Source organism: Candidatus Binatia bacterium (assembly GCA_036493895.1).
GTDB lineage: Bacteria > Desulfobacterota > Binatia > UBA1149 > CAITLU01 > DATNBU01.
Genome location: DASXOZ010000079.1, coordinates 57,672 through 115,335, shown reverse-complemented (window position 1 = coordinate 115,335; position 57,664 = coordinate 57,672). Strand labels below are relative to the sequence as shown.

Here is a 57,664-nt window from a genome sequence, read left to right as displayed (position 1 = left end):
ACGGGAGCGAGCCGCGAAACATTGAGCGGCGAGCGCTTTCGCTCGCTCACGCGAGTCCGCCTTGCATCTGGCCCCTTCTCGGCGCCCGGCTCGCGGATGCGCGCTTCGAGAGTTTGGGCCGGGATGCGGCGGCGCTGAATTGCGGCGGCGCTTGTGAAAACGGCCCGCCTCCGTTGCCGGGGGCGGGCCGTTTTGGTTGCAGGGTTGGATGCGTGCGACTCAGCAGTCGTAGTACATCTCGAACTCGTGGGGATGCGGACGCAGGCGGATGGCGTCCACTTCCTTGCTGCGCTTGTGCTCGATCCACGTCTCGATGAAGTCCTCGCTGAAGACGTCGCCCTTGAGCATGAAGGCGTGGTCCTTCTCGAGGGCGTCCAGCGCGTCGGACAGGGAGCCCGGCACGCTCGGGACGTCCTTCAGCTCGGCCTTGGACAGCGAGTAGATGTCCTTGTCGAGGGAGGCGCCCGGATCGAGCTTGCGCTCGATGCCGTCGAGGCCGGCCATCATCATTACCGTGAACGCGAGGTAGCCGTTGGTGGCGGGGTCCGGGAAACGGACCTCGATGCGCTTGGCCTTCGGGGACGGCGAGTAGGTCGGGATGCGCACCGACGCCGAGCGGTTGCGGCTCGAGTACGCCAGGTTGACCGGAGCCTCGAAGCCCGGCACCAGGCGGTGGTACGAGTTCATCGTCGGGTTGGTGATCGCGCAGATCGCGGGCGCGTGCTGGAGAATGCCGGCGATGTAGTGCAGCGCCATCTGCGACATGCCGCCGTACTTGTCACCGGCGAACAGCGGCTTGCCGTCCTTCCACAGCGACTGGTGGCAGTGCATGCCCGATCCGTTGTCGCCGAACAGCGGCTTCGGCATGAACGTCGCGGTCTTGCCGTGGCGGCGCGCGACGTTCTTGACGATGTACTTGAACCACATGAGGTTGTCGCCCATGTCGACGAGCGACGCGAAGCGCATGTCGATCTCGGCCTGGCCTGCAGTGGCTACCTCGTGGTGCTGGCGCTCGACGCGGATGCCGACGCTCTCCATCACCTGCACCATCTCGGTGCGGATGTCCTGCTGCTGGTCGTTCGGTGCGACCGGGATGTAGCCTTCCTTGTTGCGGATCTTGTAGCCGAGGTTCTGGCCGCCGTCCTCGTCGGTGTTCCAGATCGCCTCGTTCGAATCCACCTCGTAGTAGCCCATGTTCTGGCGCGTCACGAAGCGGGCGGAGTCGAAGATGAAGAACTCGGGCTCCGGTCCGAAGTACGCCGTGTCGGCAAGTCCGGTGGACTTGAGGAACTCGGCGCCGCGGCGGGCGATGTTGCGCGGGTCACGGTCGTAGCGCTCGCGCGTCAGCGGATCCTCGACGTCACAGATCAGCGACAGCGTCGGCCGTTCCATGAAAGGATCCATGCGGGCCGTGACGGGATCGGGCACGACGAGCATGTCCGAGGCGTTGATGGCCTTCCATCCACGGATCGACGATCCGTCGAATCCGAGGCCTTCCTCGAAGATGGCCTCCTCGTACTCGCTCACGGGCGTGGTGAAGTGCTGCCACGCGCCGAGCATGTCACAGAATTTGAAGTCCACCATCTCGACCTTGTTCTCTTTGGCGAACTTCATCGCTTCTTTCGCTGTCATTGCAGTCTGGTCCTCCTACTTGGTCCTGGGGGCTGGGTCCTGGACGCGGGCGAATGCGAGTTGGAACAAACGAACCGGTGCTCTTTCGCTCAGAGCGCCGACTCTCCGGTCTCACCGGTTCGGATTCGAACAACCTCATCTACCGTCGTAACGAAGATCTTTCCATCACCGATGCGGCCGGTGCGGGCGGCGGCGGTGATCGCTTCGACGACGGGCTCGACCTGGTCTTCCTTGACGATGACCTCGAGCTTCACTTTGGGCAGGAAGTCCACGACGTACTCGGCGCCGCGGTACAGTTCGGTGTGGCCGCGCTGGCGGCCGAATCCCTTGACCTCGCTGACGGTGATGCCCTGCACTCCGACGCCGCTAAGGGCTTCCTTCACTTCGTCGAGCTTGAAGGGCTTGATGATTGCTTCGACCTTTTTCATTGCTTGCGCTCCTGACGTTTCATGTAGTCCGCCACAGGCGACCGCTGCGTTGCCAAGCCGTCATCCACCACCCGCAGACACCGGTACGGCCGGGGCCTGAGCGCTGGCAAGGTCTGCTCACGAGCTGCGCTTGTCAGGCCTCGGTTGTGCAATTGCGATGCCACGGCCCGCATCGCAAATCCAAAGGGTTCCCCGCCCCTTTTTCGGGGCGGGCGTGCCGCGATTGAAGGCAGTGCCGCCAACTTGTGCAAACCCGGAGCGCCGTACCTAGCATGGCAACGGGAGCCTGTCACAGGGCCATGCCGGCGGCCTTCAAGGTGTCGTAGGCGGCGTTGATCCGCCGCATTCTCTCCTCGGCGACCCTGCGGAACTCTTCACCTAGGTGCGTGACCCGGTCCGGATGGTTCTGTTTGGAGAGCTGGCGCCAAGCCTGCTTGATCTCGGCGGCGCTGGCGCCCGGCTTGAGGCCGAGGACCGCCAGGGCCTCGGCGCTGCGGTCGGGCGCCGCGGCCCTCTGGCCGAACCCGTGCTGGCCGAATCCCTGGTGCCACGCGAAGCCGCGAAGGAAGGGGTCCAATCCGAGGCGCCGGGCAACCTCCTCGAGGATGGCCGCTTCGGCCGGGCTGACGACCCCGTCCGCCCGGGCAACCCGTCCGAGAAGGTCGACGACGATGAAGCGGGCCTGGAGGTCGAACTCCTCGACCAGGCGGGCACACAGCTCGGCCACCGACACGGTCGAGACGCGGGCGGCCTTGATCAGGTCGCGGATGGCCAGCAGGCGCTCGTCGCTGTAGCCGAGCTCGCGCGCGAAGAAGTCCCGGATGACGGTGACTTCGCGGCGGTCCAGGCTGCCGTCGGCCTCGGCCAGGCGCACGAGCAGGTGGACCAGGATGAAGACGAAGCGCTCGTGGCGGGCAGCCGCCATCGGGATCGCGCGGCGCCGCAGCCACCAGGAGCCGAACAGGCCCGCCAGGCTGCTGGCGACGAAGAAGAAAAGTATGACCCGCGCCAGCCCGACCAAGAGCGGCGCTCCACCGATCATCGCGATCAGCAGGAGAAAGAGGAGGCACCCGAGGTTCGGCGAGAAATACACGCGACCGGGCTTTGGAGCCGGTGGGATGGTCGGGGTGAGAGGATTTGAACCTCCGGCTCCTGCGTCCCGAACGCAGTGCTCTACCAGGCTGAGCTACACCCCGCAGCCCGTCGGACCGGCCCTGATAACACGACCCCCGTCACAGGGAAATCCGGAACACGGACGCATTTGCTGCAGTTGCGACGGAACGCCGGGCAGGCGGAGCTCGAGTGCCCTTCCCGGGATTTCAGCGCGTTTTGCCTCGCAGGGCGCCGATCGTCGCGGCGTAGTCGCCGCTCTTGAAGACGGCCGAGCCGGCGACGACGACGTCGGCGCCGGCGTCGATCACCTGCTGGACGTTGCCCGTCTTGATGCCGCCGTCGACCTCGAGCACGTAGCGCCAGCCGTTCTTCTCGCGCAGCTCGCGCAACTCGGCCAGCTTCGGCAGGGAAACGTCCATGAAGGCCTGGGCGCCGAATCCGGGATTGACGCTCATCACCAGCACGAGGTCGGCGCGCTCGAGCGCGTCTCCCAGCGACGCCACCGGCGTGCCGGGATTGAGGACGATACCCGCGCGGGCGCCGCAGGACTCGATCTGGTCGATCAAGGCCGGCAGGTCGGAAACCGCCTCGCGGTGCACGCTGACGTAATCGGCGCCGTTTGCGACGAACTGCTCCACGTAGCGCTCCGGGTGCTCGATCATCAGGTGCACGTCCAGCGGAAGGTCGGTCGCACGATCGATCGCGCCCACGATATCGGGGCCGAGCGTGAGGTTGGGCACGAAATGCCCGTCCATCACGTCGACGTGGATCCAGTCCGCACCCGCCGCGGTGACTGCGCGCACTTCTTCGGCGAGGCGTCCGAAATCGGCGGAAAGGATCGACGGGGCGACGCGAATCACGCGGCCTTATACGAGTGCGACCGCAAGCGGGCAACCGCGCGTCGATCGCCGCGCGACGTTGCGCAGGCGAGCCGGCGGCGATCGTTCGTCGCCACAGTTGCGCCGGTTCGGGGTTGCGAGCCTGTCGCTGCCGGACCTACACTTCGCGACCAATGAACGGGATCACTACGCCGCCCGGCGGCGACGAGGAAGCCGCCGCGACGGTGCGGGCGCAGCAGGCCAGTGCCCTCGGTCTCGGCATTGCCCTCGCGCTCGTGCTGCTCGAGCTCGCGCTTCGCGTCGCGCCCCAGGCCATCTCCCCGAAGATGCTCGTGCTGTTCGAGCCGGGCCTTCGCGCGTCGATCGCATCGGGTACCTATCCGCTGCAGAACGAGTTCCGCTCCATCGAGCGCGACGACGGCGGGCCGCCGCTCTTCGTCGAGCTGCCGCGCACGCGCATCGTGTCGGTCGACGAGCCGCAGGACCATGCGACGCGCTTCACCGACGAAGCCGGTTTCTGCAACCCGCCGGGGCGTTACGAAGGCCACGACAGGATCGACGTCATCGCGATCGGCGATTCGTTCACCTGGTGTCATGCGCTGGTGCCGGAGAAGGCCTGGCCGGCGCTGCTCGGCGAAAGGGACGGAGTCTCGACGTTCAGTCTCGGCCTCGGCGGAAACGGTCCTTACGAGTACCTGCAACTCCTCGAGTCTTTCGGCCTGGCCAAGCACCCGCGCGTCGTCGTGATGAACGTGTACGGAGGCAACGACCTGCGCGACGCCCAGCGCTACATGGACTACCACGAGGCGGTGGAACAGGGCCGCCAGCCGCCCAGCGACGGACCGCAGCCGATCGCGCCGGAGCTGCTCGCCAGCTCGGTGGGCCGCCACAGCTACGCGCTCAACCTGCTGCTCGCCGCCGCCAGCCAGCTCGCCGCCGGCGCCGCGACCGGCTGGGAGCGCACCGGCATCGATTTCCATTATCGCATCGACGTCGAGGGCGGCGACCTCGCGTTCAACGTCGAGAACCGCGACCGCGACGAAGTCGTGATGGCGCGGCGACTGGTGGCGGGAACCACCTCGCCGCAGGTCTGGGAAGCGGCGCTGCGCCGCTTCGCTTCGATGGCTCGCGATCACGGTTTTTCAGCCGTCGTCACGTACACGCCGTCGGCGCACGTCACGTACGCCGGCCACGTGCGGTTTTCCGATCCGTCCATCGAGCCGCTGCTGACGCGGCTCGACGAAGAACAGCGCGACTTCCTTGCGTCGCGCGCGCCGGCTCTCGGGATCCTGTTCGACGATCTTACGCCCGAGCTTCGCGCCGCCGCGAGCGATCGAGGTGCCGGCTCCCTGCTCTACGATCCGGTGCACATGCATCTGAGCGCGCGCGGCAATGTCGTGCTTGCCGACGCAGTCGGGAGCTTCCTGCGCGAACGCGGCCTCGTCGGCAGCGCGGCGGTGGTCGCCAACGCGCAGCCCTGATCGATTGCTCGACTGCGCGTGTCCGGGTCGCCGGCTAGCCGGCCAGCAGCAGCGCCGTCGCGCCGACCACCGCCATCGTCGCGCGATTCATCCTCAGGCGCGGAATCTCGCCGGCCGCGACCGCGGCCAGTGTCGCCAGGCCGATGGCGAGGGTCGCAACCGAGGCCGCTGATCCAATCACGAATGCTCCGCTTTCTTCGGAGGGCGGCGAACGAGCCGCACGGCGAAAAATCCGTCGAGTCCGTCGCGATGCGGGAAAGTCCTCAGCGCGCCGCTGTCGTCGACGAGCGCCGCGGGCACTGCGTCCGCGGCGTCGCGCGAAAATTCCGAATGGGATTCGAGAAACGCCGCAACGACGTCATCGTTCTCGGCGCGCGCGATCGTGCACGTCGAGTACACGAGGCGTCCTGCGGGCTTCACGAAGCGGGAAGCGGCGTTGAGAATCGAGCCCTGCCGCCGCGCAAGATCGTCGAGGTCGTCGCGCGAGCGGCGCCAGCGGATTTCGGGATGCTGGCGCAGCGTGCCCAGTCCCGAGCACGGCGCATCGACGAGGACGGCGTCGAAACGGCCGACTTCCGCTTCGAGCTGCTCGACCGCACGAGCGTGGAAATCGACGCGGCATTTCGCTGCGCAGGCGTCGAGAAGGGCTCGAACTCTCGCGCCTGCCTGCGGCGAAGGATCGCAGGCAACGACGCGGCCGCCTGCACCGACGGCGGCGGCGATCGCCGCGGTTTTTCCGCCCGGCGCGGCGCATGCATCGAGCACCGCTTCTCCAGGCCGCGGCTCGAGGAGCTGCACGACGAGCTGCGAAGCTTCCCCTTGCGGGACCGCGACGCCGTCGAAGTGACGCACGGGTCCGGCTACGAGCATCGCCGAGCTCGCGAAGCGGCCGGCGGTTGCGTCGATGCCGGCCGCGCGCAGCGTATCGACGGTGACGTCGCGATTGCCGAGCACGCGGTAGCAGGTCGGAGCCGCATCGTTGTCCGCCGCCATCAGCAGCGCGGCAGGCTCGTCGCCCAGCTCTTTGCGCCACATCGCGGCGAGCCAGTCGGGATGCGAAAGGGAAACGCCGATGCCCGCGTTGCCTCGCGGCGCGGGCGCCAGTCCCTCGCGCTGCACCCGCCTCAGCAGCGCGTTGACGAATCCACGGGCTCCAGGGGCGCGGCGCGTGACGAGGTCCACCGACGTCGCGACGGCCGCGTGGTCGGGAACCCGGTCGAGGAACGCCATCTGGAACAGGCCGAGGCGCAGCGCGACGAGCACGACCGGCTCGATGCGCCGCACTGGTCGCGCGGCGTACGCAAGAATCGTGTGGTCGAGCGTGCGCTGTCGCGCGAGCACGCCGTAGACGAGACGGGTTGCCAGCGGGCGGTCCACGTCGCGAAGCCGCGATCCGTCAAGGGCCAGCGACAGCGCTTCGTCCGACCAGGCCCCGTCTTCGACGGCGAGGAGGACGGCGGCGGCGAGGCGTCGCGGGTCAGATTCCGTCATGCAGCACGTGGGGCGGGTCGCCGCGGTCGCGAAGCCCGAGCGCCCAGTCGCGCGCAGCCATCGCGCGCTTGCCCTCGGGCTGCACGGTGTGGAGCGCGAGCGCTCCGGTTCCGCAGGCAACGACGATTGCAGCGCCGCTTTGCGCGATGATCGTGCCCGGTGCAGCAGGCGTTGCCGCCGGTGCGGCCACCCGCGCCTCGAGAATCTTCAGTCGCGCCCGTCCGTCGAGCGCGAACGCGCCCGGCCGCGGTGCGAATGCACGCACGCGCAGCCACAGCGCGTGCGCGTCTTCGCCCCAGCGGATCGCCGTCTCTTCCCTGCGAAGCGGTGGAGCAAAAGTCGCGCGGGCGTTGTCCTGGGCAACGGGATGAACGCTGCCGCTCGCCACGCGATCGACGGCTTCGACCAGCATCTGCGCCGAAAGCCCGGCGAGCTGTTCGCGCAGCGATCCGCCGGTCGTCTCGTCGAGTATCGCGACCTCGCTCGCAAACAGGATGTCGCCTTCGTCGAGGCCTTCGTTCATCTGCATGATCGTGACGCCGGTGCGGGTAAGGCCGGCGAGAATGGAGCGCTCGATGGGCGCCGCGCCGCGCAGCTCCGGAAGAAGGGACGCATGCGCATTGATGCAGCCGAGGCGCGGCGCGGCAAGAGCGGCAGCCGGCAGGATGCGCCCGTATGCGACGACGACGCCGAGATCGGCGCGAAGCGAATGCAAGCGCTGCAGGAACGTCTCGTCGCGCGCCGAAGCCGGCGCGAGCACTTCGATGCCGGCTTCTTCGGCGACGCGGCGCACGGGACCGGGCTCGATGTTGCGTCCACGTCCGCGCGGCTTGTCCGGCCTGGTGACGACCGCGCGCACGCGGTGGGGCGACTCGAGCAGACGTCGCAGGGAAACGGCCGCATATTCGGGCGTCCCCATGAAAACGAGGTCGAGAGCGCTGGGAGAAGGGGCCGTCAGAGGATGGTGCCTGCGGGAGACTCGGGGTCTTCGACCAACTCGGGATTCTCCTTGCGCAGGCGCTTGCGATACAGCTCGCGCTTCAGGCGGGAGACGTGGTCGATGAACAGCGTTCCTTCGAGATGATCGATCTCGTGCTGGAGGCACACGGCTTCCAGCTCGCTCGCCTCCACCTCCACTTCCTTCTCGTCGAGCGTCCAGCCGCGTACGAGGATTTCGCGCGCGCGCTTCACTTCGGCGACGTAGTTGACGATGCTCAGGCAGCCCTCTTCCCAGACGATCGAGCCGTGCGACTCGACGATCACCGGGTTGATGATCTTCAGCAGGTTCTTGCCGCGGTTCTGGGAATCGATGTCGACGACGATCACGCGCTCGAGGACGCCGACCTGGGGAGCCGCCAGCCCGATCCCGTTGGCGATGTACATGGTGTCGACCATGTCGTGGAGCATGCGCGCGGTGCGACTGCTGATCTCGCGCAGCGGATGCGCCTTCTGCTTGAGCACGCGGCTCGGGTATTTCTTGATCTCGAGGACGGACACATCGGCCAGTCAACGGCAAAAAAGCCGCAATCGCAACACGCCCGCACGAGGCCCTGCGACGATCCGATGGCCCTCGACAGCGTCAGAACATGTCGACCGGATCGACGTCGGCGAGCACGCGCACGCGTGAGGCCCGCGCGGCGATCGCGACGCTGGCGCGGCCCTGGGCCAGCGCCGCTCGCACCAGCGTCGAGTGGACCGAACGCACCTGCACGTGGAAGCGATAGCGCTCCTTGATGCGCTCGATCACTGCCGGTGCGGGACCGCGCACCGCGAACGCGGGATCGCTGCGGCCGCACTCGCTCATCGCGCGAGCGGCCTGCGCCGCCAGCCGATCGACGACGCTGCGCTCTGCTCCTTCCAGGCGCAGCATTCCCATGCGCGTGTGGGGCGGGTAGCCGAGCTCGGCGCGCGCTGCGAGCTCGATGCGCGCGAAACCGTCGAACTCGTGGGCCGCGGCCATCGCGATCGCGGGATGTTCGGGCTGGTACGTCTGCACGAGCACGCGGCCCTGGTCATTGCCGCGGCCCGCGCGTCCGGCAACCTGGGCGATGAGCTGATAGGTTCTCTCGCTTCCGCGGAAATCGGGGATCGACAGCGACATGTCCGCCTGCACGACACCGACCAGCGTGACGCCGGGAACGTCGTGTCCCTTGGCGATCATCTGGGTGCCGAGCAGCACGTCGACGTCGCGTCGTCGCCAGGCGGCGAGCGTTTCGGCGAGCAGCCCGCGCTGTTCGGTGACGTCGCGGTCGAGGCGGGCAATGCGCGCGCGAGGCAGCAGCGATCGCACGGCAGCCTCCAGCCGCTGGGTTCCGAGGCCCTGGGAGAAAAGCGCGTCCTTGCCGCAGGACGGGCACACCGACGGGATCGCGCGGCGCGCGTCGCAGTGGTGGCAGCGCAGCGAGCGGTCGCCCTGGTGCACCGTCAGCGCGACGCTGCACGACGAGCACTCCATCGAGGAGCCGCAACCCCAGCACTGCAGCGAGCGCGCATAGCCGCGCCGGTTGAGAAACAGCAGCGTCTGCCCGCCGGCATCGAAGTTGGCGCGGATCGCGTCGATGAGCGCCGGGCTCAGCCCGCCGGCCGACTCGATGTCCTTGCCGCGCAGATCGACGACTTCGATGCGAGGCGGTGGGCACGGCGTGACGCGGTTCGGCAGCCGCAGGTGGCGATAGCGCCCCTCGATCGCATGACGCCAGCTTTCGAGTGAAGGTGTCGCCGATCCGAGGAGCACGGGGCAGCCCTCGATGCGGCCGCGCATCACTGCAGTGTCACGTGCGTGGTAGCGCACGCCGTCGTCCTGCTTGTACGACGCATCGTGCTCTTCATCGACGACGATCAGGCCTACCGACGGCAGCGGTGCCAGCACTGCCGAGCGCGCACCGACGGCGACCCGCGCCTGCCCGCGCGCGATGCGCCGCCATTCGTCCCAGCGTTCGCCCGGCGTCAGGTCGCTGTGCAGCACTGCCACGAGGTCGCCAAAGCGGGCGCGCAGGCGCGCGACTACCTGGTGCGTCAGAGAGATTTCGGGCACCAGCACGAGCGCGCCTTTCCCGCGCGAAAGCGTCTCTTCGATCGAACGAAGGTAGACTTCGGTCTTGCCGGCCGCCGTCACTCCCTGCAATAGCAGCGTCGAAAAACTCTCGAGGCAGCCTGTGACGCTGTCGACTACCCGCTGCTGGTCGTTCGTCAATTCGGGCGCCTGGCCCGCCTCGACGTAGTCTCCCGGCGCACGCAGGCGCTCGGTCTTGATGCTTCGCACCAGCCCCGCCTCGACCAGCGGCACCAGCGACTGGGCGGCCGACGGGAACAGCTCGCCGAGCTCGGACATCGTTGCGCGGCGTCCGGGCGCGCGCACGAGGTGGTCGAACAACGCGCGCCGCTTCGGCGCGCGGCTGAACATCGTCGATTCCGTCAGCTCGTCGGGCAGGCGTTCGACGACGATCGTCGTCTCGAACTGGGTGCGCGCCCGCGGCGCCGCCATCACGTCGTCGATCGACACGACGCCGCGCGCGCTCATCGCCGCAAGGGAGCGATCGATCGATCGCCGCCCTACCGCCTGCGCGATACGCGCGAGCGGCGTAGGCCGGCCGGCTTTCGCGAGCAGCGCAAGGATCTGCGTTTCGAGCGGATCCTCGCCGGTGGCAGCGGTGTCGTGGAGCGAGACGACGCGCTGGGACGTCGTCGTCAGCGCGCGGCCGACGGCCAGTGCCAGGGCCTCGCCCACGGGGGCGAGGTAGTAGTCCGCCATCCACTCGAGAAGCTCGAGCAGTTTGCCCGGCACGATGGGGCAATCGTCGAGCAGCGAGATCAGCGGACGACAGGCGACTCCGTCGGGCGCCGTGTCGGCCATGCCGACCACCAGCGCGGTGACACGCCTCGGGCCGAGCGGAACGACGACGCGCACGCCGACGGTCACGACGCCGGCGAGCGCGTCGGGCACGGAGTACGTCAGGCGCGCCAGCGAGGCGACTGCCGGCAGCGGGGTCACGTGGACGAAACCAGGCACCGCCCCAATGTTTTCATGGCGTGGCGGCGAAGCCACGAGCGGCGTGCTCATGTGCAGAGCGGCAGCACCTGCGCCGCCGCGTTCGCCCGGACGCTGCCGCGCCATCGTGGCCGGTCGTCTTTCCATTACAGCCGCGTCGTTGCGCGAAAGCCTTGCACCGAGCGACTCTCGCGCATGTCCGTCCCGCTCCGTGCCCGCCGCGCAACGTTCTGGTACCTGGCTTCCGACCGCATCGTGGCGGCGGTCGTCGCTCGCGCCGAGCGGGAGCCGTTGCTGGAGGCCTGCGCAGCGTCGTACTCGCCGCCCGTGGCCGGTTCCCTCTTCGCTCCAGGCGTCCTCGAGATCGCGTGGGTGCTCGGCTGCGAAAAGGCGTGGCACGTGGCGGCGCTCGCGGCGCCGTTCTGCCGCGTCGGATCGGCGAACCGGTCGCCGGCAGACGAGCACGGCGGGGACGCCATCTCGGGATGCTCGAGCCTGGTCAGCGGCGCCGAGGGCCTGACGGCGTGGGCTGACGAGGCGGCCGTCGCGCATGCGGCGGCCATGTTCCGGCGGGCGCGTTTGCGACTGGCGGCGCTCGACTGCGAGCCGTGCGCGCTGGCGTCGCTGGCCGAGGCTCTCGGCAGCGCCGACACCGAGGGTGCCCGTCGCCAGCACCTGGCGGCAGTCTCGGTGCTCGCCGGCACCGAGGGCAGCGCCGAGGCGCTCGGCGGCGATCTTGCGGTGCCGGTCGGTCTTGCGGTGGCGTGGTTCGGAGCGGGCCGTGCGCACTGACCTTCTCGCTGCGGGAAAGCGCAGCGACCGGCGCCGGCGCGCCGCCGCCGTGCTCGCGCTCGCCGGCACGGTCGCTGCGACGTCGCTTGTATCGCGACGCCTGCTGGCACCGTTCGGGTCGTTGCAGGTTTCCCGGCAGGTGGCCCTTCCCGCGGTGTTGCACCCCCCTGCGCCGCCAGCGCTGCCGCTCGCTTCTACGGCTTCCGAGCTAAAGACGAGGCCGCTGTCGGCGTGGCTCGGCGATGTCGCAAGGGACGCGAACAAGGACCTCGTCCTGAGTCCCGATTTGCGCGGCGACCTTACCGCGAGCGCTTCGGCAGCGCTCGACTGGAAACAGCGCCTGGAAGCGTATGCCCACGTGTTCGGCTTCGACTACTCGATTGCCGACGACATGATCGAGGTGCGGCGTCCGTCGCCGCATCGCGACGACCAGACGAAAGGCGATGCCGCAACGCCCGTCGAGGTCGCGCAGCCGGCATCGATCGCTGCGGCATCACCGCCTGCGGCCACATCGCCCGCGGTCGCTCACGACCCTGCGAAACACGACGAGCATCCAGGTGCATCGCTGAGGCCACGCGTCGTGCACCTGGCCCACGCAACGGCAAAGGACACGGCGACGATCCTCGCGCACGCCGGCGAAACGCTCGGCGTTTCCGTCGCGGCCGACGCGGCGTCCAATACTCTCGTCCTCACCGGTGCGACCGATGCCACGGCGCACCTTCTTGCGACGATTTCCGAGCTCGACCGGCCGCAGAGGCGCATCCTGCTCGACGCGAAGATCGTCGAGTGCTCGCGCACGGCGCGCCTGGATCTCGGCGTCGAATGGAAGCTCACCGGTACCGTTGGAAGCGAGGTCAAATTCCCTCCGCCGGTGAGCGACGCCGGCAGCGCCGCGCTCCTCATTGCTACTCACGGTGCCTCGGCGCTGGATGCCCGACTTTCCGCGCTCGAGGCCAGCGGCAAGCTGCGCGTCGTCTCGAGACCGAGCGTCGTGATGCTCGAAGGGAGCCCGGCAACGGTCGAGAGCGCGCGCATTCTTCGCATCCGGCTGCCGAGCCACGGCACCGTCGTCGGCAATGACACGACGGTGCCGGCAAGCGATCGTGCGACGGAGGAAATTCCGGTGGGCGTGCGGCTGGAAGTCACACCGTCCATTCGCGGAGGCAGCCGCGTGCTGCTGCGGATCAAGGCCAAGTCGAGCAGCCTCGGTGCACCACTTCCGCCGGATGACATTCCCGAGGAGCTCAGCCGCATGGTCGACGCCGAGGTCCTCGTCACGAGCGGGGAAACCGCAGTGCTCGGCGGATTGACGCGCGAAGCGGCCACCGCCAACGACGCGGGAATCCCGGGAATCCACCACGTGCCGGTACTGGGCTCCCTGTTCGGCAAGAGCTCCGACCTGCACGAAGAGGAAGAGCTTCTCGTGCTGGTGACGCCCCGGGTTCTCGACGATGCGACCGCGCCGTGATCCGCCGGTGAATTCGCTCGCCAGCGCGCTGCGCATACGAGCGGATGCGCCCCGCCGCAGCGCGTTCCATCGGAGTCGGGCCGTGCTAGTCTTCTCCTTTGGCCATGCTCCACGTCGTGATCACAGGCTTCATGGCCTCGGGAAAAACCGCCGTCGGAAAGCGCCTCGCCCGCCGCCTCGGCTTCGACTTCGTCGACACCGACCAGGTCATCGAGGAGAAATCCGCGACGTCGATCTCCGAGATCTTCGCGCGCAGCGGCGAGGCCGGCTTCCGTCGCCTCGAGCGCGAGACGATCGCGGCCCTTTCGCTGCCGAGGCCGTCGGTGATCGCAACCGGAGGCGGCACCTTCGTCGATCCGGACAACCGCGCAGTGCTGAAGGCGCTCGGTCCGGTGGTATGCCTCGTCACCTCGCCGCAAGTGATCCTCGATCGCGTGGCTCGCTCGGATAAACGGCCGCTGGCCTCGGGGCCGGGCGCCGGCGAGCGTCTGAGGAAGCTGTACGAGGAGCGGTTGCCTGCCTACCGCAAGGCCGACGTCATGGTCGAAACCGACGGGCTCAGCGTCGAGCAGGCCGCTGCGAGAGTTGCCTCGGCGATCGCGCCGCGGCTGCGCGGAAGCGGACGCAGCGACGCGGAAATGCGCACGCCGGCCTCGGGAAACAAGCGATGAACGACCGTATCACCGTGCCCGTTCGCCTGGGCGAGCGCTCCTACGATTGCACCGTCGGCTCCGGTGTCCTGCACGATGCGGGCAGCGCGGTCGCGGAGCTGGCGCCGAGCCGGGTGTTCGTCGTGACGAACACCGTCGTCGCACCCCTGTACCTTCGCGCGCTTCTCGAGTCGTTGCGCCGCGCCGACTCGTCGCTGGCCGCGACTGCGCTCGCGATCACGCTGGAAGACGGCGAGCGCCACAAGAACATGGCCAGCGTCGAAAGGATCTACGACGCCTGTCTCGACGCGGGCATCGACCGCGGCGCCGTGCTCGTCGCGCTCGGTGGCGGCGTGGTCGGCGACCTGACGGCATTCACAGCATCGACCATCCTTCGCGGCGTGCGCTTCGTGATGATTCCGACGACGCTGCTGTCGCAGGTCGATTCCAGCGTCGGCGGAAAGACGGGAATGGACCGACGCCAGGGCAAGAACCTCGTCGGCACGTTCTGGCAGCCTTCGGCCGTGCGGATCGATCCGGACACGCTCGATTCGCTGCCGGAGCGCGAGCTCGTCGCAGGCCTGGCCGAGGTCGTCAAGGCCGGCATCATCCTGGATGCGCAGCTTTTCGAACGCCTCGAGCGCGACGCCGGCGCGCTGCTCGCGCGCGACAAATCCGTTCTGCGCGACGTCATCGCGCGCTGCGTGGAGATCAAGGCTGACGTCGTCGAGAAGGACGAGCGCGAAGAGACCGGGCTGCGGCGCATCCTCAACTTCGGCCATACCGTCGCGCACGCCGTCGAGCAGACCACCGGGTACGACCGCTTCCTTCACGGCGAGGCGGTGGCGATCGGCATGGGAGTGGCCACGCGCCTGTCGGCCGGGCGCGGCCTGTGCGCGCAGGGCGACCTTCGACGCATCGAGGCGCTGCTGGAAAAATTCGGCCTGGAACACCGGGTTCCCCCCGGCCTCGACCGCGAGGCGCTCATGCGGGCGATTGCGCTCGACAAGAAGGCCCTGCGTGGCCGGGTCGCCTACATCGTCTGCGAAGCGATCGGGTGCTGCAGGGCGGAAACCCTCGAGGTGGCCGAGATCGCCGCTTCGATGTAGAGAGGAGGATTCGATGAGCGCCGCCACCCGCAAGCCCCTGCTCGTGCTCCACGGACCGAACCTGAACATGCTCGGGACGAGGGAGCCGGAGGTTTACGGAACCGCTACCCTGGCCGACATCGACGCCTCGCTCGCGCGTCTTGCGTCCGAGCTCGGCTGGACGATCGAATCGTTCCAGTCCAACGGCGAAGGCGAGCTGGTGACGCGCATCCAGCAGGCGGCCGCGCGCAACAGCGGCATCCTGATCAATCCCGGTGCGTACACGCACACGAGCGTCGCGATCCGCGACGCGATTGCCGGCAGCAGCGTTCCTGCCGTCGAGTGTCACCTGTCGAACATCCATCGACGCGAGGAGTTTCGTCACCGCTCGCTCGTCGCCGGTGTTGCGGTGGGCCAGGTCATCGGTTTCGGCGCCGACAGTTACAGCCTCGGCCTTCGCGCGCTGGTTTCCTTTCTCGACTCTCGCCTCGACCGCTCTTGAGCACGGACGTCTCCACTTCGAGCCTGCGCAGCGGCCTGCGCGAGGAGCTGGCCGGCTACCCCGAACTCGTGTGGAGGATCCAGGGCCTCGTCGGCGGCTCGCCGGCCTACGCGCTGTCGCGCGTGCTCGATGGCCTCGAGAGGGCTGCGCTGGTGGTCGCGCCGTCGGAAAAAACGGCCGAGGAGCTGGCGTCCGAGCTGCAGTCCTTCCTCGGCGAGAAGCCCGACGACAGCTTCCTCGCGCGCCGCGTGCACCTGTTTCCGTGCCGCGAGGCGCCGCCGCTCGAGATGGTCTCGCCGTCGGTGGACGTCGAGGCGTCGCGCACTTCGGCGCTCTACCAGCTCGCGCAAAGCAAGGCGCCGATCGTCGTCGCTTCGGTCGAAGCGTTGTCGCAGTGGGCGATGCCGGCCGACGCGCTGACGGCCGCGTCGTTGTACTTCGTCGTCGGCGACGAGATGCTGCTCGAGGATCTCGTCTCGCGGCTCGAAGGCCGCGGCTACCGCAAGGTACCGACGGTCGACGAGCAGGGCGAGGTCGCGGTGCGCGGTGGAATCGTCGATCTTTGGCCGCCGGGTTTCGAATACCCGCTGCGCGTCGAGCTGGGCGGCGACGTCGTCGAGTCGATCCGCCTGTTCGATCCGTCGGACCAGCGCTCGTTCCAGCCGAGCGAAGACCTCGTCGTGCTGCCGTCGGCCCCCGTGTCGATGGATCGCATGGCCACCGCCGAAATGCGCCGGCGCATCGGCGAGCGCTGCGAAGAATTGCTGCTGCCGAGCAGCGAGCGCCGGCGCCTCGATGAATACCTTGCCAGCGGCGTGCATTTCCCGGGGATCGAGCTGCTCGCTCCCTACGCGTACGGATCGCGCACGACGATCCTCGATCACCTGCCGAAGAACCTGTTGCTGGTGCTCGTCGATCCGCCCGCCGTCGAAGGCTGCGTCGATACGCTCCACGAAAGCCTCGAAGAGGCCATCGAGGCCGCGCGCGGCGCCGGAAGCTTTCATCCCGACCCGGAGTTGCTGCACCTCGGTCGCGCCGAGCTGCACTCGCTTCTTTCGCGGCGCCCGCGAATCGAGCTGGATTTTGCCGAAGCCGTCGAATCGTCGGGGCAGGCGGGACACCGCACCTGGCGCATCGACGTCTCGCCGAACACGCGCATTACCGCGGCGCGGGTCCAGTCCAGGGCAAAGAAAGGCGAGTCGAGCTTTTCGCCGGTCGTCGATGCCCTGACGGGCGCTCGCAACGACGGAATCCGCGTCGTCGTGATGGCATCCGACCCCACCCAGCTCGGGCGCATCGATCATCTTCTCGGCCTTGCCGGCGTCGAGCGCATCGTGCGCGGCCAGACCTTCGCCAAAGCCGTGGCCGGGCATGCAGGCTCGATCTGGCTCGTCGACGGCCACCTGCGCGAAGGATTTTCGCTTGCCGCCGACCGCATCCTCGTCGTCAGTGACGAGGAGATCTTCGGGGAGCGCCGCGCGCGGCCACGCCGCCGGCGCGCTGCGCGGGCGCGCACGCTTTCGGCGCTGGCCGAGCTCAAGCCCGACGACTACATCGTGCACGTCGACCACGGCGTCGGTCACTACCGCGGCCTGCGGCACATGAAGGCGGCGGGGATGGAAGGTGATTTCCTTCACATCGAGTATGCCGGCGGAGACCGCTACTACCTTCCGGTCGACCGCATCAACCTCGTCGAGAAATTCACCGGGGCCTCGGGCGCGGTGCCCCAGCTCGACAAGATCGGCGGCGCGACGTGGGAGAGGACCAAGCGCCGGGCCAAGGATTCGATCCTGGAGATGGCGCGCGAGCTCCTCGATCTCGAGGCGTTCCGCCAGGTGACCAAGAGGGAGCCGTGGGCGCGGCCGGGGCCGGATTTCGAGGAATTCGAAGCGCGTTTTCCGTTCGAGGAAACCGAGGGACAGCTTACGGCGATCCGCGACATCGTCGAAGACCTCGGGCGCGACCGGCCGATGGACCGCGTCGTCTGCGGGGACGTCGGCTATGGCAAGACCGAAGTCGCGGTGCGCGCCGCGTATCTCGTCGCGATGGCCGGCAAGCAGGTCGCGGTTCTGGTTCCGACGACCGTGCTGGCGCGCCAGCACTTCGAGACGCTGCAGCGCCGCTTCGAGGGCTATCCGCTCAAGCTCGCGATGATCTCGCGCTTCCACGGCAAGGCCGAAAACGCTGAGCTGGCAAAGGGGCTTGCCGCCGGCACCATCGATGTCGTTGTCGGCACGCACCGGCTTCTGCAGGCGGACATCGAGTTCGCAAGGCTCGGTCTTCTCGTGATCGACGAGGAGCACCGCTTCGGCGTCAAGGCCAAGGAGCACCTGAAGAAGCTCCGGCGCGAAGTGGACGTGCTGACAATGACGGCAACGCCGATCCCGCGCACGCTGCAGCTTTCGCTCAGCGGAGTGCGCGACCTCAGCCTCATCGAGACTCCTCCGGTCGACCGCCTCGCGATCCGTACCTACGTCGCGCGCTACGACGAGGGGTTGATCCAGCAGGCGATCCGCCGCGAGCTCGGTCGCGCAGGCCAGGTGTTTTTCGTGCACAACCGCGTCAGCTCGATCGACACCGCGGCGCGCCGCATCGGCGAGCTGGTGCCCGGCGCGCGCATCGGCGTCGGCCACGGGCAGATGGACGAGGACGCGCTCGAAAAGGTGATGGTGGAGTTCTTCGAGCACCGCATCGACGTGCTCGTGTGCACTTCGATCATCGAATCGGGCCTCGACATCCCCAACGCGAACACGATCCTCGTGGACCGAGCCGACGCGTTCGGCCTGGCCCAGCTCTACCAGATCCGCGGGCGCGTCGGACGTTCCCATCGCCGCGCGTACGCCTACCTGCTCGTTCCGGGCGAGCGCATGAGCGACGACGCCCGCAAGAGGCTGGCGGTGCTGCAGGATCTCGACGACCTCGGCGCCGGCTTTCGCCTGGCGGCCCACGACCTGGAGATCCGCGGCGCAGGCAACCTGCTCGGCAAGGCCCAGTCGGGGCACATCGGTGCCGTCGGCTTCGACATGTTCCTTCGCATGATGGAGGAGGCCAGCCAGGAGATCCGCGGCATCGCGGCGACTGCCCAGGTCGAGCCGGAAATCGAGCTCGGCGCGGAAGCCTTCCTCCCCGACTGGTACATCGCCGACATCGGCGAGCGCCTGCTGCTCTACAAGCGCCTGGCCGGGGCACCCGATGCGGCCGCCGTCGACGCACTGAAAGAGGAGCTCGAGGACCGATTCGGCGGCCTGCCGAAGGAAGCCCGGGCGTTCGTGCGCATCATGCGGCTGCGGCCTGCGCTCAAACGCCTCCTTGTGCTCTCGCTGAAGGCCAGTGATAACGTCGTCGCGATTCGCTTCGATGCGCGTTCCCCGGTCTCCCCCGAGCTGCTGCTCGCGCTGGCGACCAGGCAGCCGAAACGGTTCCGGCTGAGACCCGAGGCGGTGCTGACGATGACCACCGCCCCGGGCGGCTGGGACAACCTTGTCGATGAGATCGAGGGCCTGCTCGCCAGGCTCGAAAAGGGCGACGATGGAGAGACGATCGATGAAAGAACCAGGCAGCCTTCGTCCGCGCATACGCTGCGTCGCGCGGCGCGCTGACGGCGTCGTCGCCGCTGTCGCGGCAGCGACGCTGCTCGCGGTGTCTGTTCCGGCGCTCGCGGCGCCGCATCCCGCTGCGCCCGCCAAGGCCACGCCGCCCCCCGCTGCCCAGCCTGCCGCGCAGCCGGGCCAGCCCGATCAGCCGCCGCCGCCGCCGGCCGCGCTTCCACCCGCTGCAAGGCTCGAGGGCGACCGCATCCATGACGGCATCGTCGCCGTCGTCGACGGCGACCCCATCACGCTGAGGGAGCTCAAGCGCTACGGCGTCATCGGCGCGCCGTTCCTGCCGCCCGACGTGCGCAACGATTATCGCGCGCTGCTCGAATCGATGATCGAGCGCAAGCTGCTGAAGTCCGAATTCGAGAAGAACGGCATCAATGCGCCCGACGATATGGTCAACCGCTACATCGACGGCGTGCTCGAGGAGACCAGGCAGACGCGCGACACGCTGCAGGCCGAGATCGCCAAGTCCGGCATCACGTGGAAGGACTACTTCGAAAGGATGCGCGAGGAAGTGGAGAGGATCCAGCTGATCAACCTGCTGATCCGCTCGCGCGTCAACGTTCCCGAAGAGGAAGTGCGAAAGGCCTGGGAAGACGACCCGAAATACCTCGAAGGCGAGAGGCTCGAGGTGGCGGCGATCTTCCTGCCGGGCCCGACGTCGGGAGAAGAAGGCGCCAAGGGCCGCGACGCGGCCGACAAGGTCCGCAAGGAAGCCAAGCGCGACTTCGAAGACGCGGCCAAGAAGTACTCGAAGGGGCCCGCGGCAAGCGACGGAGGCCGCCTCGGAGAGTTCAAGCGCGGATCGATGGCATCGCAGTATGAAAAGGCTCTTGCAGGTCTCGGCAAGGGTGACGTCTCCGATCCTGTCGACGGACCGGGCGGCTTCTACATCGTCAAGGTCGTCGACATCAAGGCGTCGGGACGCAAGCCGTTCGACCAGGTCAAGGACGAGTTGTCGAAGAAACTCTACGACGAAAGGCTCGAAGAGCGCTACAAGAAGTGGGCGAAGGAAGACCTTCGCAAGGACCACCACATCGTCAACCTCGTCGACAACCTGGCCCTGACTGCCGCCGGATCGTGAAGCCCCTCGTCGCCGTCAGCCTCGGCGACCCTGCCGGAATCGGTCCCGAGATCGTCGCCGAAGCGGCCACGCGGCGCTCGGTGCTTCGTGCCTGCCGCCTGCGCGTCTTCGGCGACGAAGGCGTGCTCGAGGTGGCACGCAAGGCGCGGCGCATCCGCAGCGGATCGCCGAGCGCGATCGAAAGCGTCGAGCCGGTGACGCATCTTCGCATCGACGGATCGCTGCCGAAGCCCGGCCGGCGCTGCGGCGAAGCGGCTTTCCGCTACCTCGAGGCGGCAGCGCGCGAGACGTCGCAAGGTCGCTGCGATGCGCTCGCGACCGCGCCGCTGAATAAATACTGGATGCAGAAGGCCGGGCACCACTACGACGGCCACACCGAGTATCTGTCGGAAATCGCCGGCAAGCCGGCCACGATGATGCTGGCGGGCCCGAAGCTGCGCGTCGTGCTCGTGACGACGCACATCGCGCTCGCGAAAGTCCCGAAGGCGCTCACGAGCGATCGCATCGTCGCCGCCGGTCGCACCGCCGCCCGCCATCTTGCGCAGTTTCACGGCATCGCGCAGCCGCGCCTTGCGGTCGCTGCCCTCAATCCCCACGCCGGCGAAGAAGGACTCTTCGGTGACGAAGAAGCGCGCATCCTTCGCCCGGCGGTCGCGAGGCTGCGTCGCGCCGGAATCGATGCCAGGGGCCCTTTCCCGGCCGACACGCTGTTTGCCGCCGCTGTCTCGGGTGCTTACGATGCCGTTCTTTGCATGTATCACGACCAGGCCCTCATCCCGCTCAAGCTCGTCGACTTCCGCGAAGCGGTGAACGTGTCGATGGGACTTCCGTTCCTTCGGACGTCGCCCGACCACGGCACGGCCTACGACCTGGCGGGAAGCGGGAAGGCGAGCGCGGACAGCATGGAGGCCTCGATCCTGCTGGCGGCCTCGATGGCGCGCAGCAGGCAGCGCGCGCAGTGAAGCTCAATCCCCAGATCTTCCGCGAGTACGACATCCGCGGCGTTCCCGGAACCGACTACGACGAGGAATTCACGGAGGCGCTCGGGCGTGCGTTCGCGTCGATGTTGCGCGAGCGCGGGATCACGCGCGCCGCCGTCGGTCGCGACTGCCGGCTGACGAGTGCCGCCCATGCCGGCGCGCTCAAGCAGGGCATTCGCGGCGGCGGCATCGACGTGGTCGACGTCGGAATGTGTGCGACTCCGCTGCTCTACTACGCGGTGCACCTGCTCGACCTTTCGGCGGGCATCCAGGTGACGGGCAGTCACAATCCCGCCGATCACAACGGCTTCAAGATCGTCGTCGGCAAGGCGACGATCCATGGCGAGGCCATCCGCGATCTTGCACGCCGCATCGGCGCGGCATCGCCGACAGGCGCAGCATCGCCGGCCGCGCCGCCGGCCGGCGCCGCATCGCCAGCCGCATCGCCGGCCGGCGCAGAAGGAAGCGAAGAAGATTTCGCGATCGCGCCCGCGTACTGCGGTTTCATGGCCGAGCATTTCGGCCGGTTGTCGCGCCCTCTCAAGGTCGTCGTCGACAGCGGCAACGGCACCGCGGGGCCGGTCGCTCCGCGGATCTATCGAGCGATGGGCTGCGAAGTCGTCGAGCTTTTCAGTGAGCCCGACGGCACGTTTCCCAATCACCATCCCGATCCGACTGTCGAGGAAAACCTCGCCGACCTGCGGCGCAAGGTAAAGGAAACCGGCGCCGACCTCGGTCTTGCATTCGACGGCGACGCCGACCGCGTCGGCGTCGTCGACTCCGGCGGCCGCGTCGTCTGGGGCGACGAGATGTTGGTGCTGTTCGCGCGCGACATCCTTGCGCGCCGTCCCGGCGCCGCGATCGTCTCCGAAGTGAAGTGCTCGCAGCGCCTCTTCGACGACATCGAGGCGCGCGGAGGCCGCGCGATCATGTGGAAGGCCGGACACTCGCTGCTGAAGGCGAAGATGCGGGAGACCGGCGCTCTTCTCGGAGGCGAGATGAGCGGGCACCTGTTCTTCGCGGACCGCTATTTCGGATTCGACGACGGCATCTACGCCGGCGCGCGCATGATCGAGATCCTGTCGCGCAGCGGCCTCGGGCTCGGCAGGATGCTCGCCGACCTGCCCCACACCGTCTACACACCCGAGATCCGCGTGCCTTGCCCCGACGAGCAGAAGTTCGAGCTCGCCAGCGCTGCGCAGGAGCGTTTCCGCGAGCTCGGCCATTCGATCGTCGACGTCGACGGCGTGCGCGTGAAGTTCGACCACGGCTGGGGACTGATCCGCGCGTCGAACACCCAGCCCATCCTCGTGCTGCGCTTCGAGGCGACCGACGAAGTTTCGCTGGCCCGCTACCGCCGCCTCGTCGAGGGTGAGCTCGAAGTGCTGCGCCGGCGGCTCGCCGCACGATGAGCGACTCGATCGTCATTCGCGGGGCCCGCCAGCACAACCTGCGCAACCTCGACCTGGAGATCCCGCGCGACCGCTTCGTCGTGATCACCGGCCTTTCGGGCTCCGGCAAGTCCTCGCTCGCGTTCGACACGATCTACGCCGAAGGACAGCGCCGCTACGTCGAGTCGCTGTCGGCCTACGCGCGGCAGTTCCTCGAACAGATGGAAAAGCCGGACGTCGATTCGATCGAAGGCCTGTCGCCGGCGATCTCGATCGAGCAGAAGACGACGACGCATAGCCCGCGCTCGACCGTCGGCACGATGACCGAGGTCTACGATTACCTTCGCCTGCTCTACGCGACGATCGGAAAACCGCACTGCTGGCAGTGCGGGCGCGAGATCTCGTCGCAGACCGTCGCGCAGATCGCCGCGAGGATCGGCGAACTTCCGGCCCGCTCCAAGGTCGACGTGCTCGCGCCGATCGTGCGCGGCCGCAAGGGCGAGTACAAGAAAGAGCTGGCGGACCTGAAAAAACAGGGTTTCCTGCGCGTGCGGGTCGACGGCGTCATGCGCGATCTCGGCGAAGACATCACGCTGGCGCGTACCCAGAACCACGACATCGAGGTGCTCGTCGACCGCATCGTGCTGCGGGCCGGCATCGAGAGCCGTCTCGTCGATTCCATCGGCGTCGCGCTGCGCCTGGCCGAGCAGAGCATCATCGCCGCATGGACTTCGCCGGACGGCGAGAGCGGAGAAGAGAACTTCAGCCAGCGCTTCGCATGCGCCACCTGTGGGGTCTCCTTCGCCGAGCTGAGCCCGCGCACGTTTTCCTTCAACAGCCCCCACGGCGCCTGTCCGCAGTGCAACGGCCTCGGCCGTGTCGCGACGTTCGATCCCGAGCGCCTGGTCGTGCGCCCCGAAGCGACGATCGAGGACGGCGCGATCGCGGGCTGGAACCGACGCCTGGCCGACCGCTACGACTGGGCGCAGAACGCGGTTCTCAAGGAACATCGCGCTTCGGCGTCCACGCCGTGGCAGGACCTACCGGAAGAGGTGCGCCGCACGATGCTTCTCGGCAGCGGCGACGACAAGCTTTCCGTCACGCGCAGCAGCGCCAAGACTTTTGCCGGCATCGTCGCGATCCTCACGAAGCGGTTCAAGGAATCGGAGTCGGAGTGGGTACGCTCGGAGCTCGAGCCGTACATGTCGGAAAAACCCTGCGACGCCTGCGGCGGCAAGAGGCTGCGCCGCGAGGCCCGCTCGGTACTGGTCGGCGGTCTCAGTATCGTCGACGTGGTCGCGCTTCCCCTCGACGAAGCCGCCTCGTTCCTCGAGAAGCTCAAGCTGACGAAGCGCGAGCAGGATATTTCCAAGCTCGTCCTCAAGGAGATCGTCGAGAGGCTGCGTTTCCTGCTGGATGTCGGTCTTTCGTACCTGACGCTCGAGCGCGCGACGGCCTCGTTGTCCGGGGGCGAGAGCCAGAGGATCCGCCTTGCGACGCAGATCGGTGCGGGGCTGACCGGAGTGCTCTACGTGCTCGACGAGCCGTCGATCGGACTCCACCAGCGCGACAATGCCCGCCTGCTCGCGAGCCTGAGGGCGCTGACCGACCGCGGAAACTCCGTGCTCGTCGTCGAGCACGACGCCGACACGATGCGCGCCGCCGACCACCTGATCGACCTCGGTCCCGGAGCTGCCCGGCTCGGCGGCCAGGTGGTTGCGCAGGGAAGCTGCGACGAGGTGATCGCCGTCGAGGCTTCGCTGACCGGCCGTTTTCTCGCGGGCAAGGAAAAGATCGACGTTCCTGAGATCCGCCGCGCCGGCACGGGACAGAACCTCGTCGTACGCGGCGCTCGCCACCACAACCTGCGCGGCATCGATGTCGCGATCCCGCTCGGCTGCCTGACCTGTGTCACCGGCGTCTCGGGGTCCGGCAAGAGCTCGCTGATCATCGACACGCTGTACGCCTCGCTCGCAAGACGTCTCAACGGAGCGAGCCTCGACGTCGGCGACCACGATGCGATCGACGGCATCGATGCAATCGACAAGGTCATCGACATCGACCAGACGCCCATCGGACGCACGCCGCGTTCCAATCCGGCCACGTACACCGGTCTTTTCGGCGACATCCGCGATCTTTTCGCGATGACTCCCGAGGCGCGAATGCGCGGGTACTCGCCCGGCCGCTTTTCGTTCAACGTCTCGGGAGGTCGCTGCGAGACCTGCTCGGGCGGCGGCATGATCCGCATCGAGATGCACTTTCTTCCCGACGTTTACGTGCTCTGCGATGCCTGCGGGGGGCGGCGCTACAATCGCGAGACGCTCGAAGTGCGCTACAAGGGGAAGAACATTGCCGACGTGCTCGACATGACGGTGGCCGAAGCGCTCGAGTTCCTGTCGCCGATCCCCTCGGCGCGGCGCAAGCTCGAGACGCTCGCGTCGGTCGGCCTCGACTACGTGCACCTCGGCCAGCAGGCCACGACGTTGTCGGGCGGCGAAGCGCAGCGCATCAAGCTCGCACGCGAGCTCGCGCGACGCGCGACCGGGCGCACGCTGTACATCCTGGACGAGCCGACGACGGGGCTGCATTTTGCCGACGTGCGGCGCCTGATCGAGGTGCTCGGCATGCTCGTCGATGCCGGAAACACCGTCGTCGTCATCGAGCACCAGCTCGACGTCGTCAAGGTTGCCGACTGGGTCATCGACCTCGGACCGGAAGGCGGCGGCGGCGGCGGAATCCTGGTCGCCGCCGGGACGCCCGAAGAAGTCGCCGCCTGCAACGAGTCGCACACCGGCCGTTTCCTGAAGAGCGTCCTGTCCTGATCCGCGACAGGTACGCGCTTCCCTCCGGCTGAACTCCCGCCCGAGCCCGGGACTGCTGCGCATTTCGAGGGGATGGCCGCTGCGGATGTCCGCGGCACGCGGGAAATGCATACGTCTCGCAGTCTTCGGCGGGCCTGGGGGGTTGAACGCCCCCGGAAGCGACCTTATCTTCCGGCGGATCGGCCTTTGCGGGCCGGACGCCATGCCTCAGCGCCGCATCTATCTCGACCATCACTCGACGACCCCGGTGGACCGCCGCGTCCTCGACGCGATGCTGCCGTGGTTCACCGACCGCTTCGGCAACGCCGCGAGCCGTACCCACTCGTTCGGCTGGGAGGCCGAAGAGGCCGTCGAGACGGCGCGAGGGCAGGTCGCTTCGGTGATCGGTGCCGAGGCGCGCGAGATCGTCTGGACCAGCGGCGCGACCGAATCCGACAACCTCGCGCTCAAGGGCGCGCTGCACTTCCACCGCTCGCGCGGCAATCACATCGTCACGGTGGCCACCGAGCACAAGGCGGTGCTCGATTCGTGCAAGTCGCTGGTGCGCGACGGCCTGGCCGACGTGACGTACCTCAGGCCGGATTCGCGCGGTCTCGTCAGCGCCGAGAGCGTCGCCTCCGCGATCACCGGTCGCACGGTGCTCGTGTCGGTGATGCACGCGAACAACGAGATCGGCGTGATCCAGCCGCTGGCCGCCATCGGTGCCGTCTGCCGTGAGCGCAGCGTGCTGCTGCACAGCGACGCTGCGCAGAGCGCGGGCAAGATCCCGATCGACGTGCGCGCGATGAACATCGACCTCCTGTCGATGTCCGCGCACAAGTGCTACGGGCCGAAGGGCGTCGGTGCGCTGTACGTGCGCGCGAAGAATCCCCGCGTGCGCATTACCGCGCAGATGGACGGCGGCGGCCACGAGCGCGGCATGCGATCGGGAACGCTCAACGTGCCGGGCATCGTGGGAATGGGCGAGGCGCTGACGATTGCCGCGCGGGAAATGGGCGAAGAAAGCTGCCGTTTGCTCGCGCTGCGCGAAAGATTGCGCGCGAAGCTGTTCGAGTCGCTCGACCAGCTCCAGGTCAACGGTACCCTGGAAAACAGGCTTCCGGGAAGCCTCAACGTGAGCTTCGCGCACGTCGAGGGAGAGTCGCTTATGCTCGGGCTGCGCGAGATCGCGGTATCTTCGGGCTCGGCGTGCAGCTCGGCCACGCTCGAGCCTTCGTACGTGCTGAGGGCGATCGGCGTCAGCGACGCGATGGCGCACTCCTCGATCCGCTTCGGCATCGGCCGCTTCAACACCGAAGAGGAAATCGATTTTGCCGCCGCGCGCGTCATCGCCGAGGTGCGGCGACTGCGCGCGCTGTCGCCATTCTATCGCGAGACGGCGCCGCAGCCTGCTGCGTCGCTCGCACAGGGCCACGCATGATCACCGTCACCGACAACGCCGGCTCCCGCATTCGCAAGCTGACCGAGACTTCGACGACGCCGGTCGCCGGCCTTCGCATCAAGGTCATCGGCGGCGGCTGCTCGGGGCTTCAATACAAGATCGAGCTCGACGCGGAGAAGAAAGGCGACAAGATCTTCGAGGCAGGCGGAGGAAAAGTGCTCGTCGATCGCAAGAGCTACCTCTACCTCGTCGACACGGTCGTCGACTACGCCGAGACGCTGCAGAACGCCGGCTTCCAGATCCAGAACCCGAACGTGAAGACGACCTGCGGCTGCGGCGAATCGTTCACTGTCTGATTGCGGCGCGCGGTGGAGTCGGCCACCGGAGCCGCAAGCCGGCCAGCGGAGGCATCCATGCTCCGTGGTGAAGCGGCTCGCTTCGCCGCAAGCCGGCGAACTTCAAGTCGCACAACAGTCGAACAACAGGCGAAAGCACGGCACCGCTTCCGCCACTGCGTGCACAATCCACGTCGTCACCCTTGACTACGCTACCCGGATCAGCGCAGGTTTGACGTGTTGACCGGAGGGTAAAGACGGTCAGCGGCGCCGGTTTGGCGCGAAGTCCTAGAGCGTTGGTTGAAGTGTCCTGGTGAGTCGGACGCTGCGTCGGTGACCGCCGGCAAGGCAAGGACCGGCGACCCGAGGGCACGGTGGTGGTGGAGTGGACGGATCCGGGGAGGCTTCCCGGTTCCGATGTGGTTGCGGAGGTTGTGAGATGGAGGAAGCCACGGAACGCGGAGGACGGTTCCAGTCCGACGAGCGCCTTCTCGACGTCTTCGATCCGGACATCATCCTTCCCGCGCAGCATTTTGCTGCGATCCAGAGAAAAAAATTCCCGTCTGGCGAGCATCGCCTTCTGATCGCGCTCATCCAGGACGCGATCGAATGCTTCCAGAAACACATGCATGCCCGCGACGCGAAACGGCGCCAGCTCTTCCTCGATGCGCAGGGCTGGATCGGATCGGACGACGACCGCGCCGTCTTCTCGTTCAACAACGTCTGCATGATGCTGGGAATGAATCCCGACTACGTGCGCCAGGGCCTCGAGCAGTGGTGCGAGAAGTCGAACGAAATCCAGCGCGGGCGCCGGCGAACCGCGAACGAACGACCGACCGCGCGCATCGTTCCTGCCCAGGGCTGTGACGGCGCGGACCTGGCGGACGCCCTGCTGGCTTCCGCGGACTCCGCGGCCTGACGCAGGCTGCGCCCGGCGACGCCGCGATGCGGCGTGACCGTTTTCGGCGGCTGATTCCCGGCTCGCACTGCGTGCCGCAAGCTGCGCCGTGAGACTCGGCGCGGCGACCACGCTATGAATCGCGCGTTGCCGCGTACGCTCTTCGCTGCGCAGGTTTCACAGGGAGCCGCATGATCATCAAGGTCGCCCGTCTCAAGGCCGCGGAGGCTTCCGCGGAGCTCGTTGCCGTTGCCGTCCGCGAGGGCAAGGAAACCGGTGGCGCCGTCGCGCAGCTTGCCAAGGCCGCGCACGATGCAGCCGTCCGGCGCGCGAAACGCCTTTCGTTCAAAGGAAAAGCCGGCTCCACGATTCTCGTGCAGGCCGACCACCACGACCTGCTGCTCGTCGGCGTCGGGGACGGCAAATCGGCGGAGAGCTGGCGGCGCGCTGCCGCGGCAGTGCGTGCCACCGCGGCATCGGTGCGCGCCGCGACGGTCGCGTTTGCGATCGACGACGCCGACAAGCCTGCGGACGTGCTCGTGCCCATCGTCGAAGGCTTCACGCTGGCGGGCTACTCGTACGACAAGTACCGCACGAAAAAGAACGGCTCGTACGCGGGCCCGAAGAGCCTGGTGCTGTCGTCACCGTCGCTCGCCGACGGAGCGCGCTCGCGCGATGCCATCGACGGCGTGCGCGCGGTTTGCGAGGCGGTCGCGATGGCACGCGACCTCGTCAACGAGACCCCGGGCGTCAAGGTTCCTTCCCACCTGGCTTCTGTCGCGCGCACGCTCGCGCGCGGCAGCCGCGTGCGCTGCGAAGTGTGGCAGGGCGAAAGGCTGCGCCGCGAGAAGATGAACGGCATCCTCGGCGTTTCGGCCGGAAGCCGTCACGGCGGCGCGCTGATCAAGCTCGTCTACAAGCCCGCGCGCCGCGCGCGCGCGAAGGTTGCGATCGTCGGCAAGGGCATCACGTTCGATTCCGGAGGTCTTTCGCTCAAACCGGCCAAGTCGATGGAGACGATGAAGATCGACATGTCCGGCGCCGCCATGGTGATGGGCATCATGAAGGCGCTGCCGCACCTGGCGCCGTCGGTGGAAGTCCACGGCTTCGTCGCGGCGGCCGAAAACATGACCGGCGGCGGCGCCCAGAAGCCAGGCGACGTGATCCGTTTTCGCAACGGCACCACGGCCGAAGTGCTCAACACCGACGCGGAGGGCCGCCTCGTGCTCGCCGATGCGCTCTGTCTTGCGACCGAGCTCGAGCCCGACTGCATCATCGATGCGGCTACGCTGACGGGTGCCTGCGTCGTCGCGCTCGGGACGCGCATTGCCGGAGTGATGGGCAACGACCAGCGCCTCGTCGACAAGCTGATCGAGTGCGGCGCCAGCACCGGCGAGACGTTGTGGCAGCTTCCGCTGGTCGAGGACTACGAGGAAGACATCCGCTCGTCGGTCGCCGACATCCGCAACATCGGCGGCGGATTTGCGGGGACGATCAGCGCAGCTCTTTTCCTGCGCCACTTCGTCGGCAAGACGAAGTGGGCTCACCTCGACATCGCCGGGACGGCCTACAGCGAGCGCTCGCTGCAATACCTTCCGAAGGGTGGCACCGGCTTCGGAATTCGCCTCCTGCTCGCGTGGCTCGATTCGATCGGCTGAACAAGACCAGCCGCAGGCTGATCGGCCAGAAAGACCAGCCGCAGGCTGATCGGCCGAAAGGACCAGCCGCAGGCTGATCGGCCAGAAAGATCAGCCGCAGGCTGATCGGCCGGAAGGATCAGCCGCAGGCTGATCGGCCAGAAACTCCGGCTCAGCCGTCGGCTTCGAGGAAACGTTTCACGAACTCGAGCGCGTCCTCGCGCGAGGACAGCTTTCCTTCGAGCTGGGCGTCCTCCACCGCCGCCAGGATGCTGCGGAAACGCGGCCCGGGGGAAAGTCCGAGCGCCAGCAACTCCTGGCCGCCGATCAGGCGCGCAGGACGAATCTGCTCCTCCGCCAGCGAGGCGAGCGCATCGCGGCAGAACTGCCAGTGCGAAAGATCGCCGTTGGAGGACAGCGCGTCGATGTGCGTCAGAGCGAGCAGCTCCTCGATGCCGTCCTGGCGCAGGAAGCGCTTGAGCGTGGCCGGTTTCATCTGGTGCGCCGAGCAGTGACGCAGGTGCTGCTCGACGAGGAAGCGCACGCGCTCGATCGTTTGGCGGCTGCGGCGAAGGCGGCGAAGGATGTCCTCGCTCATCTGGGCGCCGTCGCGAGTATGACCGTAGAACGTGCGGCGGCCGTCGTCGCGAACACCCGCGCACGGCGGCTTGGCGACGTCGTGGAGCAGCACGCCGAACGCGAGCGTCTCGCTGCAGCCGGCGGGCAGGTGCCCGATGCAGGTCATCGTGTGCACGAACACGTCGCCTTCGGGATGGTGGTCGGGCGACTGCAGGCAGCCCTTCATCGCGGAAATCTCCGGAAGCACCGGCGCGAGCAGCCCCGTTGCGTCGAGCAACTCGAACGCGCGGCGTGCGGCCCCCTCCGTGAGCATGCGGACGATCTCTTCTCCGATGCGCTCGGCCGAGATGCGCGCGATGCTCGGCGCGAGAGCCGCCATCGCGCTCGACGTCGCTTCATCGATCACGAGATCGTAACGCGACGCGAAGCGCACCGCGCGCAGCAGGCGCAGCGAGTCCTCGGAAAAACGCTCGGACGCGTCGCCGACCGCACGAAGAAGGTGCCGCTCGAGGTCCTCCCGTCCACCGACGAAGTCGAGCACGCGCGAGGCCACGGGGTCCTCGAACATCGCGTTGATCGTGAAATCGCGGCGTCGCGCATCGGTCTCGATGTCGCTGAACTCGACCGAAACCGGCCGCCGCCCGTCGATGTAAACGGAGTCGCGGCGGAACGTCGCCACTTCGAAGTGATGTTCGCCGCCGTCAACGAGCAGGATCCCGAACTGGCGCCCGATCGGGAGCGTGCGGTCGAACAGGTGTTCGACCTCTTCGGGCCTTGCCGAAGTGGCGATGTCGTAGTCCGACGGCGGCAGCCCGAGCAGCTCGTCGCGCACGCAGCCGCCGGCGAACACCGCCTGGTGCCCGGCCTGCTGCAGGCGTCGAACGATCGCGACCGCTTCGTCGCGCAGCGCATTGGAGGCTGCCGTGGACATCCGGCGATGCTCCCACAGCCTTGCGGACGAGGTCAAACCGGGGGGCCGGACGCCGATAAGGGCCCATCTGCTTCGTTGTCGGCGCTTCGTTCGCTCCGGCGTACAGGAAGTACGCCTGCGCTCACTCACGCGCCTCCGCCTCGCATCTGGACCCTTCTCGGCGCCCGGCTCGCAGATACGTGCTTCGAGAGTTGCGGTCGGACGCCGAGAAGGATCGAAATTTCTCGCCTCGGGAAATTGAGGGGTGAATGTTGTGGAGGGTCGCGACGCGAGGCAGGATGCGCGGCCATGCGTACGGCTGCGAAAGAGCCTTCCGGGAACGTGCCCGTCGATGTGCGGGCGGCGCGGCTGCCGTCGGTGGAAGCGGTGCTCGGCGGGGAGGGCGGCGCTGCGCTGAAGGAATTTTCGCGCCCGGCGGTGCTGGACGCCGCCAGGCGCGCGCTTGCCGGACTCCGCGAACGCCTGCGGTCCGGCGAGGAACTTGCCGATTCCGAGCTCACGGCCGCCGCGGTCGCGTCGATCGCGGAGCGCATGCTCGCACTGTCTTCCGCTCCGGCGCTCACGCGGGTGATCAACGCTACCGGCGTCGTTCTTCACACGAACATCGGTCGCGCAGTGCTGTGCGACGCCGCGATCGAGGCCGCAGCGCTCGCCGCGGGTGCTTCCGTCAACCTCGAGTACGACCTGGCGACGGGAGGCCGAGGCGATCGCGACCTCCTCGTCGAGGAGCACCTTTGCGCGCTGACCGGCGCTGAGGCCGCGACTGTCGTCAACAACAATGCCGCCGGCGTGCTGCTGGCACTGCACACGCTTGCTGCCTCGCGCGAAGTCGTCGTCTCGCGCGGCGAGCTGGTGGAGATCGGCGGCTCGTTTCGCATTCCGGAAATCATGAAGGCCAGTGGCGCCGTGCTTCGCGAAGTCGGCACCACCAACCGCACGCATCCTGCCGATTATCGCGACGCCATCGGCGCGGACACTGCGCTTCTGATGAAAGTGCACGCGAGCAACTATCGCATCGTCGGTTTCGCGTCTTCGGTGGATCTCGCGGAGCTTTCGAAGCTCGCGAAGCAGCACGCGGGTATCGTCGTTGTCGAGGATCTCGGTTCCGGTGCGGTCGTCGACCTTTCCGCTCTCGGCCTTGCGCCCGAACCGACGATCGCGGCCAGCCTTCGCGCCGGCGCCGACCTCGTGCTTGCCAGCGGCGACAAGCTTCTCGGCGGGCCCCAATGCGGGATCGTGGCTGGACGCCGTGACATCGTCGAGCGCCTGCGCCGCAGTCCTCTCAAGCGCGCGGTGCGCTGCGACAAGATGACGCTGGCGGCGCTGGAGGCGACGCTGCGCGTGTACCGCTTCTCGCCGCGGCCTGAGCAGGAAATACCGACGCTTCGCTACCTGCGGCGCGGGCTCGAAGAGCTGCGGCGCGTCGGCGAAGAAGCGCTCGGTCTTCTGGGCGCGCGGCTCGGACCGCGCTGGGCCTTCGAGCTGGTGGAAAGTCGCGCCGAAACCGGCAGCGGGTCCCAGCCGAACGTCGCCATTGCGTCGCTTGCGATCGCGGTAGCGGCCGACGGTCTTACCGCAGCCGCGATCGAGCAGCGCTTCCGCGCCTCGCAGCCGCCGATCCTCGGTCGCATTCACGACGACCGTTTCGTTCTCGACCTGCGCACGATCGACGACCCGCACGACCTCGTGCCGCACTGGCCCCGGCCTGACGCGAATTGGGCCGATCAATGATTTGCGCAGTCGCAGCGCGATGATCCGCGCCATCGTCGGCACCGCCGGCCACATCGATCACGGCAAATCGGCGCTCGTCAAGGCGCTGACCGGGATCGAGACCGACCGTCTTCCTGAAGAGAAAGAACGCGGCATTTCGATCGAGCTCGGGTTCGCCCACCTCGATCTGGATGCCATCGGCCGCATTGGCGTCATCGACGTACCCGGCCACGAGCGCTTCATCCGCCAGATGCTGGCTGGAGCCCACGGCTTCGACCTCGTCGTCGTCGTCGTCGCTGCCGACGACGGCGTGATGCCGCAGACCGAAGAGCACTTCGAAATCGTTCACCTGCTCGGGCTCGACAAGGCGATCTTCGTCGTCACCAAGTGCGACGTCGCCTCGGCGGACCGCATTGCCGAGGTCCGCGAGGAGATTGCGATTCTGGCTGCCGGCACGCGCCTGGAGGGGGCGCCGGTCGTCGAAGTCTGCGCACGCAGCGGAGCGGGAATCGAAGCGCTGCGCGACCTCATCGCTGGCAGCCTGAAATCGCTCGTACCGAAAAAAAGCGACGAGGCGTTCCGCCTTGCCGTCGACCGCGTGTTCGTGATGAAGGGCCACGGCGTGGTCGTGACCGGGACGGCGATCGGGGGGAGCATCCGCGCCGGCAGCGAAGTTTGCATCCTGCCTTCGGCGCGCAGAGCACGGCTGCGCGAGATCCAGGTGCACGGCAGCGCCGCCGAGGAGGCTGCGGCGGGCGAGCGCGTCGCGCTGAACCTTGCCGGCATCGCCCGCGACGAAATCGAACGCGGTGACACGATCACCACCGATGCGGCGCTCGAGCCTACGTCGCGAATCGATGCGCGCATCGAGATCCGGCCCCTGGCACGGCGCACCGTCTCTTCGCACTGCCGCGTGCGGGTACACCACTGCGCCAGCCAGTCGACGGCTCGCCTGGTGTGGCTCGACGGCATCGACGAAGTTGCGCCGCGCTCGAGCGCATTTGCGCAGCTCGTGCTGGCCGAGCCGCTGGTTGCGCAGGCCGGCGATCGCTTCGTGATCCGCGACGAGACAGCCGAGCACACGCTCGGCGGCGGCGTCGTGCTCGTCGCTCACGCGGCGCGCCACCGCAGGGCCGACGGCGACGTCGGTCCGCACCTGCACGTGATCGAAAGCGGGGACGCGGCGGCGCGTCTTCGCACGACGCTCGCAATGACCGACGCCGTGGGCCTGGCCCCGGAACAGGCTTCGCGCGCGATCCGCACCTCGGCGCAGCAAGCCGTCGCCCTGGCAGCGGCAGGCGACGGCATCACGGTCTTGCCTGGCCTCGCGGCACCGGAGATGCTCGTGACATCCGCCAAGCTTGCCGCGGCGCTGGAGCGAATCACGACGTCGGTGCGCGCGTGGGAAAGCGCCCATCCCGAGCTTTCCGGCATCGACCTCGAACAGCTTCGCACGAGCGCGAAGCCGCCGCTGGATGCGAAGACGTTCCGGCTGCTCGTGGACCGGCTCGAAGGCGGCGGCACGCTCGTGCGCCGCGGCAACGTCGTTCATACGAGCGGCCATGCCGCCTCGCTCGGCGGCGGCGACGAGGGACTCGCTCTTCGCGTGCTCGAACGCATCGACGAGGCCGGGTCGATGCCACCGATGGTGAAGGAACTGGCCGACGAAATGTCCGCGCCGCCCGAACGCATCGCGAAAGTTGCCGCGGTGCTGCTGCTGCAGGGCCGCCTCGTCAAGGTGGCCCCGGAGCTGTTCTTCGCGCCGCAGCGCCTCGACGAGATCGCCGCGAAGCTGAAGGATTACCTCGAGCGTGAGAGCGAGATCACGGCGGCCGCGTTTCGCGACCTCATTGCCGCTTCCCGCAAGTACGGTATACCGTTGCTCGACTGGTTCGACCGCAGCGGCCTCACGATCCGCGTCGGGGACGTCCGCCGCCTGCGCCGCAGCGCAGCGCGAAACTGAGCCGCAGCCGAGGAGACGCATGGCAGCAAAGAAGGGAAAGGCGGCGTCGCAAAAGGCGGCCGCAAAGAAGAATGCGCGCCGCGCGAGCGCCGCGCCGAAGCCGCGCATCCGGCTGACGGCCGAAGTCGGCGCCGGAGGCTGCGCGTGCAAGCTCGGCCCCGCCGACCTGCGACAGGTTCTGGCCGGAATCCCGGTGCTGCGCGACAAAAACGTGCTGGTCGCGACCGAGACCTCCGACGATGCCGGCGTCTATCGTTTGTCTTCGACGAGCGCGCTCGTTGCCACCGTCGATTTCTTTCCGCCGATGGTCGACGACCCGTTCGTGTTCGGTCAGGTCGCTGCGGCCAACGCGCTGAGCGACGTCTACGCGATGGGCGGCAAACCGCTGGTCGCGCTCGGCATCGTCGCGTTTCCGGCGAAGAAGCTTCCGCTGTCGGTGCTCTCGCGCATCATCGAAGGCGCGACCGACCGTGTGAAGAAGGCCGGCGCCGTACTGATCGGCGGGCATTCGGTAATGGACGACGAGCTGAAGTACGGGCTGGCAGTGACAGGAACGATTCATCCCAAGCGCATCGTGCGCAATGGCGGCGCGCGCGCCGGCGACCTTCTCGTGCTCACGAAGTCCCTCGGCACGGGCATCATCTCGACCGCGATCAAGAAGCAGGTCGCAAAGCCCGAGGAGGAAGCGTTCGCGATTGCGTCGATGATCGAGCTGAACGACGTCGCAGGATCGATGCTCGTTCGCTACGGCGCCCACGCGTGCACCGACGTCACGGGTTTCGGGCTGGCAGGCCACGCGACGGAAATGGCCGAGGCCTCCGGCAGCGTGCGTTTCGAGATCGAATCGGCCCAGTTGCCTCTGCTGCCCGGTACGGCTCGCCTGGCCGAGGACGGCTATGTGACCGGCGGCGCCGCCCGCAACCGGGAGTGGCTCGGCGCCAGGCTGTCGATCGGAAAGGACGTCGCACCCGCGCTGGCCCAGGCGGCGGTCGATCCCCAGACCTCCGGCGGGCTGCTGGTCGCCCTGCCGCCGAAAAAGGCCGAAGACTTCGAACTGGCGCTGCACCGCAAGGGCCTGCGGCCGTCGATCATCGGGCAGGTCGTGCCGAAGCCGCGCGGCTCCCGCGTCGTGGTTCACATTTCCTGAGGCCGCTGCGCGGCCTCCCGGGATCCCGCTGCGGCTCTGCGGGCCGCCGGGCCGGTCGGTCGAAGCATCGGCCGCGGGCGGACCGCGACGTGGAAACCGCGCGCGGATCGCTGCATGATCCGACTCATCCGGACCTGCGGGCCAGTCCGCACTCGACACACACTGATGGAGATCAAGATGCCGCAACAGACCTTTGCCCGGGGGCGCGCCGTGCGCGCGATTTGGACGCTTGCTGCCGCGGCGGCGCTGGCCGGCTGCGACGGCGGCAGCCAGCCCGCGACGACTGCCCAGGCCCCGGCTGCCACGCCGGCCGCTTCCAGTGCCAAGCCGGGCGAGGCTTCGGGCCCGGTGCTGGCGACTTACGAGGGCAAGAAGTTCACTCTCGGCGATTACCGTGCCGCGCTCGGACCGCTCAACTCGCGGGCCCGCAAGAGCCTCGACGAGGCCCCCGACCGCCGCAAGCAGTTCATCGAGAACAAGATCGTCTCGAACCTGATCTACGACGAAGGCGTGCGGCGCGGCTACGACCGCGACGCAGAAGTGCAACGGCGCCTCGACGAGCTGAAAGAGCACCTGGTCGTGCAGCGAGTGATGGAAGACCAGCAGAACGCGACGGTCTCCGACGAGCAGGTCAAGAGCTACTACGACTCGCACACGCAGGAGTTCTCGACCGAAAAGGTCAAGGCCAGCCACATCCTCGTCGATAACGAAGCGCTCGCCAAGGAAATCTACGGGAAGCTCCAGGCGGACAAGACGCAGTTCGCGGCGCTCGCGGCGCAGTACTCGAAGGACCTGAGCAACGCCAAGCGCGGCGGCGATCTCGGCACGTTCGGGCGCGGCCGCATGGTCAAGGAGTTCGAGGACGCAGCGTTCGCGCTGAAGAACGACGGCGACATCTCGCCGCCCGTGCAGACCCGTTTCGGCTGGCACATCATCATGCGCACGGGCCGCGAAGAAGGCACGATCCAGCCGTTCGACCAGGTCAAGAACCAGATCAAGGTGAAGCTCGTCAGCGACAGCCGCCGCGAGAAAACCACTGGATTCATCGACGACCTGAAGAAGAAGGGCGGCGTCTCGATCGACGAAAAGGCGGTCGCCGAAGCCACCTCCGGCGAGCCGGCGGGCGCCCCCGACGACGACAACGACGCGCCGACCGGGCACTGACCGTTCCTTTACGCGCTGACGGCTGCCGTACGCTTGGGGGCGGGTTCGGAGACGGGGCCATGCGCGCCGCCTCCCAATTGCGGGGCTGGTTACAACGAGCCGGCGTAGTATTCGCGCAGGCCCTCGTCGTCGACGGCCTCGATGCGGAGCTTCTTCACGTCGTCGTCCGGCTTCCACGCAAAGCGCAACTCGGCGGTCGTGCGGTGCTCGCCGGCGGGCTCCACGTACGCGACGGTGTCGTCGTCGATGCGGGCACGGACCTCGGCCAGGGCGTGGTCGTCGCTGGCCCGGACGCGCACCTGGTAGGTGTTGTCGGGCAGCTGGTCGATTCCTTCGATCGTGATGCGCGGCGCTTCGTTCCAGCCGCTGCCGACCGTAGACACCGTGGCCGCGCGCGCAGCGCCTGCCGGGGACGGGGTGGGAGGAGCCGACGGCGCGGAAGCGGACGCGGAGACCACTGCGGCCGAATCCGGGGATGACGATGACGCCGTGGTACGGGCCGCCTGCGGCGCAGACTCGTCTGCTGCCGGCATCGTCAGCGGCACCTTCTGCTCGAGATACAGACCGTGGTGCGTCTCGGTGATGTAGATCGTCGCGTCGGGGATCTTGTCGAAAGAACTGAGCAGGTGCGCCTTCATCACGAACGTCGTTTTCTCGCCCGGTGCCAGCGACGCAACGTCGCCGGTGCCCTCGAGGATCTCGAACTGCTCTTCTGACGGGTGCTTGAGCCTGGCGATGATCTTGTCGGCAGCGCCGTTTCCGCGGTTTTCCAGGTCGAGCGTGATGTCCAGGTGCGTCGGATCCTCCGCGGATGCAGTGATCGTCGTTCGCACGGCCAGGTGCGGGCGCGGCGCCTCCATGACCACGAGGTCGACCGGGGGGAGCTTGGCCAGCTCGCCCTTGTCGTCGTACAGCGTCGCGGTCACGCGGACGCGACCGGTGCGCACGGTCTCCAGCGGCTTGACCTTCATGCGCCAGCTTCGCGTGCTGCCGGGCTCGATGCGGCCGTACGCGGCCGGCTTGCCGTCGAAGATGCTGGACGTCGAATCGAGAACCGCGCGCACGCGGTAGAACGGCGCAGGGCTGTTGTTGGTGATCCGCACGTCCACTTCGTTGTCTTCGCCGCCGCGCAGGGGATGGACGGGCAATACCTGCAGCGTCAGATGGGGATCGGCCTGGGGTCGCGGGCCGTCCGTCCAGTCCATCCCGTGCTTGTACATGAAGTCGCCGAGGTCGGCCTCGGAAGTCTCGACCGTCTGCTCGAGGAAGTCCTTCGAATCGGCAAGCATCTGCTTCGCGGACACGTTGCCGTGGTTGCGCAGGATCGCGGCGGCAATCTCGACGACGCGATCGGGTTTGTCCGCGTCGGTCTTCTCGTCGTCGACGCTGTCGTCGTCGTCGTTCTCGACCAGCGACGGGTCGTTGTCGGGATAGTCCTGCGCGAACGTGACGCGGTACGACGGCGGCGCCGCTTCGGCCTTCGACCATTTCGGCGTCTTCAGCCAGAACGGAAGCTCGGAGGTGCGGATCGGCGGCGGGATCGCCAGGTGCCCGCTGCCGACCTTGTAGTTGGTCACCTCGACGTCGGGAATCAGGCCTCCGCCGGGGATCGGCTGCGCGTTGGGCAGGAAGTTTCCCACCGTCATCTTCATCGTGCTCGTGTCGCGCAGCGGAAACGTCTTCTGGATGCAGCCCTTGCCGAACGTGTGCTCGCCGACGAGCAGGGCGCGGTCGTTGTTGCGCAGGCTGGCGGCCAGCAGCTCCGAGCCGGACGCCGTCATCGGCGACGTCAGGAAAATCACCGGGAGATCGGGCGACAGGGCGCTGCCGCTGGCGCGCACTTCCGGCGTCAGCCCCCGTGCAGGCTGGCCGTCGCGCCCGGCCGTCGTGATCAGCACGCCTTCTTTGAGGAAAAGGTCGCCGATCGCGGAAGAGCCCATCATGCTGCCGCCCGAGTTGCGCCGCAGGTCGATGATGACACCGCGCAGGTGCTTGTCGTCGACCGCCTTCTTCAGGTGCTGGCGGAAGTCGTCGGGCGTAGTCTGGCTGAACTGCGTGATTTCGGTGTAGAGGATGTCGGCGTCGAGGATCTTCGATTTCACGGAAGGGATCATCACGATGCCGCGCGTGACGATCACGCTCTTCGGCTCCGGCTCGTCCTTGCGCTGGATCAGCAGCGTGACGGTGGTGCCCTCGTCGCCGCGGATGCGCTCGACGGCGTCGGAGGCGGCGATGTTCTTCGTCGAGAGGTCGTCGATGCGCAGGATCGCGTCGTCGTTGCGCAGGTCGGCGCGCGCAGCGGGCGAGTCGGGATACACCTCGATCAGCGTGAGCTGGTTGTGGCGCGCACCGATGCGCGCACCGATGCCGGCCAGCTTTCCCTGGTACTGGATGTTGTGCTCGTTCTGGTGCTTCTCGTCGAAGACCACCGAGTACGGGTCCAGCCCCGACAGCACTCCGCCCAGCAGGTAGGAATCCATCGCCGGCAGCTGCGGCGGCAAGTGGGTCGAGCAGCTTTCGAGAAGGCGACCGACGGCAGTCAGCGGCGCTTCGAGCGTGCGCACCGTCGCGTCGGCCGGAACTTCGACCCGCAACTCGCAGTCGGGCGTGCGGTAGAGCCAGGCGCGCTCGGAGAGCCTGCGCACGACGAGATCGCTGACATCGCGCGAGAACACCTTGCCGGCCTCGTCGAACAGCTTGGCGGGGACGAGCTCGCTGTCGTAGAGATAGTTGCGCTCGAGCAGCGAAAGTCCGGGCGAGAGCGCAGGGTACGATGCCGGCGCGGCGGCCTGGCTCGTCGCGGCGACGAGCAGCGCTGCAATGGCCAGCGAGAATCGCAGTCCGCGCCATGGGCGCGCAATTCCGGAGGGACAGGCACGCACTGCGCGCGCCGCCCACGACGGGAATGAAGAACTGTCCTGGATTTCCTTCGTCCGCTGCATGCTGCCTTGACGGTCGCGGCCGCGCCGGAGCTCCGGCGCGGCCGCAGACAAGGTAGCGCGGGCGATTCCGCGACCCAAGTTTCCGCGCGGCTCGCTAGAGCCAGCCTTGCTTGACGAGCAGAACGGCGGCCTGGGTGCGATTGGCGACGCCGATCTTGCGGAAGATGCGCTTGAGCTCGGACTTGATCGTCTCGCGCGAGACGGTCAGCTTGCTCGCGATCTCCGCATTCGTCAGCCCGTCGCAAACCAGGCGCAGTACTTCCTTCTCGCGAAGGGTCAGGTTCGGACGAGGCCGCTCGGGATCGAACTTGTAGGTTCCTTCGTTCGGGATCGGACGCACGTTCGAGCGCAGGTTCGAGGACACGGATCCCGGATTGGCCTGGCCGCCGCGCATTCCATTATCGTACAGGGATGATGTTTCGGGCTTCACAAATTACCTCCAGTCGTTACCGGATGTTGGGGACTTGGTCCGGCGCGACGCCCTATGAAGGCAATTCGCGTGCCAAGCCGAAAAAATGGGGGTCGGTGGAGCGATCGCGCAACTCCCCGGAGGGACTGCGTTTCTGAGGCAGTTTCGCAGGGCGGGTGCCACCCATGAGGGTCTTTACCATTGCACCGATGCAATACCGTGTAGAAATGCCTGCGAACAATGCCTTAAGTAGCTGTTCCGTCATCGACGGGAGCAGGCGGGTGCACTCCGCCCCGACGGTGGCCTTCAGTGCGGTCGCACCGCGTCAATCACCACCGCCATCTCGTACTTCCCCACCTCTTCGAGTGCCCCGGTGATGCGACGCCCCCCGATGAACACCGTCGGGGTGGACGTGATGTCGAGCCTTGCTCCGGCCCGCGCGTCGGCAAGCACCAGCGGCAAGGTGCGGTGCTCGTCGAGGCAGCGCTCGAGCGCGTCCTTGTCCAGACCGATCTTTCCGGCAAGGCGCGGAAGGTTTTCGGCAAAGAGCTGGCCCTGGTTCGCGAACAGGATGTCGATCATCTCGTCGTGCTTTCCTTGCAGGCCCGCGCACTCGACTGCCTCGGCCGCCCGGCACGCATCCGGGTGAAGCGACACAGGCACGATGTCGTTGCAGCTCGCGTCCAGCGGGAAATGACGGTGGACGAGCTGTACCTCGCCGCCCCGCACGGCCATGAGTTGCTTGACGAGCTGGTAGTTCTTCTTGCAGTGCGCGCACTCGAGATCGAAGAAGTCGACGATGACCACTTTGTCCCTGGACAGGGTCGCCACCTGGTCGTCACGCACGAGGCTGGCGACGTCGACTTTCGGCAGCGCGGTGTACCAAGCGTAGAAATCGGGATCGGCCCGGCGAACGTCCTCCGCGCTTCGCAGCGAAGCTGCAGCCTGGCCGCCGGCCGGCCACGTCAGCCATGCCAGCGCCACCACGCCGATGGTCGCGACGCTGAACACGCCCGCAGCTGCGCCCGGCCCGAACGGGGACCCCGCGGCGCTGTTTCGAAAGCCCCGCAGCATCGATACGGTGATTGCCGCGTTAGTGAGCGCGACCGTGTAGAGCCCGGCGCAGAGCAGGCACAACGTCTCCAGTCGGAACGCCGCGACCACCGCCATGTAGCCGGAGAACACGAGCGCACCGACGACGCCTGCCGACCCGAGCGCAATGAGCCGGCGGCGCAGCTGCTCGTCCGCACGCGAGGCCGACGCGAAGATCGCGGCCATGCCGGCGTACGCGGCCAGCGCCATCCAGGCGATGGGAAACCCTGCGATCTTCGCGTACTCGCTCGCAAGCACCCGGTCGCAGTTGACGGTATCGTTGATGCTGCAAAAGCTCGTGTAGCGATTGCCGAGGCGGTCGATCTGGCCGTGGACGTACAGGATCGTCGCCGCGACCGCGACGCCGGCAAGGCATACCACCGCGAGCGCCAACAAGTGGCGAACGAGCCTCACTCGATCAGATTGGGAGAACGCGGCCAGAAGGGACCCCGGACCGCGGACCTTAACGACGGGTATCCCGGTTTGCAACTTTGCCTGCCTGCTCGATTTTTTCCGCCTCGTCATTGTGGCCGAGCTCTCGCAGGCAGCCGGCGGCGGCGTCGAACGCTTCGTGCGGTGCCACGGAGAAGGAGGCCGCCTTGCGGTAGTCGTCGACCGCCGCGGTGCAGCCGCCGGCGTGATGCCGGGCAACTCCGCGGTTGAAGTACGACGCCGCCACGGCCTGGCCGCCGTCGATCAGCCGGTCGTATGTCCCGGCGGCGTCTTCGTAGCGGCCGGCCGCCAGCAGGGCCTCGCCCAGCTCGTTCTCCAGCACCGGCGAATCGGGCGACAGCGCAGTGGCATGTTCCATTGCATCGACCCATGCCGCCGTCTGGCCGCGGATGCGCTCGGTGAGGGCGAGGTTGTACCAGGCCCTGGTCAGGTCGGGCTGGATCGTGACGGCGCTGCGGTACGCGGCTTCGGCGCGGTCGTAGAGGCCGGCGCGCGCGTAGGTGTTTCCTTCGTTGTAGGCGGCCGCCGAATAGCCGGGGTGGATGGCCCTGGCAGCCGCGAAGTGCGCCGCCGCATCCTCGATGCGTCCCGCATTGCCGTAAGCCGACGCGAGCTCCATCTGGGCGCGGGCGCTGCGCGGGTAGGCGGCCACGGCCGCCTCGAACACCGAGACCGGAGTGGACCATTGCGCCGCGCGGTGGCGATCGACGAAGAGCGCGACGATGACGAGCGCGGCGCAGATGCCGATCGTGATCGTGCGCGCGGCGGTGCGAACCATCAGCGGCTCGCACGCAGCAGCTGCCGCCAGCAGCAGCCCCGCGGTCGGAAGATAGAACAGCCGTTCGCCGAGCAGAGTGCCGAGCGGAAAGAGCACCTGCGAGACGATCGAGTAGGAAGCTGCCGCGACGAGGATCCCGAAAGACGTTACCGATCGCGCTCCCGGGCCTCGCCACGCGGCCCAGGCCAGCGCGGCGACGGCAACGATCGCGACGGCGGAATCGGCATCGGCAACGAAGCCGGACCCGATGCCGAGCGCATCGTACGAATAATCGATGCTGAGCGGGGAAGGCCACACCGAGAGCCACAGGTAGCGACCGAGCACGGCGACGGCACCGAGCAGGCGCGTGCCCGCCCCGACGACGGACAACGGGTTGTCCAGAAGCGATCGCGACCCGAGATGCAGCGACGGACCCGATGCGTGGGCACGCAGCGCAAAATACACGGCAGCTCCGGCAGCGAGCCACGCGGTCGTCTGCGCGGCTCGTTGCAGACGCTCACGCGCGGGGCCGAGGCAGACGGCGAGCGCGGCCGGCACCGCGAGCACCGTCACGGCGTTCTCCTTGAACGCCATTCCCGTCGTCACCGCCGCGGCGGCGCCGAGTCCCGACCACAGCGAGTAGCGCGCTGCGGAATCGCCCGGCGCGGCAATGTCTGCCTCGCGCCGGGCATTGTGCGCGGAGCCGTTGCGCTCGATGCGCACGCAGCAGAGGGTCGCGATGAGGAAACACGCCGCTGCACCGAGCTCGGCGCGTCCGACGATCCAGATCACCGCTTCGCTGTGGATCGGGAGCACGGCAAACAGCGCCGCGGCTGCCATTGCCGTCGCCAGCTCGAGGCCGAGAGCGCGAGCAAGCGCGAACAGCAGCGCCGCACATGCCGCATGCATCGCGAAGTTCACGATGCGGAACGCCGAAGGATTCGAGCCTGACGCCGAATGGCTTAACGCCATCGTCAGCGTCGCGGCAGGGCGGAAGTCGGGCGCGTCCGAACGTCCCTGGCCCCACCATGAGAAGTTCGAGAAGATGGCGGCGGGATCGAAAGGACCGCTTACCCATTCGTTCTCGACGATCGCATTGACGTCGTCGGAGACGAACCCGGCGCCGAGCGCCGGCCAGAATGCGATGCAGGTCAGCCCGGCAGCGCCGAGGAACGCTGCCGCGAATTGCAGCCTCGCGCGCGTGCGGCCGGCTGCGGCGACATCCGTCGAAGTGGCATCGGCGGCCGGCTCGCGGCGCGGTGACGATCTGCGCGGTCGATCGGAAGCCCGCGCGGGGCGAGACGGCGCCCCCGGGCGACTCAACGGCGGCTTACGCTCGACACGAAGACCGCTGGCGGCGGGTCGAGCGGCTCCGAGCCCGCGTCGGAGGCATCCACGATCTGGATTTGGAACGACGCCGTGCTGATCGGGCCCGAGGTTTTAAATCCGCAGCGCACCAGCGGCGCGGGAATGCGCACTCCCTGCAGGCTGATTATACCGAGCTTGAGCAGGACGTCGTTCACGTTGTTCGCGGCGATGATCGCATCGACCAGTCCCGTGCAGTCGACATCCGCTCCGAGGCCGACGAACTTCCCGTTGCTGCCGAGATAGGTGACCTCGAGTTGCAGGGCACCGAACGTGGCCTGGCCGGTGCTGTTCGCCGAGATGACGAGGTCATATTGCGGCGCGTTGTCGGACACATTCGACCCACCGCCGCCCGATCCGACCGGGTTTTCTTGGGGCGGCGGATTGGTCGAGTTGTTAGAGCCGTTCTGGTTGCCCGAATTGTTGCCGGACGCGGACCCGCGCGGGTTGTTGATGAGCGACGACGGAGCCGGCTTCGCGCTGGCTGTCGCAGCATTGGCGGCAGGCCTGCTGCCGGGCGGGGCGTTGGCGGCACCGAAAGGAAGAGGCGGCGGGGTGCCCAGTCTTGCCGCTACCGCCGCGGCGGAACCGGGAGGGGGCAGAGACTCGCTCTTGGCTGGCCCTTGGGTTCCTGCCGGCGCCGCGCCGGGTCCGCCGGCTCCAGCGGCCCCTGGGGCTCCCGGGGCGGCGGGCGGCGGCGGGGCTGCCGCGGCTGCCGCCTCGGAGGCCTTGACGGCCTCGGCCTGCTCGGCCTCGATGCTGGCTTCGGTGCGGGCCGTCGCGTGTGCCTTGGAACCCGAAAGGTCGACGGCCTTGCCGGCAGCATCCTCGGCCGCCGTCACCCGCACCGCGAGTTTGTCGTGCACGGATGCGGGAGTCGCGTCGGCGGCTGCCCGCATGCGGCACGCGGCGATGTCGGCCGGGCCGCGCAGCGCGCGCGGTCCGGAGGCGTGGATCGTCAGCGTGCCGCGGTGGTCGTCCGAGAAGGCCCCGTCTACGCCCGGCAGCACGAACGCGCAGTCGGGTGCGGCGCCGTCGGCAAGAATGCTCGCGCCGGTGCCGGAATAGTCGACGACGATCGTGGCCTTGGCGACGTTGGGGAAACTTTGCTGGGGCACGCTGACGAACACCGCCAGCGCATCCTTGTCGTTGCTCTGGCAGCCGCCGGCCAGATCGGCCAGCGCGGCAGTCACGACGAAAGCCAGTATGCGGCGGGAAGTCACTGGGGGCAGCTTCCCGACGTCGTCCCGCTTGCGAGACACGTGCTGGAGACGACAACGTCGACGTTGGACAGGTCGGAGATCGAATCGTCGTTGTCGTCGGTGGCCGCCGTCGTGGTCATGGCGAAATTGTGGGATGTCGGCTGCGTGCCAGCCGTAAAACTGCAGGTCATGATTTCGTCGCCCGCGGAAATGGCAGTGTCCTTGGCGCCAGCCTGTACGTCGAGAAACTTTGGCCCGTCCAGCGCGGGGCTGTCGAAGTCGACGACGGTCACCGTCACGGAATCGGCCGCGGTGCACTCGGCAGTTGCGCCGCTACCGAGGATGTTGCCGCCTTCGTAGGTGGCGGTGAAGTGCACGGAATCCACGTCCGGCGCGTTGTCGCCGAGCGAGAACACGATGGTGTAGGTGGTGCCGCCGCCGCTCGGGCCGCATGCTCCGACGCCTGTGCAGGCCAAGGCAGACAGGCCGGACAGGGCGAAGTGTGGCCACCGGAAACGATTTCTCGCGGACGAACAGGTGCTGCGCACAGCGCGAAATACTAGGGGAAACCCCCGGTGGCTGCCACTTTGGGCGCCGCGGTCGCGGCGCCGCAGGCGCGGACCGTGCCTGGGCCCGGACACCTGTTGCGCTCGCCGCAAAACGGCGAGCGCTGGTGTCCGACCCCAGGCGTTGGAGCGGTCTATGGGTGCTCGGTCTGGCAGAAGTCGTCGCAGCCGTCACCGTTGACGGTGTTACCGTCGTCGCACTGCTCGTCGCATCCGATCTTGCCGTCGCCGCAGCGGCAGACTTCGATGAAGCCCTTGAGGCTCACGGCTCCCGGTCCGGTGATGCCGCCGACGCTGTTGATCGACGACGACGAAGTGCCCGGTACGCAGAACAGCGCCACGGTCTGGGGACGCGCGGAATCCTTTACGCAGAAGTCGCCGGACTGGGTGCAGTCGGCGTTGGTCGTGCACGTCTTGTCCTGGAACGCGCAGTACGTGCCCAGCGGCGAGGGGCTGCCGGTGCGCGTGATGCGTGACTCGAAGCACGGCTTCGGCTCGATGTCGCAGGTACCTGCGTTGTTGTCCTCGCAGGTGGTGGTTCCCGACGTGCAGCTTCGGTAGCTCTGCTCGGTGCACTTGCCGAGCACCGACGTGGCGCACTGCTCGGACGCGAACTGGCCGCAGATGAACTTGTCGCTGCTGCAGGAGTTGGGCTCCTGCTGCGGCGCGTTCTGCACGTTGCCCGAGCCGGGTCCGACCTGGCAGGTCTGGCCGCTCGGGCAGTCGCCTGTCTCGAAGCACGGCAGGCTGGCGTCGCCGTTACAGAATCCGCACTGGCACCAGAAGCCGCAGGTGACCGGCTGGTCCGGCGCCTCGCCGCACGAGCCATTGCCGGTGCACTGGTTGTCGGCAGTGCACTGGATGGAGCTGTCGCCGGTGCAGCGCTTGCAGTCGGCGTTGGTCGAGCACGCCGCGTTGTTGTCGAGGCACTTGCCGGGGTGACTCTGACACGGTCCGGGGACCGCCGAGCCGGGACAATCGGTATTGGTCGAGCAGGTCTTGCCGGCATTGGTCCCGCCGTAACACTTGAACGGTGCGTTGAGCGGGTTGGACAGGAACTGACTGTTGGCGCACGGAAGCTGCGCCGTCTTGGTCGAGGTTCCCGTCGTCACCTGGCTGAAGCGGATCTCCAGGCCGGCTCCCGAAACGTTCGCATTGAGGGCCGGCGGGCAGTCGAACGAAGTTCCGCCGAAGACCGGGCTGAGAGCGTCGACGTGGCAGACGGCGGCGTCGAACTGGCCTCCGCTGCACGTGAAGGTGCCGCCGATCTGGGGATGATCCGCCGGTGCGCCGCAGCGCGGGCACGGCTTGTCGATCGCGATGCCGAGGAACACGCGCGACTTGAGGCTCGCCGACGTCACCGCTTCACCGGTGGAGGTGTCGGCGGTGCCCGTCAGCACGCTGTCGAAGACGCTGACTACGCATACGGGGGTTCCGCCCGAGGACAGCGGCAGCGGCGGGCCGAATGTGTGAACACACGCGACGCCCGTCGGGCAGTCGGTGTTGGTCGTGCAGCCCTTCAGCGTAGTCACGCAGCGCGGCGCGTCGGTTGGACCCGTGATGTCGCAGGTGGTGTCGCTGCTGCAGTCGCACGTGGCCTTGCAGTTGTTGTTGACGCAGTCGGCGTTCGCCTGGCACTGCGCGTTGTTGTCGGTGCAGCGCTTCATCACGTCGAACGAGATCGACGATCCGATCTCGAGGTCGGAGTTGTGCGCGATGCCGGTCCAGCCGGAATCGAGGTCGGAGCCGGTGCGCGAGTGGAACACGGCCGACGTGCACGGGATGCCCTGCGGGACGACCGAGCAGGAGCAGGTGAGCGTGACGTCCTGGCCTACCGCTTTCTTGAGGTCGAGCAGCGCGTCCGAAGCAGTCACCGTATTGCTGTTGTTGACGTCGCAGTCGCATTTGCTCGGCGAGTCGTCACAGGCCGTCGGCTGGCCAACGGAAGATTTAAGAATGGTCAGCGCGTCGGAGCTGACGGGCGAGGCGCCCGAAGAGCTGGGCTGACCGCAGTCGCCCTTTGCAGCCTGGGCGACCTGCGCGACTTGGGGGGCGAAGAGCATCAGGCCGCCGGCAAGCACCGCGGCGAGGACACTCGTGGTCGATCGGGTCATGGTTCGGCTCCTCCGGTTCGTAAGAAACTGCATCGTCAAAAACGGAAGGGGGAGTCCCGAAACCCGGGACTCCCCCTCCGTGCGAACTAATTAGCTCGTACAGGCCCCTTCAATCAAGGGGCTGGCGTAACAGTGACCGAAAACGCCGCGGTGATCTCGTTGCCGTCCGAATCGGTCGCGTCGTCCTTCACGATCGGGAACTCGGCCGCCGTCGGCGTCTGCCCGGCCGTCGCGTTGAACGTGCACTGCACCAGGTCGGTCGGCGCGGTGAACGGGGTCAGCGCGATCAGTCCGAGGTTCAGCGTCGTGTGCGCCTCGTCGTCGTTAGGCGCGAACAGCGCGCCGACCACAAGGTTGGAGCAGGTGACGCTGCCGCCGCGTCCCTGGAACCCGCCCGGCGCAGCCGAGTAGTTGGTGTGCCACTGCAGGGCTCCGACCGAGCTGCCGGCGGAGTCGAGGTGGAACTTCACGATGAAGTTGTTCGCGCCCGCCGTCGTGGTGGTCGTGTTCGTCGTCGTCGTCACGCCCGCCATCGTCGTCGTCGTCGTCGTCACCGGGCCGTTGCAGTCGATCGATCCGATCGACACCGCAGGCAGCGGCGTGATGTCGACGAGGTTCGGATCCGTAGCGGAGGTCACGGTGACGTGGAAGTCACCCTTGACCGGCGTCACGGAGGCCTTGAACGTGCACTCGGACACGTTCACCGGGCCGCTGAAGCCGTTGAGGCTGATGATGCCCGACGACAGGGTCTGCTGGGCGTCCTTGTCGTTGAAGGCCGCGATCGTGTTCTGGATCAGGCTCGAGCACTGCACGCTGCCTGCCTCGCCGAGGAAGAAGCCCGGCGCGTTGCTGTAGTCGGTGTCGAACTGCAGCGCGCCGACGCTCACGTCGTCGTCCAGGTGGAAGATGATCGTGCAGGTCAGATTGGGCTGCAGCGTCGTCGACGTCGTCGTCGAATTCGTCGTGGTCGTCGAATTCGTCGTCGTCGTCGAGCTCAGCGTGTTCGTCGTCGACGTCGACGTGGTGCTCGTCGAGCCGTTGCACACCGGGTTGTCCTGACACGCCGGGTCGTTGCAGTCGACGAGGCCGTTGCCGTCGTCGTCGATGCCGTTGGTGCAGTTCTCGCACGAGCCCGGATCGGGCGTCAGGCTGATGCAGACCGGAGGCGTGGTGTCGCAGCCGGCAGCCTTGCAGGTGCACTGGGCGCTTGCGGTATCACGCAGCTGCGACAGGTCGACGTCCTGGAATTGGCAGCTGAAGAGGTTGGTGGTTCCCGGGATCGTGCAGTTCGCACCCGAGATCGTCACGCTCATGTCTCCGTCGACTGCCAGCGAGATGTTCGTGATGCTGCAGCCGGTGAGCGCGGAGTTGATGGCGCAGCTGTCTTGCGGAGTGCCCTCGAGGACGGCGTTCGCCTGGCTGAGGTTCAGATTGACGGTGACGCTGCTGCAATTGCCGTTACCGACGATTCCGAAGAACAGGCGGACCAGGCCGCCGCCGTTGCCGCCGTTGTTACAGCCGCCAAGGACGCCGGCCAGCATGAGGGCCGTCGCGCCCATCCCGACTTTGCGAAACCAGGTATTCATTCCACCAACTCCTTCTCTTGAATGTCGTGCGGACGCAGTATTCGAGGGACGCGACAAGAGCCCTCTCTCGCGTCTACCGAGGCCAGCTAAAACGGCTTCGGCGGTAAGGTTTAGCCGGGGTTCTCGTCGGTTGTCAAGCTAGCGACGGCGCAGTGAAGTCACGGAGCGGCGAGACTGGATTGCGAGAATTTCCACGCGTATGACGACCTCACCCTTCTCCGCCCCAGGAGGTGAAATGCCCCACGGGGCAGCGCCTCCGGAGGAGACCCCCTTCAAATCGACCCGAGGAGGAAACATGTCTCGATTTCATTTCATGACGATCAGCAAGTGCAGCCGGCGACGAGTTGCGCTGGGCGCTCTCGCCGCTGCCCTTGTGTGCCCCGTTTCATCCTTCGCCTTTTATCAGGAGACGAAGCTGGAGGGAGAGGTCGGGTCCGATATCGGGGGGGTGTGGCTTTCTGTACAACAGGTGATGCCGGAGTTCCGGATCTCTTATCCCAAGCCTGTCGCCCCGAGGCCGCCGCTCCCGTTCTCCGTCGGCCCCATCCCTGCCGACCTCGAACCGCTGCTCGGCAAGGGTTCGGCCGGGGTGATCGTCACGGGGTGCAGCGACGAGGCCTTCTGCAGGTCCAATTCGATCCTCACCGGTGACGTCCTGCTCAAGATCAATACGAACGACATCACAGACGTCGACTCGTTCCACAAGGTCGCTTCGGGCGACCTGCCGCCGTCGATCCTTTTGTCGATGCGCCGCCCCGCCTTGAAGCAGACGTCGGCGCGCCTGATGAAAATCCGCTACACGGGCAGCGGCAAGGAGACCGCGCAGGGAAGCGAGCTGCAGGAAAAGCTCGAGCTGCGCGTGCTCGACGTCAAGCTGCCGTTCTCGGACGAGATCGCCAAGACCTACGAAACGCACCAGACATTCGCCCCCAGCGCGGCCCAGCTCGAAAATCTCGGGAAAACATGGGCCGAGCTGCCCACCAACGCGCCGCCGCTGCTGTTCAAGGCCTCCCACCGCGCAGTGGCCAAGGACAACTTCGACGAGGCCCTGTCGAGCGACCAGGCCCTCACGAAGTCGCGCCTGGCCTTCGTCATGGACTTCGAGGGAAATCCGACGATCGGCGGCGGCGGCGGCGGCAAGCTCGTCGACCTGTACGGCATCGAGACGATCGAGCCCAAATCGATGGACGGCAATTACATCAGCGTCGCGATCGCCAATGCCCCCTTTCCGATCAACATCGAATTCAAGGGGCGCTTCCACATGACGAGGGTCGCCGACTACTCCGACAAGGACGACGAGCTGCGCGCCAAGGAGGAGCAGGCCAAGCCCCGCGAGGACCTGAGCAAGTACAAGACCCTGCCGGACGTGCCGGCTCCCTCGAAGGCTCCCGACAAGAAATAAGGGACCGCGGTGCACGGGCGGGACTCCGCCCGTGCGCCGTCGTGAACCAGGACACCCCGGCGCGGTCCACTCCGCCCTCCGGCGGGATGGCCCCTGAACCCCTCCCGTAGTCCGCCGTCGGCGGGCCCTACGACATCGACCCCCGCCGCAAGGCCGGCGCCACCGCATCATGGAAAGCTGCCGTTCCAGCGGCGCCCCCGCAGGCTGGCCCGACAGGATCGTTGGACGCTGCGACTGCACCGGCGGCCCCACGAAGTGGATGCGGCCACTTTGCCGCGCCCCCGCCCTCCGCGGCGCGATGTGGATGCGGCCACCTCGATGCCACGGCAGTAATGGGGTCAGGCACCAGGGGAATAGGGTCAGGCACCAGGGGAATGGGGTCAGGCACCAGGGGAATGGGGTCAGGTACCAAGGGAATGGTGCCTGACCCCATCACTGCAGCAAAAAAAAGCCCGCGCCCCCTTTCGGAGGCGCGGGCTTTTTCGTTCGCCTGGCAGGCGTCGCTACGGCAGCGACGTGAAGTTCGGCACCACCATCGAGGGCTGGCGGATGCGTCCAGGTCCCGGCAGGCCAGCCGTCGGGTTGACCGTATTGCTGGACGTCGCCGGGATGCAGAACGTAGCCACCGACAGGGAGTCGGTCGCGTCGCCCTTGCCGTTGAGCGTGCTTCCGCCCTCGGCCGCTCCGTTGTTGATGAAGCAGCTGAGGGTGTCGGCGATGCAGTCGCCCGCACCGACGTAATCGTTGCTGTTGCCGACGATCGAATCGGTTCCGGCCTCGCAGCCTTCAGGCGTGCCGACCTGCGTGGGTCCGCACGACTGGAACTCCCAGCCCTTGCCGTTGCAGTGGTTGAGGACGCCCTGGGCGCAGGCGCCTTCCTCCAGATCGTCCGGCGTGCAGGTGCCGCCGCCGGTGCAGTCGACGTTCAGCGCGCAGTTGTCGCCGTTCTTGTTGCCGCCGTTGCACTTGCCGTGAGGCACGCACAGGAACGAACACAGGCCGCCCGGGCAGGCGTCGTCGCAGGTCACGCTCGGCTCGCAGTCGGTGTTGGTCGTGCAATCGTGGGGCACGCAGTAGCCGTCGGTGCAGGCCGCGCCGCCGACGGTGCAGGCCGTCGCCACGCAGTGGCCGCCACCGGTGCAAAGACCGTTGTTCCCGACGCCGCCGCAGATCGTGCCGTCGTTGCTCCCACCCGTGCAGTGGAAGACGCTGCAGTTGCCGACGTTGCCGGCGCCGCAGACGCGCGGATTGCCGGTGCAGGTGCCGACCGGGCAGTCCGCATTGCTGTCGCAGACCGCTTTCGTGCCGCCGGTGCAGCGGGCGAAGTCCTTGCAGATCTCGCCGAAGTTCGCACCCGCATTGCAGGCCGCATTGCAGCCGTTGGGCTTGTTGCGCGTGCCGCCGCCTCCCGTGACGCAGTTGCACGTCAGGTTCGAGAAGCCGCTGAGGTCGCAAGGCGCCAGCCCCGGCAGTACCTGCGGCGCACTGGTCAGCGGGTTCCAGCGGATTGCCAGGCCTCCACCCGAGACGTTGTTGCCGTCAGGCGGGCAGTCGGACGAGGTCGTACCGAACACGGTATTGGCCTCGATCCGGCAGCTGTTCTGCGCGTTGGTGCCATAGCTGCAGGACAGGTCGAGACGGCACGCGGCATTCTCGCAATCGGGCGACGTGGAGCCGTCGCAGGTGCCGGTCGGGCAGTCGCTGTCGAAGCGGCACTTGACCTGGCCGCAGAGGAACCCGGCGCCGCAGGTCGCATCCGCAGTACCCGGCGTCGTGCACGTGGCGCCCTGGCTCGGGCCGTAACGGCACTGCAGCTCCGGGCCGTTGCAGGTTCCCGAGCACGGGAACAGGTCGGTCGTCTGGCCGACGGTAGCGCAGTAGCCGCCGCACACCGGACACGGTGTTGCCTGCGGCTCTCCGCTCAGGGGCAGGATGATGCCCGAGCGCAGCTCGTAGCTGACCGCGTGCTCGCCGGTGATGATGTTGCGCGTCCCGGTCACGTTCGTGAAGAACTGGCTGTCCACGCAGACCGAGGTTCCTGCGGACGACAGCGGCAGCGGCGCGCCGTTGCGCAGGATGATGCAGCTGTTGGTCTGCTTGTCGCACGCGCCCTTGCAGCGCGACCCTTCGGGGCAATCAGACTGGCTGAAGCAGCTGGCACCCGGGGTATTGCTCGCGTCGTAGCAGCGGCTGGCGCAGTCGCTCGCCGCCTCGCAGGCGCCTCCCGGACAGTCGGCGGCATTCTTGCAGGAGTTGTTGGCGTTGCTTCCGCCGAGGCAGCGGTCGGCGCCGCAGTTGTGGTTCTGGCAGCTGCTGAGCGGGCAGTCGGCAGGCACCGAGCAGACGTGACCCATGTTGGTGCCGCCGAGGCAGACGCCACAGCTTTCGGGCCCGGCGCAGCCATTGCCGGCGAACGGTCCGTCGACGCAGGCGCCGATTCCGGTGCAGGTGCCACCTGGCTGGCAGTTCGTATCCGAATTGCATCGGATGCCGTCGTGGGTGCCGCCCCTGCACGTGCGCTGGGTGCCGGTGCAGGACGCGCCTGCATTGTCGGCGCCGTCGCCGCAGGCATAGCAGTCCGCGCTCTCGTTCACGCCGTCGTTGTTGCCGAACTGGTCGCACGACAGGCCGCTGTCGACGTTCTGCGAGCAGCGCGGCTCGACCGTCGCGTTGACGGTGCAGACCGGGTTCGTGCTGTGTCCCGCGACGCAGGATGCCGCCTTGCCGTGCGCGGTATCGAAAAGGCTGCAGTCGCAGTTGGTGACGTCGGAGACGAATCCGGCGCGGTCGGTCACCTTCGAGTTATGCGATTTTCCGCTCCAACCGTTGTCGAGGTCGGCGGCAAAGCCGTCCGCGAAGACGCGGGCACGCTTGTGGTTCGAGCAGGTGCACTCGAAAGTGTCGCCCGGCGGCAGGCAGAGGCCGGGACAGGCGCTGTCGTCGGTGCCGTCGCACTCTTCGCCGTTCGGTGCGAACTGGTTGGGCAGCTGGTTGACGACGTTGTCGCCGCAGCGTGCCGGAGAGGTCTTCGGATACGCGCCATTGATGATGCTCGAGCCGGCCAGCGGGCGATCCTCGGCGTTTTCCACCGAGATCGCGGCCTGCTCGAGAGCATCGCTGAGGCAGGTCTTGGCTGCGTCCGTCGTCGTGGTCCCGGCGATGCCCGCCTTGCACAGATCGAGGGAGGAGACGTCCGCGTTGGTACACGACGAGTCGATCGCGGATGTGAGCTTGGCCTGGGCCTTCGCGACGGAGTCGGAAGTTTTCTGGTCGTCCGTTGCGCAGGCGTTCGGCAGGACGACCGGGCTCTCGGACGAGAGCTGGGCGACACGGCATTTGCTCACGGCGCCGGCCATCGAGCTCGCGGCCTTCGGCATCGCGCCGACGATCGCGTCGAGGCAGGACTGGGCAGAGGCCGAGGGCGTGGTCGCAAGGCTGCCGAAGATGTTGGTGATGATCTCGTCGGCGACTTCCTCGCCGTAACCCGCAGCGCACTTGGCAAAGCCGTTGCCGTCCTCGAGGGGAGCGCCATTGAAGAATTCGCACTGGGGCCCCGGGAAGCCCATGGCCCCGCTGTTGAACGGCTTCTTGCCGGTGGTGCCGCTGCAGCTCTCGTTCGCGTGGCCGAACGGCGGGCAGCTCGCATCGTTGATGCAGCTCACTCCCGAAATGCTGCACTGGCTCTGGCACTTCTTGGCGATGGTCTTCGCGATCTTCGTCGCGGAGTCGCTGATCGCCTGCGTCGCTGTCGCGTCGGGGCAGGACGGCGTCATGCTGGCCGCGAGCGCGGTGTTCTCACACGCGGCCATCGCCTTGGCGACGGCCTGGGTGTGCTTGCCGATTCCCTTGGTCATCGCCGACTGGCAGCCGGTTTCCTGTTTGGTATTTGCCGCGGCTGCCCACGACGTGGCGGTCCCCGCCGTGATCACAAGGATCGCCGCTGCGGCAAGGCGGAATGTCCCCGCCCATTTGCGTGCTTTCATCGAATTTCCTCCTCCAAGGGCTATCTGAGCGTTGCGCAGGAACCGGTCGCCGGTCGCCGCCGGTCTCCTCCCGGCAGTGGCCGCGGCAACTGAAACTCGGCCAAGATGCTGCTGCGTCTGGCTGCGGGCGCTAACCTACGGAGTCCAGCGGGTTTAAGTCAAGGTGGAACCCGGGGCCCGGCGCCCCGGCAGAAAAAACGAAGCCCCGGACGCAAGGCGCCCGGGGCTTCGGCAGGTGACGCGGCGCGCCGCGTCACGATTCCGTCTTCAGAAGTACCTCTCCTCGACCACGGTCGACGTGTTGACGGTTCCCGGCCCCGGAGCGCCGGTCACCGAGTTCACGCTGCCGTTGGTCGACGGCGGCAGGCAGAAGAGGCCCGCCAGCTGCGGGTTCACCTTGTCCGGAACGCCGTGGACCGTGATCGGGTCGAAGAAGCAGCTCTTCACGACCGGGTACTGGCAGATGCCGCAATCGTTGGCCGGGCACGACCAGGAGTCCGCATTGGTCGAATTGGAGTGCAGCGCATTGCAGTCGGTGTTCGACTGGCAACTGAGCGCGCCGTGCCCGTTCGCCGAGAACAGCGTGTCGCAGAAGGTGTCGACGTCGGGAGCATTGGCGCAGAGGCCGCGGTCTTCCGTCATCGGGTCGCCGACGCACGTAAGATCGCTGCACTTGTTCGGCAGGCGCGGCTCGCCCACACCCTGCGTGCACGACGACGTGTTGTTCAGCATCCCGTCGTCGGCGAGGTCGCACTCATCGTCCGTGTTGCAGGAGAGCGTCTGGTTGCCCGTGCAGACGCCGCAGGTGCACTTGAGCTCGGGGTGCCCGCCCTCGGGATCGCAAGCGTCCTGCGCGGTAAGCGAGGCCGCCCCCGTGGACAATGGCAGATCGATGCGCAACCCCGTGCCGCTGATGTTGGACCCGACACTCGGCGGGCAGTCGAGGCTCTGGCCGCTGACCTGGTGATTGGCCTGGAAGGCCCAGCTCAGGTCGAAGCCCTGCACGTCGCAGGGCAAGCCTTCGCGCGGGCCGCCGAGGCACGTGCCGTCTGCGTGGCCGTCTTCGGCGACGAGGTCGTCGCGGCAGATCGGGCAGGGCCGGCTCTGGTTGGCGCCCGTGTGGACCTGCGAGCTCAGATGGACGTGAAATAGACTCTCGCCGGCGTCGGGTGAGACGGTGCCGGTGACGTCCTGGGTGACGATATTCAACGTGCAGGTAGGCGTACCGCCGGCCGAAACCGCCAGCGGTGGTCCGAGGAAGTACGCGCACGGGCCGCCGCCGCAGGCAGGGTCAGCCAGGAAGGGCATCGTGCACGCCGTCCACGGCGCGTCCTGGCAGCGCGTGAACGCGTAGTACTGGGGACTGTCGTTGCTGATGCCGGTGATGTTGCAGGTTCCGCAGCTTCCGGCCGTCGAGCCCGGACACGTGACACTGCCGGCCAGCGTGTACTGGTCGGTGACGTCGATGTTGTGGCCGAGGCCGGTCCATCCCACCGAAAGCTGGGTCGTGGTCTTCTTGCCGATCGAGCACAGCTGCTGGCAGGTGCCGCCCGTACCGCAATCGCCGTTGGTATTGCAGGAATTCCCGGTGTTCCCGCTGCTGCAGGTACCCGAGTAGCCGTCGCCCTTGGCGCTGCATCCGGCGAAGATCGTCGTGCGGATCACCTTCGGGCACTTGTCCGAATCGAGCGTGAAGATCGACCTGTATGCGTCGTTATCGGCATCCTGCCACGCGGTCTGCGTGCACGTGTTGAAGTTGGCCACCGTGTCGGTCGCACAGCCGTCCATGTCGGCGAGGCTCGACACCGGAGTGCACGCGGCCGTGATGCCGTCTTTCGCCTTCTGCGCAGCGCCGGCAGACTTTCCCTTCGGATCGGAGTCGGTGCAGACCGACGGAATGTAGCTTCCCAGCGCGTCTTCATCGGCCTGGCAGCCGGTTTCGATCTTGAGCGCGGTCTTGACGAACTTGCCCCACCCCTTGGTGATGGCGCCGTGGCACTTCTGGTCGACGCTGCTTGCGCTGATCGTCGCCTGGCTCGGGCTGCCGAGTGTCGTCTCGGCTGCCGCCCCGACGATCGCCCCGGCCATGCACGACAGGCAGTCGCGCACCTGGTTCATCGTGGTCATGGGATCGGGAATGGCCCCGGTGCACGGCGCGGGACAGGTATTGTAGTACCACGACGAGTTCAGCAGCTCGTTCTCGCTCGCGCATGCCGTAGTGACGTTGGTCGTGAACTTGGTAACTGCTGAGGCGTACTTTCCGCCCGTGGCCGCGTCGGCCGCAGTGATGTCATTGCAGTCGGTGCCGGTCAGGGTCGCGTCACCCTTGTCGCGGGCCTTGTGGCACGATGTGATCGATTTGACCGCAGTGTTGACGAGGCTCTGGTAGTTCTTGGCGATCGTCTTGCGGCACGTGAGCGCCGAGTCCGGAAGCGCCGCTGCGAAGGCAGGGGCCGCGGCCAGGCAGACCGCGACGACGGCGGCCAACGCACCGCTCCTCCTGATAATGGTAGATTGCATGTCCTCCTCCTCTGCTGGGGGCCGTTCGGAAAGGCCGGTTTTTTTGCTCCCCGTGGTGCGGAAACGGCCCCGAGTCGGCGGGTACCCTAACGGCGGCGGTCATGTCGAGTCAAGGGCGGAACCCAGTCAGCGCCATCACCATGGCGGGTGTAACCCATCGGATTGACGCTGCACGGGTTT

The 57,664-nt window shown here is 67.5% G+C and carries 40 protein-coding genes and 1 tRNA gene; 20 read left to right on the top strand and 21 right to left on the bottom strand.

From position 1 onward, the window contains the following. Window positions 1-219: 219 nt before the first annotated feature. The 5 genes from glnA to rpe all read right to left on the bottom strand — a co-directional run bounded on the left by glnA (window position 220) and on the right by rpe (window position 4,033). Complete coding sequence (gene glnA, locus VGK20_18930; GenBank protein ID HEY2776122.1) at window positions 220-1,632, bottom strand: type I glutamate--ammonia ligase; 1,413 nt, start codon at window positions 1,630-1,632, stop codon at window positions 220-222. Between the two features lie 89 nt (window positions 1,633-1,721). Beyond that, the gene (locus VGK20_18925; protein HEY2776121.1) at window positions 1,722-2,060 is read right to left on the bottom strand and encodes a P-II family nitrogen regulator; all 339 of its coding nucleotides are present in this window, start codon (window positions 2,058-2,060) and stop codon (window positions 1,722-1,724) included. Window positions 2,061-2,349: 289 nt separating this feature from the next. Continuing rightward, window positions 2,350-3,153, bottom strand: a complete 804-nt coding sequence (locus VGK20_18920; GenBank protein HEY2776120.1) for a TerB family tellurite resistance protein — start codon at window positions 3,151-3,153, stop codon at window positions 2,350-2,352. A gap of 26 nt (window positions 3,154-3,179) precedes the next feature. After that, a tRNA-Pro gene (locus VGK20_18915) sits at window positions 3,180-3,256 on the bottom strand. A 123-nt stretch (window positions 3,257-3,379) separates the two neighbouring features. Next, window positions 3,380-4,033, bottom strand: coding sequence for a ribulose-phosphate 3-epimerase (gene rpe, locus VGK20_18910; GenBank protein ID HEY2776119.1), 654 nt, complete (start codon window positions 4,031-4,033; stop codon window positions 3,380-3,382). 152 nt (window positions 4,034-4,185) lie between these two features. Between rpe and VGK20_18905 the strand changes: the two genes are divergently transcribed. Then, window positions 4,186-5,493: a hypothetical protein gene (locus tag VGK20_18905; GenBank protein ID HEY2776118.1), complete on the top strand. Its 1,308-nt coding sequence runs from the start codon at window positions 4,186-4,188 to the stop codon at window positions 5,491-5,493. Between the two features lie 34 nt (window positions 5,494-5,527). Here the strand turns inward: VGK20_18905 and VGK20_18900 are convergent, their stop codons facing one another. From VGK20_18900 to priA, 5 genes are all read right to left on the bottom strand, one after another. Further along, window positions 5,528-5,674 (bottom strand): hypothetical protein, encoded by a 147-nt coding sequence (locus tag VGK20_18900; protein HEY2776117.1) that lies wholly within the window; start codon window positions 5,672-5,674, stop codon window positions 5,528-5,530. After that, a complete protein-coding gene (gene rsmB / locus VGK20_18895) occupies window positions 5,671-6,984 on the bottom strand; it encodes a 16S rRNA (cytosine(967)-C(5))-methyltransferase RsmB (protein ID HEY2776116.1) in 1,314 nt (437 codons plus the stop codon). Before rsmB ends, VGK20_18900 begins: the two co-directional genes overlap by 4 nt. Then, the gene (fmt, locus tag VGK20_18890; GenBank protein HEY2776115.1) at window positions 6,971-7,903 is read right to left on the bottom strand and encodes a methionyl-tRNA formyltransferase; all 933 of its coding nucleotides are present in this window, start codon (window positions 7,901-7,903) and stop codon (window positions 6,971-6,973) included. Before fmt ends, rsmB begins: the two co-directional genes overlap by 14 nt. Window positions 7,904-7,938: 35 nt before the next feature. Then, window positions 7,939-8,481: a peptide deformylase gene (def, locus tag VGK20_18885; GenBank protein HEY2776114.1), complete on the bottom strand. Its 543-nt coding sequence runs from the start codon at window positions 8,479-8,481 to the stop codon at window positions 7,939-7,941. Window positions 8,482-8,563: 82 nt separating this feature from the next. Beyond that, window positions 8,564-10,993, bottom strand: a complete 2,430-nt coding sequence (gene priA / locus VGK20_18880; protein HEY2776113.1) for a primosomal protein N' — start codon at window positions 10,991-10,993, stop codon at window positions 8,564-8,566. Between the two features lie 174 nt (window positions 10,994-11,167). Between priA and VGK20_18875 the strand changes: the two genes are divergently transcribed. The 14 genes from VGK20_18875 to VGK20_18810 all read left to right on the top strand — a co-directional run bounded on the left by VGK20_18875 (window position 11,168) and on the right by VGK20_18810 (window position 29,620). After that, on the top strand, window positions 11,168-11,764 hold the full coding sequence (locus tag VGK20_18875) for a hypothetical protein (GenBank protein HEY2776112.1): 597 nt from the start codon (window positions 11,168-11,170) through the stop codon (window positions 11,762-11,764). Then, on the top strand, window positions 11,754-13,232 hold the full coding sequence (locus VGK20_18870) for a secretin N-terminal domain-containing protein (GenBank protein HEY2776111.1): 1,479 nt from the start codon (window positions 11,754-11,756) through the stop codon (window positions 13,230-13,232). The genes VGK20_18875 and VGK20_18870 overlap by 11 nt, the downstream gene beginning before the upstream one ends. Before the next feature lie 104 nt (window positions 13,233-13,336). Then, window positions 13,337-13,903: a shikimate kinase gene (locus VGK20_18865; protein HEY2776110.1), complete on the top strand. Its 567-nt coding sequence runs from the start codon at window positions 13,337-13,339 to the stop codon at window positions 13,901-13,903. Next, entirely contained in the window at window positions 13,900-14,991 is a 1,092-nt protein-coding gene (gene aroB, locus VGK20_18860; protein ID HEY2776109.1) for a 3-dehydroquinate synthase, read from the top strand. The genes VGK20_18865 and aroB overlap by 4 nt, the downstream gene beginning before the upstream one ends. Before the next feature lie 13 nt (window positions 14,992-15,004). Beyond that, window positions 15,005-15,472 (top strand): type II 3-dehydroquinate dehydratase, encoded by a 468-nt coding sequence (aroQ, locus tag VGK20_18855; protein HEY2776108.1) that lies wholly within the window; start codon window positions 15,005-15,007, stop codon window positions 15,470-15,472. Beyond that, a complete protein-coding gene (gene mfd, locus VGK20_18850) occupies window positions 15,469-19,071 on the top strand; it encodes a transcription-repair coupling factor (GenBank protein ID HEY2776107.1) in 3,603 nt (1,200 codons plus the stop codon). The genes aroQ and mfd overlap by 4 nt, the downstream gene beginning before the upstream one ends. Further along, window positions 19,016-20,155 (top strand): peptidylprolyl isomerase, encoded by a 1,140-nt coding sequence (locus VGK20_18845; protein HEY2776106.1) that lies wholly within the window; start codon window positions 19,016-19,018, stop codon window positions 20,153-20,155. The genes mfd and VGK20_18845 overlap by 56 nt, the downstream gene beginning before the upstream one ends. Further along, window positions 20,152-21,117, top strand: coding sequence for a 4-hydroxythreonine-4-phosphate dehydrogenase PdxA (gene pdxA, locus VGK20_18840; protein HEY2776105.1), 966 nt, complete (start codon window positions 20,152-20,154; stop codon window positions 21,115-21,117). The genes VGK20_18845 and pdxA overlap by 4 nt, the downstream gene beginning before the upstream one ends. After that, a complete protein-coding gene (locus VGK20_18835; protein ID HEY2776104.1) occupies window positions 21,114-22,547 on the top strand; it encodes a phosphomannomutase/phosphoglucomutase in 1,434 nt (477 codons plus the stop codon). Before pdxA ends, VGK20_18835 begins: the two co-directional genes overlap by 4 nt. Continuing rightward, the gene (uvrA, locus tag VGK20_18830) at window positions 22,544-25,348 is read left to right on the top strand and encodes an excinuclease ABC subunit UvrA (GenBank protein ID HEY2776103.1); all 2,805 of its coding nucleotides are present in this window, start codon (window positions 22,544-22,546) and stop codon (window positions 25,346-25,348) included. The genes VGK20_18835 and uvrA overlap by 4 nt, the downstream gene beginning before the upstream one ends. Before the next feature lie 202 nt (window positions 25,349-25,550). Continuing rightward, window positions 25,551-26,768, top strand: a complete 1,218-nt coding sequence (locus VGK20_18825; protein ID HEY2776102.1) for an IscS subfamily cysteine desulfurase — start codon at window positions 25,551-25,553, stop codon at window positions 26,766-26,768. Continuing rightward, window positions 26,765-27,085, top strand: a complete 321-nt coding sequence (locus VGK20_18820) for an iron-sulfur cluster assembly accessory protein (protein ID HEY2776101.1) — start codon at window positions 26,765-26,767, stop codon at window positions 27,083-27,085. Before VGK20_18825 ends, VGK20_18820 begins: the two co-directional genes overlap by 4 nt. Before the next feature lie 418 nt (window positions 27,086-27,503). Continuing rightward, window positions 27,504-27,983, top strand: coding sequence for a hypothetical protein (locus tag VGK20_18815; GenBank protein ID HEY2776100.1), 480 nt, complete (start codon window positions 27,504-27,506; stop codon window positions 27,981-27,983). 170 nt (window positions 27,984-28,153) lie between these two features. Then, window positions 28,154-29,620: a leucyl aminopeptidase gene (locus VGK20_18810; protein ID HEY2776099.1), complete on the top strand. Its 1,467-nt coding sequence runs from the start codon at window positions 28,154-28,156 to the stop codon at window positions 29,618-29,620. A gap of 151 nt (window positions 29,621-29,771) precedes the next feature. Here VGK20_18810 and VGK20_18805 read toward each other — a convergent pair whose 3' ends face one another. Then, a complete protein-coding gene (locus VGK20_18805) occupies window positions 29,772-31,109 on the bottom strand; it encodes a CCA tRNA nucleotidyltransferase (protein ID HEY2776098.1) in 1,338 nt (445 codons plus the stop codon). A gap of 288 nt (window positions 31,110-31,397) precedes the next feature. Here VGK20_18805 and selA point away from each other — a divergent pair, with 288 nt between their 5' ends. The 4 genes from selA (at window position 31,398) to VGK20_18785 (ending at window position 37,093) form a co-directional block, all read left to right on the top strand. Then, complete coding sequence (selA, locus tag VGK20_18800) at window positions 31,398-32,840, top strand: L-seryl-tRNA(Sec) selenium transferase (GenBank protein HEY2776097.1); 1,443 nt, start codon at window positions 31,398-31,400, stop codon at window positions 32,838-32,840. A gap of 19 nt (window positions 32,841-32,859) precedes the next feature. After that, window positions 32,860-34,782: a selenocysteine-specific translation elongation factor gene (gene selB / locus VGK20_18795; protein HEY2776096.1), complete on the top strand. Its 1,923-nt coding sequence runs from the start codon at window positions 32,860-32,862 to the stop codon at window positions 34,780-34,782. A 19-nt stretch (window positions 34,783-34,801) separates the two neighbouring features. Next, entirely contained in the window at window positions 34,802-35,929 is a 1,128-nt protein-coding gene (selD, locus tag VGK20_18790) for a selenide, water dikinase SelD (GenBank protein ID HEY2776095.1), read from the top strand. A 177-nt stretch (window positions 35,930-36,106) separates the two neighbouring features. After that, window positions 36,107-37,093 carry a peptidylprolyl isomerase gene (locus VGK20_18785; protein ID HEY2776094.1) on the top strand — a complete coding sequence of 329 codons (987 nt, stop codon included), beginning with the start codon at window positions 36,107-36,109 and terminating at the stop codon, window positions 37,091-37,093. Window positions 37,094-37,182: 89 nt separating this feature from the next. On the opposite strand, the gene VGK20_18780 is transcribed toward VGK20_18785, so the two are convergent. From VGK20_18780 to VGK20_18745, 8 genes are all read right to left on the bottom strand, one after another. Beyond that, on the bottom strand, window positions 37,183-40,035 hold the full coding sequence (locus VGK20_18780) for a S41 family peptidase (GenBank protein ID HEY2776093.1): 2,853 nt from the start codon (window positions 40,033-40,035) through the stop codon (window positions 37,183-37,185). A 94-nt stretch (window positions 40,036-40,129) separates the two neighbouring features. Next, entirely contained in the window at window positions 40,130-40,465 is a 336-nt protein-coding gene (locus VGK20_18775; GenBank protein ID HEY2776092.1) for a LuxR C-terminal-related transcriptional regulator, read from the bottom strand. Window positions 40,466-40,750: 285 nt separating this feature from the next. Then, window positions 40,751-41,950 (bottom strand): vitamin K epoxide reductase family protein, encoded by a 1,200-nt coding sequence (locus VGK20_18770; GenBank protein HEY2776091.1) that lies wholly within the window; start codon window positions 41,948-41,950, stop codon window positions 40,751-40,753. Between the two features lie 49 nt (window positions 41,951-41,999). Then, a complete protein-coding gene (locus VGK20_18765) occupies window positions 42,000-44,069 on the bottom strand; it encodes a tetratricopeptide repeat protein (protein HEY2776090.1) in 2,070 nt (689 codons plus the stop codon). Further along, entirely contained in the window at window positions 44,066-45,334 is a 1,269-nt protein-coding gene (locus tag VGK20_18760; protein ID HEY2776089.1) for a hypothetical protein, read from the bottom strand. The genes VGK20_18765 and VGK20_18760 overlap by 4 nt, the downstream gene beginning before the upstream one ends. After that, on the bottom strand, window positions 45,331-45,789 hold the full coding sequence (locus VGK20_18755; GenBank protein HEY2776088.1) for a hypothetical protein: 459 nt from the start codon (window positions 45,787-45,789) through the stop codon (window positions 45,331-45,333). Before VGK20_18755 ends, VGK20_18760 begins: the two co-directional genes overlap by 4 nt. Window positions 45,790-46,013: 224 nt before the next feature. Next, entirely contained in the window at window positions 46,014-47,993 is a 1,980-nt protein-coding gene (locus tag VGK20_18750; GenBank protein ID HEY2776087.1) for a hypothetical protein, read from the bottom strand. 113 nt (window positions 47,994-48,106) lie between these two features. Continuing rightward, window positions 48,107-49,579, bottom strand: coding sequence for a hypothetical protein (locus tag VGK20_18745; protein ID HEY2776086.1), 1,473 nt, complete (start codon window positions 49,577-49,579; stop codon window positions 48,107-48,109). Between the two features lie 295 nt (window positions 49,580-49,874). On the opposite strand from VGK20_18745, the gene VGK20_18740 reads away from it, so the two are divergent. Then, window positions 49,875-50,981 (top strand): hypothetical protein, encoded by a 1,107-nt coding sequence (locus tag VGK20_18740; GenBank protein ID HEY2776085.1) that lies wholly within the window; start codon window positions 49,875-49,877, stop codon window positions 50,979-50,981. Between the two features lie 503 nt (window positions 50,982-51,484). On the opposite strand, the gene VGK20_18735 is transcribed toward VGK20_18740, so the two are convergent. Continuing rightward, a complete protein-coding gene (locus VGK20_18735) occupies window positions 51,485-54,964 on the bottom strand; it encodes a hypothetical protein (GenBank protein ID HEY2776084.1) in 3,480 nt (1,159 codons plus the stop codon). A 267-nt stretch (window positions 54,965-55,231) separates the two neighbouring features. Next, window positions 55,232-57,451, bottom strand: a complete 2,220-nt coding sequence (locus VGK20_18730) for a hypothetical protein (GenBank protein ID HEY2776083.1) — start codon at window positions 57,449-57,451, stop codon at window positions 55,232-55,234. Between the last annotated feature and the right edge of the window lie 213 nt (window positions 57,452-57,664).

Excerpts from the sequence above, each read along its gene's own strand:
- rsmB (HEY2776116.1), bottom strand. The coding sequence starts at position 6,984 with ATGACGGAATCTGACCCGCGACGCCTCGCCGCCGCCGTCCTCCTCGCC.
- uvrA (HEY2776103.1), top strand. The coding sequence starts at position 22,544 with ATGAGCGACTCGATCGTCATTCGCGGGGCCCGCCAGCACAACCTGCGC.
- VGK20_18845 (HEY2776106.1), top strand. The coding sequence starts at position 19,016 with ATGAAAGAACCAGGCAGCCTTCGTCCGCGCATACGCTGCGTCGCGCGG.
- VGK20_18745 (HEY2776086.1), bottom strand. The coding sequence starts at position 49,579 with ATGAATACCTGGTTTCGCAAAGTCGGGATGGGCGCGACGGCCCTCATG.
- VGK20_18865 (HEY2776110.1), top strand. The coding sequence starts at position 13,337 with ATGCTCCACGTCGTGATCACAGGCTTCATGGCCTCGGGAAAAACCGCC.
- VGK20_18750 (HEY2776087.1), bottom strand. The coding sequence starts at position 47,993 with ATGACCCGATCGACCACGAGTGTCCTCGCCGCGGTGCTTGCCGGCGGC.
- VGK20_18815 (HEY2776100.1), top strand. The coding sequence starts at position 27,504 with ATGGAGGAAGCCACGGAACGCGGAGGACGGTTCCAGTCCGACGAGCGC.
- VGK20_18780 (HEY2776093.1), bottom strand. The coding sequence starts at position 40,035 with ATGCAGCGGACGAAGGAAATCCAGGACAGTTCTTCATTCCCGTCGTGG.
- selD (HEY2776095.1), top strand. The coding sequence starts at position 34,802 with ATGGCAGCAAAGAAGGGAAAGGCGGCGTCGCAAAAGGCGGCCGCAAAG.
- VGK20_18805 (HEY2776098.1), bottom strand. The coding sequence starts at position 31,109 with ATGTCCACGGCAGCCTCCAATGCGCTGCGCGACGAAGCGGTCGCGATC.
- VGK20_18925 (HEY2776121.1), bottom strand. The coding sequence starts at position 2,060 with ATGAAAAAGGTCGAAGCAATCATCAAGCCCTTCAAGCTCGACGAAGTG.
- aroB (HEY2776109.1), top strand. The coding sequence starts at position 13,900 with ATGAACGACCGTATCACCGTGCCCGTTCGCCTGGGCGAGCGCTCCTAC.
- fmt (HEY2776115.1), bottom strand. The coding sequence starts at position 7,903 with ATGGGGACGCCCGAATATGCGGCCGTTTCCCTGCGACGTCTGCTCGAG.
- VGK20_18820 (HEY2776101.1), top strand. The coding sequence starts at position 26,765 with ATGATCACCGTCACCGACAACGCCGGCTCCCGCATTCGCAAGCTGACC.
- VGK20_18810 (HEY2776099.1), top strand. The coding sequence starts at position 28,154 with ATGATCATCAAGGTCGCCCGTCTCAAGGCCGCGGAGGCTTCCGCGGAG.
- VGK20_18785 (HEY2776094.1), top strand. The coding sequence starts at position 36,107 with ATGCCGCAACAGACCTTTGCCCGGGGGCGCGCCGTGCGCGCGATTTGG.
- selB (HEY2776096.1), top strand. The coding sequence starts at position 32,860 with ATGATCCGCGCCATCGTCGGCACCGCCGGCCACATCGATCACGGCAAA.
- aroQ (HEY2776108.1), top strand. The coding sequence starts at position 15,005 with ATGAGCGCCGCCACCCGCAAGCCCCTGCTCGTGCTCCACGGACCGAAC.
- VGK20_18825 (HEY2776102.1), top strand. The coding sequence starts at position 25,551 with ATGCCTCAGCGCCGCATCTATCTCGACCATCACTCGACGACCCCGGTG.
- selA (HEY2776097.1), top strand. The coding sequence starts at position 31,398 with ATGCGTACGGCTGCGAAAGAGCCTTCCGGGAACGTGCCCGTCGATGTG.
- VGK20_18740 (HEY2776085.1), top strand. The coding sequence starts at position 49,875 with ATGTCTCGATTTCATTTCATGACGATCAGCAAGTGCAGCCGGCGACGA.
- glnA (HEY2776122.1), bottom strand. The coding sequence starts at position 1,632 with ATGACAGCGAAAGAAGCGATGAAGTTCGCCAAAGAGAACAAGGTCGAG.
- VGK20_18735 (HEY2776084.1), bottom strand. The coding sequence starts at position 54,964 with ATGAAAGCACGCAAATGGGCGGGGACATTCCGCCTTGCCGCAGCGGCG.
- VGK20_18875 (HEY2776112.1), top strand. The coding sequence starts at position 11,168 with ATGTCCGTCCCGCTCCGTGCCCGCCGCGCAACGTTCTGGTACCTGGCT.
- VGK20_18905 (HEY2776118.1), top strand. The coding sequence starts at position 4,186 with ATGAACGGGATCACTACGCCGCCCGGCGGCGACGAGGAAGCCGCCGCG.